The sequence below is a fragment of the Arthrobacter sp. Y-9 genome, from assembly GCF_029690065.1.
In the GTDB taxonomy this organism is placed as follows: domain Bacteria; phylum Actinomycetota; class Actinomycetes; order Actinomycetales; family Micrococcaceae; genus Arthrobacter_E.
This window is the reverse complement of record NZ_CP121463.1, coordinates 3195046-3249452: the sequence shown is the minus strand read 5'-3', so window position 1 is coordinate 3249452 and position 54407 is coordinate 3195046. Positions and strand designations below refer to the sequence as shown.

The 54407-nt window shown below is 68.9% G+C and carries 59 protein-coding genes (2 of these 59 only partly in view); 26 read left to right on the top strand and 33 right to left on the bottom strand.

Annotation, left to right across the window (positions count from 1 at the left end; genetic code table 11):
* The 8 genes from P9849_RS14735 to P9849_RS14700 all read left to right on the top strand — a co-directional run.
* On the top strand, positions 1–182 hold the end of the coding sequence (locus P9849_RS14735) for an Asp23/Gls24 family envelope stress response protein (protein WP_278267468.1). The gene continues 337 nt to the left of window position 1, outside the view; the window shows 182 of its 519 coding nt (coding positions 338–519); the start codon falls outside the window, past its left edge; the stop codon is at positions 180–182.
* Positions 183–267: 85 nt separating this feature from the next.
* Positions 268–444, top strand: a complete 177-nt coding sequence (locus tag P9849_RS14730) for a DUF2273 domain-containing protein (RefSeq protein ID WP_107004201.1) — start codon at positions 268–270, stop codon at positions 442–444.
* Positions 445–448: 4 nt separating this feature from the next.
* On the top strand, positions 449–841 hold the full coding sequence (locus P9849_RS14725) for an Asp23/Gls24 family envelope stress response protein (RefSeq protein WP_107004200.1): 393 nt from the start codon (positions 449–451) through the stop codon (positions 839–841).
* The gene (locus P9849_RS14720) at positions 838–1389 is read left to right on the top strand and encodes a DUF6286 domain-containing protein (protein WP_278267467.1); all 552 of its coding nucleotides are present in this window, start codon (positions 838–840) and stop codon (positions 1387–1389) included. Before P9849_RS14725 ends, P9849_RS14720 begins: the two co-directional genes overlap by 4 nt.
* Positions 1389–2000, top strand: a complete 612-nt coding sequence (locus tag P9849_RS14715; protein WP_278267466.1) for a hypothetical protein — start codon at positions 1389–1391, stop codon at positions 1998–2000. The genes P9849_RS14720 and P9849_RS14715 overlap by 1 nt, the downstream gene beginning before the upstream one ends.
* Positions 2001–2064: 64 nt before the next feature.
* Positions 2065–2325 carry a GlsB/YeaQ/YmgE family stress response membrane protein gene (locus P9849_RS14710; RefSeq protein WP_066216241.1) on the top strand — a complete coding sequence of 87 codons (261 nt, stop codon included), beginning with the start codon at positions 2065–2067 and terminating at the stop codon, positions 2323–2325.
* 97 nt (positions 2326–2422) lie between these two features.
* Entirely contained in the window at positions 2423–2608 is a 186-nt protein-coding gene (locus tag P9849_RS14705) for a hypothetical protein (protein WP_066216242.1), read from the top strand.
* Positions 2609–2878: 270 nt separating this feature from the next.
* Entirely contained in the window at positions 2879–3808 is a 930-nt protein-coding gene (locus P9849_RS14700) for a diacylglycerol kinase family protein (protein ID WP_278267465.1), read from the top strand.
* A 40-nt stretch (positions 3809–3848) separates the two neighbouring features.
* Here the strand turns inward: P9849_RS14700 and P9849_RS14695 are convergent, their stop codons facing one another.
* The 6 genes from P9849_RS14695 to P9849_RS14670 form a co-directional block, all read right to left on the bottom strand.
* A complete protein-coding gene (locus P9849_RS14695) occupies positions 3849–5150 on the bottom strand; it encodes a Gfo/Idh/MocA family oxidoreductase (protein WP_278267464.1) in 1302 nt (433 codons plus the stop codon).
* A complete protein-coding gene (locus P9849_RS14690; protein WP_278267463.1) occupies positions 5147–5800 on the bottom strand; it encodes a hypothetical protein in 654 nt (217 codons plus the stop codon). Before P9849_RS14690 ends, P9849_RS14695 begins: the two co-directional genes overlap by 4 nt.
* Before the next feature lie 60 nt (positions 5801–5860).
* Positions 5861–7135: a family 16 glycosylhydrolase gene (locus P9849_RS14685; protein ID WP_278267462.1), complete on the bottom strand. Its 1275-nt coding sequence runs from the start codon at positions 7133–7135 to the stop codon at positions 5861–5863.
* A 103-nt stretch (positions 7136–7238) separates the two neighbouring features.
* Positions 7239–8054 (bottom strand): carbohydrate ABC transporter permease, encoded by an 816-nt coding sequence (locus P9849_RS14680; RefSeq protein ID WP_278267461.1) that lies wholly within the window; start codon positions 8052–8054, stop codon positions 7239–7241.
* Complete coding sequence (locus P9849_RS14675; protein WP_278267460.1) at positions 8051–8953, bottom strand: sugar ABC transporter permease; 903 nt, start codon at positions 8951–8953, stop codon at positions 8051–8053. The genes P9849_RS14680 and P9849_RS14675 overlap by 4 nt, the downstream gene beginning before the upstream one ends.
* On the bottom strand, positions 8950–10221 hold the full coding sequence (locus tag P9849_RS14670; protein ID WP_278267459.1) for an extracellular solute-binding protein: 1272 nt from the start codon (positions 10219–10221) through the stop codon (positions 8950–8952). The genes P9849_RS14675 and P9849_RS14670 overlap by 4 nt, the downstream gene beginning before the upstream one ends.
* A 432-nt stretch (positions 10222–10653) precedes the next feature.
* Between P9849_RS14670 and P9849_RS14665 the strand changes: the two genes are divergently transcribed.
* Positions 10654–11487: an ROK family protein gene (locus P9849_RS14665; protein WP_278267458.1), complete on the top strand. Its 834-nt coding sequence runs from the start codon at positions 10654–10656 to the stop codon at positions 11485–11487.
* 51 nt (positions 11488–11538) lie between these two features.
* Here the strand turns inward: P9849_RS14665 and P9849_RS14660 are convergent, their stop codons facing one another.
* The 3 genes from P9849_RS14660 to trmB all read right to left on the bottom strand — a co-directional run bounded on the left by P9849_RS14660 (position 11539) and on the right by trmB (position 13532).
* The gene (locus tag P9849_RS14660) at positions 11539–11883 is read right to left on the bottom strand and encodes a VOC family protein (protein ID WP_278267457.1); all 345 of its coding nucleotides are present in this window, start codon (positions 11881–11883) and stop codon (positions 11539–11541) included.
* A gap of 48 nt (positions 11884–11931) precedes the next feature.
* On the bottom strand, positions 11932–12465 hold the full coding sequence (locus P9849_RS14655; protein ID WP_243874914.1) for a DNA-3-methyladenine glycosylase I: 534 nt from the start codon (positions 12463–12465) through the stop codon (positions 11932–11934).
* A gap of 116 nt (positions 12466–12581) precedes the next feature.
* Positions 12582–13532: a tRNA (guanosine(46)-N7)-methyltransferase TrmB gene (gene trmB / locus P9849_RS14650; RefSeq protein ID WP_278267456.1), complete on the bottom strand. Its 951-nt coding sequence runs from the start codon at positions 13530–13532 to the stop codon at positions 12582–12584.
* Positions 13533–13648: 116 nt separating this feature from the next.
* On the opposite strand from trmB, the gene P9849_RS14645 reads away from it, so the two are divergent.
* A complete protein-coding gene (locus P9849_RS14645; protein WP_278267455.1) occupies positions 13649–14401 on the top strand; it encodes an IclR family transcriptional regulator in 753 nt (250 codons plus the stop codon).
* 145 nt (positions 14402–14546) lie between these two features.
* On the opposite strand, the gene P9849_RS14640 is transcribed toward P9849_RS14645, so the two are convergent.
* Genes P9849_RS14640 through P9849_RS14630 form a run of 3 tightly spaced genes read right to left on the bottom strand, consistent with a single transcriptional unit; the run spans position 14547 to position 17109 of the window.
* On the bottom strand, positions 14547–14972 hold the full coding sequence (locus P9849_RS14640; protein ID WP_066216251.1) for an RbsD/FucU domain-containing protein: 426 nt from the start codon (positions 14970–14972) through the stop codon (positions 14547–14549).
* Complete coding sequence (locus P9849_RS14635) at positions 14969–15733, bottom strand: SDR family NAD(P)-dependent oxidoreductase (RefSeq protein WP_278267454.1); 765 nt, start codon at positions 15731–15733, stop codon at positions 14969–14971. The genes P9849_RS14640 and P9849_RS14635 overlap by 4 nt, the downstream gene beginning before the upstream one ends.
* 20 nt (positions 15734–15753) lie before the next feature.
* A complete protein-coding gene (locus tag P9849_RS14630; RefSeq protein WP_278267453.1) occupies positions 15754–17109 on the bottom strand; it encodes an MFS transporter in 1356 nt (451 codons plus the stop codon).
* Between the two features lie 297 nt (positions 17110–17406).
* Here P9849_RS14630 and P9849_RS14625 point away from each other — a divergent pair, with 297 nt between their 5' ends.
* Positions 17407–18594 (top strand): MFS transporter, encoded by a 1188-nt coding sequence (locus P9849_RS14625; protein ID WP_243874913.1) that lies wholly within the window; start codon positions 17407–17409, stop codon positions 18592–18594.
* 9 nt (positions 18595–18603) lie between these two features.
* On the opposite strand, the gene P9849_RS14620 is transcribed toward P9849_RS14625, so the two are convergent.
* The gene (locus tag P9849_RS14620; protein ID WP_278267452.1) at positions 18604–19299 is read right to left on the bottom strand and encodes a hypothetical protein; all 696 of its coding nucleotides are present in this window, start codon (positions 19297–19299) and stop codon (positions 18604–18606) included.
* Between the two features lie 194 nt (positions 19300–19493).
* On the opposite strand from P9849_RS14620, the gene P9849_RS14615 reads away from it, so the two are divergent.
* Entirely contained in the window at positions 19494–20135 is a 642-nt protein-coding gene (locus P9849_RS14615) for a YoaK family protein (protein WP_278267451.1), read from the top strand.
* Positions 20136–20254: 119 nt separating this feature from the next.
* On the opposite strand, the gene soxR is transcribed toward P9849_RS14615, so the two are convergent.
* Positions 20255–20770: a redox-sensitive transcriptional activator SoxR gene (soxR, locus tag P9849_RS14610; protein WP_278267450.1), complete on the bottom strand. Its 516-nt coding sequence runs from the start codon at positions 20768–20770 to the stop codon at positions 20255–20257.
* Here soxR and P9849_RS14605 point away from each other — a divergent pair.
* A complete protein-coding gene (locus P9849_RS14605) occupies positions 20769–22298 on the top strand; it encodes an MFS transporter (protein ID WP_278267449.1) in 1530 nt (509 codons plus the stop codon). The two genes, soxR and P9849_RS14605, sit on opposite strands and share 2 nt — an antisense overlap.
* A 13-nt stretch (positions 22299–22311) precedes the next feature.
* Here the strand turns inward: P9849_RS14605 and P9849_RS14600 are convergent, their stop codons facing one another.
* Positions 22312–22707, bottom strand: a complete 396-nt coding sequence (locus P9849_RS14600; protein WP_208186987.1) for a VOC family protein — start codon at positions 22705–22707, stop codon at positions 22312–22314.
* Between the two features lie 330 nt (positions 22708–23037).
* On the opposite strand from P9849_RS14600, the gene P9849_RS14595 reads away from it, so the two are divergent.
* Both P9849_RS14595 and P9849_RS14590 read left to right on the top strand, forming a co-directional pair.
* Positions 23038–24411: an MFS transporter gene (locus P9849_RS14595; protein ID WP_278267448.1), complete on the top strand. Its 1374-nt coding sequence runs from the start codon at positions 23038–23040 to the stop codon at positions 24409–24411.
* 58 nt (positions 24412–24469) lie between these two features.
* Entirely contained in the window at positions 24470–26107 is a 1638-nt protein-coding gene (locus tag P9849_RS14590; protein ID WP_278267447.1) for a DEAD/DEAH box helicase, read from the top strand.
* A gap of 93 nt (positions 26108–26200) precedes the next feature.
* On the opposite strand, the gene P9849_RS14585 is transcribed toward P9849_RS14590, so the two are convergent.
* Together P9849_RS14585 and P9849_RS14580 are read right to left on the bottom strand one after the other, a co-directional pair.
* Positions 26201–26851 carry an MBL fold metallo-hydrolase gene (locus P9849_RS14585; RefSeq protein ID WP_278267446.1) on the bottom strand — a complete coding sequence of 217 codons (651 nt, stop codon included), beginning with the start codon at positions 26849–26851 and terminating at the stop codon, positions 26201–26203.
* Positions 26852–26928: 77 nt separating this feature from the next.
* Positions 26929–27522, bottom strand: a complete 594-nt coding sequence (locus tag P9849_RS14580) for a HutD family protein (protein WP_278267445.1) — start codon at positions 27520–27522, stop codon at positions 26929–26931.
* Between the two features lie 147 nt (positions 27523–27669).
* Between P9849_RS14580 and P9849_RS14575 the strand changes: the two genes are divergently transcribed.
* Positions 27670–28269 (top strand): phosphoribosylanthranilate isomerase, encoded by a 600-nt coding sequence (locus P9849_RS14575; protein WP_278267444.1) that lies wholly within the window; start codon positions 27670–27672, stop codon positions 28267–28269.
* Positions 28270–28360: 91 nt separating this feature from the next.
* On the opposite strand, the gene P9849_RS14570 is transcribed toward P9849_RS14575, so the two are convergent.
* A complete protein-coding gene (locus P9849_RS14570; RefSeq protein ID WP_278267443.1) occupies positions 28361–29800 on the bottom strand; it encodes an amino acid permease in 1440 nt (479 codons plus the stop codon).
* A 201-nt stretch (positions 29801–30001) separates the two neighbouring features.
* Here P9849_RS14570 and P9849_RS14565 point away from each other — a divergent pair, with 201 nt between their 5' ends.
* The 4 genes from P9849_RS14565 to P9849_RS14550 all read left to right on the top strand — a co-directional run bounded on the left by P9849_RS14565 (position 30002) and on the right by P9849_RS14550 (position 32946).
* Positions 30002–30403: a YccF domain-containing protein gene (locus P9849_RS14565; RefSeq protein WP_066216274.1), complete on the top strand. Its 402-nt coding sequence runs from the start codon at positions 30002–30004 to the stop codon at positions 30401–30403.
* Positions 30404–30498: 95 nt separating this feature from the next.
* Complete coding sequence (locus tag P9849_RS14560) at positions 30499–31098, top strand: M15 family metallopeptidase (protein ID WP_278267441.1); 600 nt, start codon at positions 30499–30501, stop codon at positions 31096–31098.
* Between the two features lie 43 nt (positions 31099–31141).
* The gene (locus tag P9849_RS14555) at positions 31142–31822 is read left to right on the top strand and encodes a response regulator transcription factor (protein ID WP_278267440.1); all 681 of its coding nucleotides are present in this window, start codon (positions 31142–31144) and stop codon (positions 31820–31822) included.
* Entirely contained in the window at positions 31819–32946 is a 1128-nt protein-coding gene (locus P9849_RS14550) for a HAMP domain-containing sensor histidine kinase (RefSeq protein ID WP_278267439.1), read from the top strand. The genes P9849_RS14555 and P9849_RS14550 overlap by 4 nt, the downstream gene beginning before the upstream one ends.
* Positions 32947–32972: 26 nt before the next feature.
* On the opposite strand, the gene P9849_RS14545 is transcribed toward P9849_RS14550, so the two are convergent.
* A complete protein-coding gene (locus P9849_RS14545) occupies positions 32973–33755 on the bottom strand; it encodes a 2-phosphosulfolactate phosphatase (RefSeq protein ID WP_278267438.1) in 783 nt (260 codons plus the stop codon).
* Positions 33755–34672, bottom strand: coding sequence for a DUF4031 domain-containing protein (locus P9849_RS14540; RefSeq protein WP_278267437.1), 918 nt, complete (start codon positions 34670–34672; stop codon positions 33755–33757). The genes P9849_RS14545 and P9849_RS14540 overlap by 1 nt, the downstream gene beginning before the upstream one ends.
* A gap of 179 nt (positions 34673–34851) precedes the next feature.
* On the opposite strand from P9849_RS14540, the gene clpB reads away from it, so the two are divergent.
* Positions 34852–37443, top strand: coding sequence for an ATP-dependent chaperone ClpB (gene clpB / locus P9849_RS14535; protein WP_278267436.1), 2592 nt, complete (start codon positions 34852–34854; stop codon positions 37441–37443).
* 108 nt (positions 37444–37551) lie between these two features.
* Here the strand turns inward: clpB and P9849_RS14530 are convergent, their stop codons facing one another.
* Positions 37552–38487 (bottom strand): septum formation family protein, encoded by a 936-nt coding sequence (locus tag P9849_RS14530; protein WP_278267435.1) that lies wholly within the window; start codon positions 38485–38487, stop codon positions 37552–37554.
* A 301-nt stretch (positions 38488–38788) separates the two neighbouring features.
* Between P9849_RS14530 and P9849_RS14525 the strand changes: the two genes are divergently transcribed.
* Positions 38789–39037: a DUF3073 domain-containing protein gene (locus P9849_RS14525; protein ID WP_066216292.1), complete on the top strand. Its 249-nt coding sequence runs from the start codon at positions 38789–38791 to the stop codon at positions 39035–39037.
* Positions 39038–39249: 212 nt separating this feature from the next.
* Here the strand turns inward: P9849_RS14525 and P9849_RS14520 are convergent, their stop codons facing one another.
* From P9849_RS14520 to P9849_RS14485, 8 genes are all read right to left on the bottom strand, one after another.
* On the bottom strand, positions 39250–39867 hold the full coding sequence (locus tag P9849_RS14520) for a hypothetical protein (protein WP_278267434.1): 618 nt from the start codon (positions 39865–39867) through the stop codon (positions 39250–39252).
* A 287-nt stretch (positions 39868–40154) separates the two neighbouring features.
* Positions 40155–41288, bottom strand: coding sequence for a phosphoribosylformylglycinamidine cyclo-ligase (purM, locus tag P9849_RS14515; RefSeq protein ID WP_278267433.1), 1134 nt, complete (start codon positions 41286–41288; stop codon positions 40155–40157).
* A 24-nt stretch (positions 41289–41312) separates the two neighbouring features.
* Positions 41313–42947 (bottom strand): amidophosphoribosyltransferase, encoded by a 1635-nt coding sequence (gene purF / locus P9849_RS14510; protein WP_278267432.1) that lies wholly within the window; start codon positions 42945–42947, stop codon positions 41313–41315.
* A gap of 164 nt (positions 42948–43111) precedes the next feature.
* On the bottom strand, positions 43112–43480 hold the full coding sequence (locus P9849_RS14505) for a hypothetical protein (RefSeq protein WP_278267431.1): 369 nt from the start codon (positions 43478–43480) through the stop codon (positions 43112–43114).
* A gap of 176 nt (positions 43481–43656) precedes the next feature.
* The gene (gene uraH / locus P9849_RS14500) at positions 43657–43998 is read right to left on the bottom strand and encodes a hydroxyisourate hydrolase (RefSeq protein ID WP_278267430.1); all 342 of its coding nucleotides are present in this window, start codon (positions 43996–43998) and stop codon (positions 43657–43659) included.
* The gene (uraD, locus tag P9849_RS14495; protein ID WP_278267429.1) at positions 43995–44492 is read right to left on the bottom strand and encodes a 2-oxo-4-hydroxy-4-carboxy-5-ureidoimidazoline decarboxylase; all 498 of its coding nucleotides are present in this window, start codon (positions 44490–44492) and stop codon (positions 43995–43997) included. The genes uraH and uraD overlap by 4 nt, the downstream gene beginning before the upstream one ends.
* Before the next feature lie 197 nt (positions 44493–44689).
* Positions 44690–45409 (bottom strand): cache domain-containing protein, encoded by a 720-nt coding sequence (locus P9849_RS14490; RefSeq protein ID WP_278267428.1) that lies wholly within the window; start codon positions 45407–45409, stop codon positions 44690–44692.
* Positions 45396–46178, bottom strand: a complete 783-nt coding sequence (locus tag P9849_RS14485) for a GntR family transcriptional regulator (protein ID WP_278267427.1) — start codon at positions 46176–46178, stop codon at positions 45396–45398. Before P9849_RS14485 ends, P9849_RS14490 begins: the two co-directional genes overlap by 14 nt.
* A gap of 227 nt (positions 46179–46405) precedes the next feature.
* Here P9849_RS14485 and P9849_RS14480 point away from each other — a divergent pair, with 227 nt between their 5' ends.
* From P9849_RS14480 to P9849_RS14465, 4 genes are all read left to right on the top strand, one after another.
* Complete coding sequence (locus tag P9849_RS14480) at positions 46406–47494, top strand: ABC transporter ATP-binding protein (protein ID WP_278267426.1); 1089 nt, start codon at positions 46406–46408, stop codon at positions 47492–47494.
* Between the two features lie 129 nt (positions 47495–47623).
* Positions 47624–48811 carry an ABC transporter substrate-binding protein gene (locus tag P9849_RS14475; protein ID WP_278267425.1) on the top strand — a complete coding sequence of 396 codons (1188 nt, stop codon included), beginning with the start codon at positions 47624–47626 and terminating at the stop codon, positions 48809–48811.
* A 2-nt stretch (positions 48812–48813) separates the two neighbouring features.
* Positions 48814–49749, top strand: a complete 936-nt coding sequence (locus P9849_RS14470; protein WP_278267424.1) for an ABC transporter permease — start codon at positions 48814–48816, stop codon at positions 49747–49749.
* Positions 49750–49760: 11 nt separating this feature from the next.
* Positions 49761–50561, top strand: coding sequence for an ABC transporter permease (locus P9849_RS14465; protein WP_278267423.1), 801 nt, complete (start codon positions 49761–49763; stop codon positions 50559–50561).
* Between the two features lie 125 nt (positions 50562–50686).
* Here the strand turns inward: P9849_RS14465 and P9849_RS14460 are convergent, their stop codons facing one another.
* The 4 genes from P9849_RS14460 to bcp form a co-directional block, all read right to left on the bottom strand.
* Positions 50687–51058 carry a DUF779 domain-containing protein gene (locus tag P9849_RS14460; protein WP_278267422.1) on the bottom strand — a complete coding sequence of 124 codons (372 nt, stop codon included), beginning with the start codon at positions 51056–51058 and terminating at the stop codon, positions 50687–50689.
* Positions 51058–52581 (bottom strand): aldehyde dehydrogenase family protein, encoded by a 1524-nt coding sequence (locus P9849_RS14455; protein ID WP_278267421.1) that lies wholly within the window; start codon positions 52579–52581, stop codon positions 51058–51060. The genes P9849_RS14460 and P9849_RS14455 overlap by 1 nt, the downstream gene beginning before the upstream one ends.
* Positions 52582–52704: 123 nt before the next feature.
* Entirely contained in the window at positions 52705–53898 is a 1194-nt protein-coding gene (locus tag P9849_RS14450) for a GAF domain-containing protein (protein WP_278267420.1), read from the bottom strand.
* A 240-nt stretch (positions 53899–54138) separates the two neighbouring features.
* Positions 54139–54407: the 3' portion of a thioredoxin-dependent thiol peroxidase gene (gene bcp, locus P9849_RS14445; protein ID WP_066216386.1), read on the bottom strand. 211 nt of this gene lie beyond the right edge of the window; 269 of the gene's 480 nt are visible here — the last part of the coding sequence; the start codon falls outside the window, past its right edge — the gene reads right to left on this strand; the stop codon is at positions 54139–54141.

Genomic DNA, 54407 nt, shown 5'->3' with positions numbered 1-54407 from the left:
TCGTCGAGTACGGCTTCTCCATCGTGGAGGTCTCCCAGGACATCCGCGCGAACATCATCTCCGCCGTGGAGCGCGCCACGGGCCTCGAGGTCATCGAGGTCAACGTGGACGTCTCCGACGTGCACCTGCCCGAGGACGACGACGACACCTCGTCCGACTCCGGGCGTGACGATCTGAAGTGACCACCACGGGCAGGGGCGGCCATCCCGGCCGCCCCGCCCGGTGGCCCGTAAGCCGCCAGAGCAAGCTGCCATACAAGGAGCAGACATGAATGCAACACGTTGGGGCCTGGCCGCCGGCATCGTGATCGGCCTGATCATCGCGTTCGGCTCGTTCACCCAGCTGATCGTCGTCGCCTTTTTCACCCTGGTGGGCGGCGCCGTCGGATGGGTGCTGCAGAACCGCACCGATGTGAGCGGGTTCCTCAAGCAACGCCGCAGGTGAGCTCATGACCACTCATGAGATCGCGACAGCGGACTCCCGGCCGGACGGCCGGGGCAACACGCACATCCCGGCCGCCGTGCTGGCCAAGATCGCGGCGCAGGCGGCCCGGGAAGTCGACGGGGTCGGCGCGCCTGCAGGCGGAGTCCTGGGCGTGGCGCAGCGACGGGACTTCGACCGCAGGCCACGCGCCGAGGTCGAGATCCTCGGCAGCACCGCGGTGGTGCGGCTGGACCTGGGCCTGCGCTATCCGAGCCCAGTCGAAAAGACCTGTGATGCCGTCCGGCAGCGGGTCGACGACAGGCTCCGGCGTGACGCGGGCGTCACCCGGACCCAGGTGGACATCACGGTGTCCTGGTTGAACGCAGAGGACACGAACGAGCGAAGGAGGCTCCTGTGAAGCGTTTCTGGCATGTGCGCCCGGCGCGCACAGTGGCGATCCTGCTCGCCGCGCTGCTCGCGCTGGCCGTCGGCTGTCTCAGCCTGTGGGCCGGGGCGGCGCGGCTGTCCAGCGGCTCCTGGCCTGACCCGGTCAACGGCTGGCTCTCTCAGCTCGCCGCGGCGGGCTGGCAGGACCCGGTCTGGGTGGGCATCGGCGCTGTTCTGGCCGTGCTCGCGCTCGTGTTCCTGCTGGCGGCGGTCCTCCCGGGCGGCAGGGCCACCCTGCTGCTCCAGGGCGACGACGCCGGCGCCGGCCGTGAGGAAGTGCTGGCCGCCGCGGGGCTCTCCGCCCTCGTGCGCGCCGCCGCCGAGCGCGCGGACGGAGTCTCCTCCGCCTCGGTGACGTCCGGTGAGAAGAGCGTGCGCGTCGTCGTGCGCACTCCGGTCCGGACCACCGCGCCCATCCGCGACGACGTCCGGCGCCGCGCGGAGACCGTGCTCGACAGCCTGCCGCTGCGGCGTGTGCCGCAGGTCCAGGTGCAGGTCCTCAGGAAGGGAGAAGGCTGATGTGGAAGACCCACGGACCCCGGCAGCGGGTGCTCCTGATCCTCGCGGTCCTGGTCCTCGGAGCTGCTGCGGCACTCGTGCTGCTCGGCCGGACCGTCCTTCCCTCCTGGGGTGTGACGGTGCCGGAGAAGCCCGTCGGGCTGATCCCGTGGCAGGGCGATCAGGCGGGAGCCGCGGTCGTGATCGCGGGCGCCGTCCTGGTGGTGCTGGCCCTCTGGGTGATCCTGACGGCTCTGCCCTCGAAACCCGCCACCCACACCTTCCGTTTCCACAGTGACCGCTCAGGAGGAGCGATGACCCAGATCGACACCGGGGTGATCGCCCGGGCCGCGGAGAACGCCGCCACGTCCCACCCGACCGTGAGCGCGGCCGGAGTCCGCATCAGCGGCAGCGCGAAGGAGCCCGTTCTCTACGCCAAGTACACGCTGCGCTCGGACGCGGACGCCGTGGAGGCGATGGAACTGGTGGAGCAGCGGCTCATCCCCGACATGGAGACCGTGCTGGGCGTGGGCTTCACGCGACGGCACGTGCGGTTCGACGTCTCCGCACCGGCCAAGCAGGATCCGGGGCATCTGAATCTGGTGGGCGCCTCGGCGTCCCATCCCGGCTGAACGCAGCCGGACTTTTCATCAACACCTGACACTTTTCACCACCACCTGAAAGAGGAGCAGACACATGGGTTTCATCGGATGGATCGTTCTCGGCCTCATCGCCGGCGCCATCGCCAAGGCGATCATGCCGGGTGAGCAGGGCGGCGGTTGGTTCGCGACCCTGATCCTCGGCGTCATCGGCGCCGCGCTCGGCGGCTGGATCGGATCCGCCGTGTTCAACACCGGCATCAACAGTTTCTGGTCGCTGGGTTCCTGGCTGCTGGCGATCGGCGGTTCGCTGATCGTGCTGGTCATCTGGGGATTCGTCACCAAGCGCCGCTCCTGACGCGGCGCGGGCGCCGGGCGGAGGTCCGCTCGGCGCCCGGAGCCGGAGCTGATCCGGCTCACGGAGAGTTCAAGCATCTGGAGGAAATGAGGTCGTCATGGGAAAGAACATTCTGATCCTGGCACTGGTCGCCGCGGCGGCGTACCGCATCGGTGTGGAGAAGGCGAAGAAGCGGGACGGGGACTACGAGGATCTCCGTCACCAGGTCGAACGCCTTCTGACCGGGAACACCACCAAGAAGGTCCGCCGGAAGCTTGCCAAGGTCAGCCGGCAGGGCGCGTGATCCCTGAATCCAGGTGAACCCCTGGATCCAGGGGATCGGCGTTCCGCGACCGTGGTGATCCCACGGCGCGGCGGTTGAAGAGGCTGTGGCCCGGGCGGTGCCCGGGCCACAGCTGTCGGTCCGGCGGATGCCGCGGGCATCCGTAGGTTGTTCGCCGGGAATGCCCGAGAATAACAACATCATTCGCAGTGAAGCAGTGCGGAGGGGTCTGGGCTGAGGGGCGTCGCTCCCAGTCCGGGCCTGTCCCGCCCGGACGAGAAGGAGGGGCCGATGCAGCGCATCGGATTGGTCTGGAACCCGTCGAAAGTCTCCCGTGAGGAGCTGGAAGCAGCGCTCGCCGAGTTCCCGGATGCCGAGGTCTCCTGGTGGGAGACCGATCCGGAGGATCCCGGTCAGGGCGCCGCGCGGCGAGCCCTGGAGGACGGGGCCGACGTCGTCGTGGCCGCAGGTGGGGACGGCACCGTGCGTGCCGTCGCCGAGACGCTCGCCGGGAGCGACGCCGGGGTGCCGCTCGGCATCGTGCCTCTGGGCACCGGCAACCTTCTGGCCCGTAACCTCGGCGTCCCGCTCGGCAGTCTGAAGGACGCGCTCGGGCGTGCGATCGCGGGGGAGGAACCCCGGAAGATCGACCTGGCCTGGGTGGAGGCCGAGATCGACGGCGTCGCGGAGAAACACGCGTCGGCCGTCATGGCCGGCATCGGGATCGACGCCCACATGATCACCGAGACCGACGACGACCTCAAGTCCCGTGCCGGCTGGCTCGCCTACGTCGAGGCGATCGGTCGTGCCATCGGCACGAGCGACGTCCTCGACCTCACGCTCACCCTCGATGACGAGGACCCGTGGGAGACGTCGGCCCACACCCTCCTGGTGGGGAACTGCGGCACCATCCAGGGCGGCATGGTGGTCTTCCCGGATGCGGAGCCGGACGACGGGCTCCTGGATCTGACCGTCCTCAGCGCGGACGGCATCGGCACCTGGCTCGACACCGCACGCTCCTACCTCTGGGACAACGGCATCCGGAAGTTCATCGGCAAGGAGGAATCCGCGGTCGATTCGGAGTCGGTGTCCCACCGGCAGGCGCGGCGTCTCAGCGTGACGCTCTCGGAGCCGAGGATTCTGGAGATCGACGGCGAGGACCTGGGCGAGGTGCGGTCCTTCACCGTCAGCATCCAGGAGGGCGCCCTGACGGTCCGCTGAGGTGGGAGGCGGGTGCGGGGGCAACGAGGGACCCGAAGGGTCACCTCAGCCTCGACGGCTCCTCGGCGCGTGAATTCGACGTGGACACCGGTACCGTATCGCAGCGGATGTTCGCGCCCGACCGCCGGGATTCTTCTGCGGCCCACACGACACGGTGCGACGCCAGGCTTTCTTCCGGGGAGGAGAGTCGGGTGGAGTCACTGGTTCGCAGTGCATCGAGGAATGCCTGCACGAGGGAGCCGTCGGCGCCACCATGTCCATCGGCCGCGCTTCCGGTGCCTTCGGCCTCGATTTCGATGCGCTCTTTGTGGTTGGTCACGAAGTCGTGGATGGTGATCGATCGCCCGTCGCCTTCGATGCTGCCCGTGGTGCCGAAAACGCGGGTCTTGCGGAAGTCCAGGTCAGTGAAGGCCGTGACCGTGAAGGATGCGGTGGCTCCTCCGGCGAACTGGAAGTTCACGACCTGGTGGTCTGCCACGTCGTTCTGCCCCAGGAACACGCATTTGCCGTACGGCCCTTCCCGCAGTGCGCGTTCGATGTTCTGTGCGGTCACGACGGGGTCGAGGACTGCCAGGGGCCAGCGTTCGTAGCTGGGGTCTCCGAGGAAACCGCGGTAGATGCGGGTCGCTGAGTAGGCGCAGTCGTTCTGCAGCGGGCAGTCGAGGCACCGTTCGGCGGCCTGGGCGGGTTTGTTCTCGGGACGGAAGTGGTAGAGCCCGCCGTAGGAGGACACGTCCTCCACGGGGCGGCCGACGAGCCTGAGCAGCCAGTCGACGTCGTGGCTTGATTTGGCCATGAGCATGGGGGACGAGATGGCTTCCTTCGCCCAATTGCCGCGGACGTAGGAGTGCGCGAAGTGCCACCACCCGATGGGTTCGAGATGTTCGACGGAGACGATGTCACCGATGCGGCCGGCGTCGACGAGTCCGAAAAGGCGCTGTGAGTAGTCGCTGTACCGCAGTACGTGGCAGACGGCGAGCATGACCTCGTTCTGCCGTGCGGCGTCGACCATGGCCCGGGCTTGTTCTTCGGTGGTGGCCATGGGCTTTTCGACGAGTAGGTGCAGTCCGGCGCCGGCCAGGCCGATGGCCGGCTCGGCGTGCTCCTGGTCCGGAGTGGCGATGACTGCGGCGTCCGCCAGGGCGGCGCCGGTGGCGGCGAGATCCTGCCAGGACGCGAGTTCTTGGATGTTCTGCTGTGGGAGGACGGATTTCAGGGCGCGCACTCGAGCCGGGTCCGGGTCGATGACGGCGGTGATCCGGGCTCCTTGATCGGCGGCGAGTCTTGCGTAGCTGAGCCCGCGGGAGCCTGCCCCGACGATCGCGATGCGGGGGGTGTTCATTGCCCGTTTCCTTCTTTCCGAGTGAGCGGTTGCTTGGTGATGTCGTTGATGAGCCAACGGTTTCCCTCTTTCACGAGGGTGAGGGTGCGGTGCTGGGTGTAGGGCTTGTTCAGGGCGAACTGGTTGGTGCTCAGGAACCCCGGTTCGGCGTGTACGAAGTCGAAGGTCGCGTCGATTTCGGCGTGTGCGGTTTTCCGGTCGGGCGACAGGGTGGAGACGTACCAGGCGATTGCGAGCGAGCGTGTTTCCAGCTGTGAGGTGGTGAAGAGGTTCTTCGTTGTGCCGGCGTAGTCGTTGCGGCCGAGGGTCGTGGTGAAGGTCCTGGTGTAGAAGGTCTCTTCCTGGGCCACGCTGACCGCCACGTTCGTCGCTGAGCGCTGATCGACGGTTCGAGTATGGAGAGCGACCACTTTCTGGGCGGCCTGAACGTCCGGGTCGTCGTCGGGGACGGATACTCCTGCTGTTCCGTCGGACTTGGCCAGGTGCCAGATGCTCTGGCCCGGCTGGATGGTCGGGGACAGAGCCGCAGGACTCGGTGACTGGACCAGGGAGGAGCTTGATCCGGTGGGCGCGGTGGGGCTGCATGCCGTGATGCACAGGGCGCTGGCCGCGGCGATCAGGATCACCGTGGCACTGGTACGGGTTCTCATGGGATTCTCCTGGGAGGGGTGGCCGTGTCACCACGGCCACCCCGTCGAGGGCGTGCCGGGTCAGTTCTGCACGTAATCAAAGGCCCATTGGGCCGACCAGGCGGTGTCCTGGATGTTGCTGTACTGCACGAGGCCGTTGTTAGCTTCAACGTTCATGGCGGCGCCGGTCTGGCGGTTCACGATGCGTTTGTAGCCGTTGAGGTTGTTCAGGCTCCAGTCCGCGGATGGTTGTGTCTGACTCACTGTTCCGACCTGCACGGTGCCGGTGTTCTGCGCGGTGTTCATGAACTCGCCGGTCCACCGGTTCTTCAGGCGCGTGTACCCGTCAGTCGTGGGCACTTCGGTCCACTGGCTGGACCAGTAGGTTGCCGGGACGGCCGAGGATTCAAGGTTGCCGGTACGGTTTTCGATGTTGAGGTACTTGCCGTTCTGCCGGTCCTTGATGCGTTCATAGACGCCCGGGTAGCCGCCGTCCTTGGAGTAGGTGCGCAGGTAGTCGACTTGCCAGTTCTTGGGCCATACGTCGTTGTGCACGCCGGAGCCGGCGTCGGTATAGATGCCCAGGATGAGGCCCATGGCTTCGTTCGGCGCGTCGTTGATGGTCTTGAAGAGTTGCCCGTCGAAGTAGAAGTCGAGTTTCGTCGGGGACCAGTCAAGCCCGTACGTGTGGAATTCATTCTGGGTGTCACCGGAGCCTGCGGGCAGCTGGCACACGCATCCGGTCCACTGGGAGACGAAGTTCGGGTCGGACCAGCCGTAGCCCCACTGGCGCCAGGTGCCGGGCGCGCTGAAGAAGGTCTCGAGCATGTCGATCTCGGAGTTGCCGTTTGCGGAACTCTTATCGCCCGTTCCGACCAGCCATAGTGCCTGGTGGCCGCCGCCACCGCCGTTGAACAGCTTGGCTCGCATCTCGATGTAGCCGTACTTCATGGTGTAACCGTTGAACGATTCGTGGTGGTCATTGGGCATGGTGTTGTTGAACCGGTGCCACCAATCGGCGTCGTAAGTCTGGATGCTGGAGACCTTCACCGTGCTGTCGTAAGTGGGGTTCCAGGCCGGGGTGTCCGGGTCGATCCGCTCGTTCAGCACGCCGTTGGAGATCGTGTAGCGGGCCTTGGCATTCTCCCGGTTGGAGGTCCAGTGTGGGAGGTAGTAGTCCATCCACTTCGTGCTGTCCAGGGTGGTTCCGTTGAACTCCTCGTCAAAGGACAGGGTGTACCCGGGTTTGGTCAGGGGGCTGGGTGGTGTGTCGCTGGCGTGGGCCGCTTGGCTGACTCCCATCAGGGTGCCGGCGGAGAGCACGCCCGTGAGCAGGACGGCGAGGTGCTTCTTCATTGATGCTTACTCCTCAGTGATCTATTGCTGGAACTGCTTCTTGCATGTCCGCCGGCGTGCCCGGTGGGCTCGGTCGGCGGGTGCTTGGGGTCGGTCCTGGGGGTTACCGGACGGCCCCTTGCAGGAACCCGCGAACTAGTTGCCGCTGGAAGATGGCGTAGACGATCACCACAGGGATGACGACGATGATCGTTGATGCGCTCAACAGGGGGATGTCTTTGCCGTACTGGGTGACGAACTGGCCCAGGCCTGCCGGTGCGGTGCGGCGACTGGGATCCTGGATGAGGACCAGAGCCAGCAGGAACTGGTTCCACGCCCACATGAAGTAGAGCAGCGCCAGGGTGGCCAGGGCCGGCTTGGCCGTGGGCAGCAGGATCCTGACGAAGACGGTGAAGGCCCCGGCCCCGTCCATTTCTGCAGCCTCGGTCAGTTCAGTCGGGAGGGAGTCGAAGTGTGACCGCATCCAGAAGATCCCGAAGGGCATGAATACCCCGATCAGGGGCAGGATCAGCGCCCAGTAGCTGTCCAGCAGCCCGGCGGCGCGTAGACCGTAGTACAAGGGCAGCACGATCGACTCCAGGGGCAGGGTCAGACCGAGCAGCAGTACTGCAACGACGACGCTGCTGCCGCGGAAGCGGTACCGGGAGAGGGCGTATCCGCCCAGCGTGGCCAGGATGAGGCCCAGAGGGACCACCCCGATCACGACGACGCTGCTGGAGAGGAAGAGTTTGGCGAATCCTCCCACGCTCCAGGCGGTGGCGAAATTCTCCCAGTGAGGTGTTTCAGGCCACGCCAGGCCGATGACGGGGGTGCCCGGTTCTTGCACTGAGGCGAAGAAGATGGAGATCAGGGGGACGATGGTCAGGGCGACTGCGGCCAGGAGAACGATCGCCGTGGTGAAACGCGTCGCGCGAGTCATCGAGTGTCCTTAGGTCGAGCAAACAGATTGATGATGATCACGACGCCGTAGACGATCAGACTCAGAGCGACGGACAGGGCCGAGGCCAGGCCGACCTTGTTGTAGCTGAAGGCGAGGCGGTAGATCTCCACGCCCGGGACCATCGTCGAGGTCCCGGGGCCGCCGAGGGTCATCACGTAGATGATGTCGAAGCTGGCTAGCGCGGCGATCACGGTGACCGTGGCGGCGACACCGATTTCACCACGGAGCTGTGGGATAGTGATGGAGAAGAACTCCCGGACCGGTCCGGCGCCGTCCAGGCGTGCCGCCTCGTACAGGCTCTGATCGATGCGCTGAATCGCCGAGGAGAACAGCACCACGCACAACCCGGTGCCGACCCATGCCCCGACGAATCCGACGGCCGGAAAGGCCCAGTCGAAGTCACCGAGCCACGGCCGGGCGGCCGAGTCCAGCCCGACGGCGCGCAGCAGGGAGTTGACCAGCCCGGCGTCGCTGTAGATGGATTTCCAGGCCACGCCCACAGCGACCAGCGGCAGGACCTGTGGCAGGAAGATCAGTCCGCGCGCCCAGCCCCAGCGGCCCTTGGCGTCGCCGGCGACCAGTGCGGCGATCACCAGCCCGCAGCAGATCGGCAGAACGGAGAAGAAGACGATGAGGCCGAAGGCGTGGGTGAGGCTGGCTGCTTGCTCCGGGTCGGTGAACACCGTCACGTAGTTCTGCAGCCCCACCCACGTCGCGGCGCCGATGCCGTCCCAGTCGTACAGGGAGTACCACACCGAGTTCAGCCACGGGACGATGACGAAGACGAGGTAGAACAGGAGCGCCGGGGCCAGGTACAGCCAGGCGACGTTCCCTCTCCAGAAGGGTGTTCCTCGACGACGGTGGACGGATCGGCTCACTTGTGGCTGCCCGCCCAGTCGGTCTGGATCGCGGCGAGAACCTTATCGACCGTGGTCTTGTTCGAGACGAGTTCCTGAGTCTGCTGAGTCAGGGTGTCGTTCATCGACGCGGTGGCGTTGTTGTTGAAGCTGACCACACCGTTGGCCTCGGTGACAGTTCCGTAGGCCTGGACCAGGTCCCTCTGCAGTCCGGGCTTGGCCGTGATGGCCTTGGTGTTGAACGGCAGGAAGCCGGCATCGAAAGAGGCCTGCGCGGCGGCATCCGAACGGAGGAAGTCGAGGAACGCCGCGGCGGCGTTCGGGTGCTTGCTCTTGGCGGAGATCGCGTAGGCGGTCGAGCCACCGATGGCGGTGGGAGAGGCACCCGGGAACACCGTGAACCCGACCTTAGCGCCCAGCGCCTTCTCGATCGTGGCCGCGTCCCAGTTCCCGTCGACGAGGAAGGCACCCTTGCCCTGACCGAACTTGGTGACCGCGCCCTGCAGGTCCGTGGCGTTGGCATCCGCGGGGATCAGGCCCTGCGCGGCGAAATCCTGCAGCTTCTGGGCCCCCTCCCGGTTGCCCTTGGTGTCGAAGGTCGACCCGGACTTCCCCAAGGCCCACGCATTCGCCGGCTCCGCGCCGTCGATGCTCTGCCCGACAGCCTGGACCAGGAAGGAGGCGTGTCCCTGTGCATTACCCAACTGCAGCGGCGCCAGGCCGGCGTCCTTGGCCTTCTTCAGATCCGCAGTGAACTCATCCAGCGTCTTGGGAGGATTCGTGATGCCAGCCTTGGCCAGCAGATCCTTGTTGTAGTACAGCCCGACCACGCTGCCGGAGGTAGGCAGGGCATAGAGCTGATCGCCGCCGAGGCTGACCTTGTCCGCGCCGACCTTCCACTGTCCCAGAAGGGTCGAAGCGACCTCTGTGTCCCAGTGATAGAGCTTGGCGTATTCGTCGAGATTGCGCACCAGGCTGTTTTTGGCGCTGTTGCCCATCATGTTCAGCAGTGCGACGTCGGGCGAGCTGGTCGAGGCCAGGCTCAGCGCCAGCCCCTTGTTGTAGTCGTCGAAGGTCGTCTTCGTGACTTCGACTTTCACGTTCGGGTACTTCTTCTCAAAGTCAGGGATGATCTTCGCTAGCGGCGCTCCCGACTCAGGGGTCGAAGTGACGGTCAGGGTGACCTGCTCTGCACCGAGCGTGGTCGAGGGCTTCTCGGTGTCTCCTGCGGCTGGAACGTTTCCACCCGGGGCGCAGGCGGAGAGGCTGATGGCCAGCAGGGCACTCATCACAAGAGGGGTAGTAGATCGGGATCTCATTGTCGGCTCCTTGGCGACTCGCAAACACTTATGAAAATGAAATCCATAAGTCTCGTGAACCTTATGGCCTGCAATCTCAGCGCGTCAAGGGGTATGGTGCAAAGTAACGAAAGGCATTTCATGAACATCCCTGCTACAGCTCCGATTCCAGCACTGACACGTAACGGTCTGGCCGTCCTGCGTGCCCTTCGCGGATCCGGACCGTTGACGCTGGGGGAGCTGGCCGAACGCATCGACGTCTCTCGCCCCACCGCAGGGGTAGGTGTGGGAGAGCTCGAGGAGATCGGGTGGGTGCTCAGTGACCGGGCTTCGCAGGGGATGGGACGGCCGGCGCGACGACACGCATTGAACGCCCCCGCGGCAGCGGTCGTGGGCGTTGACCTTGGGCTTCACTCCATCCGGGTGGTCCTTCATGACCTCAACGAGGGACTGCTGGCTGACCACCGGGTGGCCAACCACGAGGGCATCGGGGCCGCCGAACAGCTGGACCTTCTGGTCAGCGTCATCAGTGAGGCTGCCGCCCGGGCGGGAAGCCCCCCGTTGCTGGCCATCGGCGTCGGACTTCCCGGCGTGGTGGACCGCAGCGGGCGCATCGTGATCGGCCCATCCCAGGCAGGCTGGGGCGGTCTCCCTCTGAAAGGCCGATTGGCCGCCGTCTTCGACTGCCCCATCCTGATCGAAAACGACGCCATGGCCGCGGCCAGCGCAGAACACCAATGGGGGGCCGGCCGTGGGGCCGACAGCTTCGTCTACCTGCTCGGAGGCCACCGAACGTCCTCGGCCATCGTCATCAACGGTCGGCTCCTCCGCGGAACGAACGGTGCCGCGGGCATGGTGGGCGAGCTGCCGGAACTCCAATGGGATGGATCCGCCCGGCAGCTCCTGAACGACGCCGAGGCGCAGGGAGACGATCTGCTCTCTGTCTTCGTCAGGGCGCAGGGCGGAGATGCAATAGCCTCGGCCGCGGTTGACTCATATCTGGATCGGCTCTCGGTCGGGCTGGCCGCCGTGGCCCTGGCCATCGATCCGGAGCTCGTGGTGCTGGGTGGAGGCATCTCGCGTGTCGGTGCGCAGATCGGTCCTGCTCTGCAGGAACGGCTGCACGCCCGGGCTCACATCATCGCCCCACGGATCGAAACATCACCGCTCGGGGCTGAAGCCACCGTCCGGGGCGCCGCGCATTTGGCGTTCACCGCAGTCGACGGTGAGCTGGACACTCGCATGCGAGCCATCTGATCCCACCTGCATGCCGCCAACCAGGAGATGAGCTCCTCGCCTCAGGGGCCCTCAGCGCTCCTCGACGAGGCAGACCAGGTGGCCGTCGGCGTCGCGGACCACGGCCATCCGGTCGCCCCACGGCCGGGTCTCCGGAGCGTCGATGACCTCGCCGCCCTGCGCCGCCCACGTCTCACACAGCGCGTCCAGCCCCGGAACGGTGAACGTGGCAGCGACGGAGAGGTCGCTCGCCTGGCTCTCCCGTTCGTGGAGGAACACCTCGACGCCGTTGCCTGCGGTCAGCATCGCGAAGCCCGGGGTGAGCTGCGCCGGCAGGCCGAGGAGGTCGCGGTAGAAGGCCAGGGACGGTTCCAGGGCGCGGACGGAGATCACCACGCGGGACAGTGCTGCGGACATGCTGTGCTCCTCTGGCTGGTCGTGCTGGCTGGTCGTGCTTGCCGGTCGCTAGGCGCTCGGCCACACCCCGGACGTCCCGCGGCGGTGGCTGTCCACCAGGTGCGTGTCCACGATGCCGATCGCTTCCATGAGCGCGTACATGGTGGTGGGCCCCACGAAGTTGAAGCCCTTCTTCTTCAGAGCCTTGGACAGGGCCTTTGACTCGTCCGAGACGGTCGGGACGTCCGCGAACGTGCGCGGCGCCGGGGTCTCGGCAGGCTTGAAGGACCAGACGAAATCCACGAGTCCGCCTTCCTCGCGGAGCGCCACGGTGGCGCGTGCGTTGGCGATGGTGGCCAGGATCTTCGCCCGGTTCCGCACGATGCCGGCGTCCGCCATGAGCCGCTCGACGTCGTCGTCCGTGAAGGCCGCGACCGCGTCCGGGGCGAAGTCCGCGAACGCGGCCCGGAAGGCAGGCCGCTTCCGCAGAATGGTCGCCCACGACAGACCCGCCTGGAACCCCTCCAGCGAGATCCGCTCGAACAGGCCCTGCTCGTCACGGACGGGCATGCCCCATTCGGTGTCGTAGTACTCGCGCATCATGCCGTCGACGGCGGCCCACGCCGGGCGGCGCAGACCGTCCTCGCACAGCACGGCGTCGCTCGCCGGGGCGCCCTGGGCGGTTGCCTCGCGGGCCGCGGCTGGGTCGAGCGTCTCGGTCATGGCTTCCTCCGGTACGTCAGATCGAACACCATGCGCCCGGCCTCCAGGGCCTTGCGCTCGAAACTCGTCAGGGTCCGGCCTTCGAAGCGCGGGGCCCAGCCGCCCAGCTCGTCGACGCCTTCATTCGGGCCGGTGTGGCCGGTGCTCACGGGAGCGCGGCCCTCCCGCACGGGTGCGCCGCCCACCACGGTCTCCACACCGCTCGCCCACACCTGCGTGAGAGGGCTGTCCTCACCGGCGCGCTCGCCGTCGTGCAGATTCTCGAAGTCCGGTGAGGCGTTCACGACGTCCCGCGCGTGCACGGCGTAATTGGACCAGTCGGTGGCGATCCGCCACAGTCCGCCCGGCTCCAGCGCCTGGGCGACCTGCTCTGCGAACGCGGGCTGAAGGAGGCGCCGCTTGTGGTGCTTCGCCTTGTGCCAGGGGTCCGGGAAGAACACCCACACCTGATGCACCGAGCCGGCCGGCAGCATGGTGGTCAGGACCTCGGGGGCGTTCGCCTGCACGACACGGACGTTCGTCAGGCCGGCCTGCGCGATCTTGACGAGGGTGTTGGCGAGGCCCGGCGTGTAGACCTCGACGGCCAGGAAGTCCCATTCGGGGTGCTCCGCGGCGGCGTGCGTGACGGCCTCGCCCAGGCCGGAGCCGACCTCCACCACGAGCGGAGCCTTGCGGCCGAAGGCGGCCTCGGCGTCGAAGCGGTAGTCGGGGTGCACCGAGGTGTCGGCGACATGGCGCGGCACGTCCACCACGAAGCGGTCCGCATACTCGTCCCAGGCCTCCTGGCGGCGGCCCTGGAGCCGGGTGCCGCGCCGCACGAAGCTCACGGGGTTGCGCCGGTAGGTCCCGAAGGAGGCCTGGCTGCCTTCGGTGACGGGGCGGTGCGGGGCGCGCGGCTCGGAGGCGGGGGCGCTCTCGGAGGCGTTCGCGGGGTCTGGGGATTCCATGCCGTTCATCGTCTTCCAGAGTACCGGGGAGGGGTGACAGGGATTCATCCGGTGTGGACGCGCCTTGGGCACAAGGCCGGCGTGTGCAACTATTGCACAGTTGAAGGGAGGCCCTCATGAGTCAGACGGTCCAGCGAGCCATCGACATCCTGGAGTTCTGCAGCGTCCGGCCCCGGACCCTGCTGGAGATCGCGGACATGATCGGCGTGCACCGCACCACGGCGCTGCGCCTCGTGCAGACCCTGGCGGGCGGCGGGCTGATCCGGCGGGACGAGCGTGGCCTTTACGGGGTGGGTTTCCGGCTGGCCGCCCTGGCCGACTCGGCGCTCCGCCAGTTCGATCTGCGCACCATGGTGCACCCGTTCATCGTGGACCTGAGCGAACGCGTCGGGCAGACCGTGCAGTTCGCCGTCCCCGACGGCGACGCGGTGGTCTACGTCGACAAGATCGAACCGGCTGACTCCATCCACCTCGACACCCGCATCGGCGGGCAGGTGGTGGTGCAGACCGCCGGGGTGAGCAAGGCGCTGCTGGCCTTCATGGACCCGGACCAGCGGGACCGGATCGTGGACGGGATCACCTTCCGGCCCTTCACCTCCTCCTCGATCACCTCGCGTGAGGAGTTCCTGCGCCGCCTGGACGAGGTGCGGGACACCGGCTGGGCCTACGACGACGGCGAGTACGAGGAGATCTCCAACTGCATCGCCGCACCGGTCTGGAACCACGCGGGGACCGCGGCCGGCGCCATCTCGATCACCGCCATCAAGTCCCAGATGGACCTCACCCGGTTGCGGGAACTGCTCCCGGATCTGCTGGAGACCGCCCGCGCCGTGTCCGAGTCGCTCGGCTGGAGCCCCGCGGCGTCCTGAGCGGGCGTCTTCGCTGACTCCGCGACAGGGCGACTGAGCGACAAGGCGGCCGGGTGACGACGACGGCGACGCCCCGCACGGTGGTGGGGGCGCCGCCGTGCGGAGCGCCGCCGTCGTCGTCACTCAGCGTGTTCGCACGGCCCGGTCAGTAGGGTGGCTCGGTGAGCGCGCCGATCCGGAGCAGGACATTGCCGAAGCGGCGGGTGTCACCCGTGATGATCGCCAGGGCCAGGTCCTCGGAGCGGGCGAGCCGGTAGAAGTCCTCGCGGCTCACGAGCTCTGGGGGGACGCCGAGCAGGGTCCGCACCTCGTCCTGCACGGGGCTGGGCAGAGCGTCCTCTGAAGGGCGGATCTGCGTGGCGTGCTCGACCGGGATCACGCCCCGGACCACGTCCAGCACCTCCGGCACCGTGGGGGTCCCCGCGGTCAGGGCCAGGTGGACCGTCGGGGTTCCGGCGGCCACGGCGGTGGAGGCCGCGTAGTTCAGGTCCGCGATCAGCACGGTCGACTTGTGGCCCGCGCCCGCCAGGGCCGCCAGGACGACGGGGTGTTTGAGAGGTCCGCGGATCATCGGACGTACTGACCCCCGTTGATGTCGATCACCGTTCCCGTGACGAAGGCGGATCCCTCCCCGGCGAGCCAGAGCACGGCGTCCGCCACGTCGTCGGGGACGCCTGCCCGGCCCGCCGGGATGGTGGCGACGGTCGCGTTCTTCGAGTCCGCCGTCGTGAAGGTGTCATGGAACGGTGTGGCCTCGATGAAGCCGGGCGCCAGGGCGTTCACCGTGATGCCTTCGGGCGCGACCTCCCGGGCGAGCGAGCGGGTGAACCCGAAGATCGCGGCCTTGGACGTCGCGTAGGCGAGGGCGCCGGGATGCCCGCCGTTATGGCCGGCCAGGGAGGCGATGTTGATGATGCGGCCGCGGCCCTGGGGGAGCAGGGGCTTCAGGTGGTGGGTGATCAGGAACGTGGTGTCCAGGTTGACGCTGAGGATGCGGTGCCACATCTCCAGATCCAGTTCCCGGAGCGTGGCGCGCTGCACCAGGCCGCCGGCGTTGTTGACCAGGACGTCCAGCCGGCCGAACTCCCGGCCGACGGCGTCCGCCAGGTTCTTCACCTGGGTTTCGTCCGTGGCGTCGACCTGGAGAGCCAGGGGTTCAGCTCCGGAAAGCGCCCGGAGTTCGTCCAGGAGCGAGTCCTCCGGGGAGTGGCTGCGATAGGTCAGGGCCACCCGGGCTCCGGCGCGGGCCAGGGACAGGGCGATCCCGCGTCCGATGCCGATGCTGCCTCCGGTGATGAGGGCGGTGGTTCCGGCGAGCTGCTGCGTGGTCATGGTTTCCTCCAGATGGTGTTTCACGGGGTGGTCTGCGGGATGCGGGAGTTGCCCTCCGGACGCCGGTTCGCGTAGGCGTACACGAGCACGGCGGTCAGGGTGAGGCAACCGGCCAGGAAGGTGAGGGCGAGCTGATCGCTCCCGGTGGCCTGCTTGATGAGGCCCACGAGGTACGGGGCGACGAAGCCGCCGACGTTGCCCAGGGAGTTCATGAGGCCCAGGGCCGCGGCCGCCGTCGCGCCGGCGAAAGCCGCGGACGGGATGGACAGGAAGGGTGCGCCGGCCGAGAAGATCCCGACGGCGGCCACGGACAGCGCGGCCATGGCCCAGGCCGCGTTCACGGGCAGGAGATACGCCGCGCCGAGCAGTCCGACGGCTGCGAGCACCATGCTGAGCGATGCGTGCAGAGCCCGCCGCCCGGTGCGGTCCGCGCGCTTCGCCCACCAGTACACGAAGGGGATGGCGACGGCGTACGGGATCATGACCAGGAGGCCGAGCGAGGTGTTGTCCTTGACGCCCAGGCCCTTGACGATGGTCGGCAGCCACAGGCCGAGACCGTAGATGCCGCAGACCATGCCGAAGTTGAGCAAGCCGTAAGCCCAGGCCCGCGGTTCGCGGAGTCCCTGAAGGAACGAGTGCTTGCCCGGGAGGGCCTTGGCCGCGTACTCGGCGTCCATGGTCGAGGTCAGCCAGGCCTTCTCGTCCGGGGCCAGCCAGCGGGCCTCGGAGGGGCGGTCGGTCAGGAGGCGCGGCACGAAGACACCCAGCACCACGGCCGGGACGCCTTCGATGATGAACATCCACTGCCAGCCGGTGAGCCCGAGGAGCCCGTCCAGATTCAGGAGCGAGGCGGACAGCGGGGCGCCGAGCGCGTTGGCCACCGGCTGAGCCAGGATGAACAGGCCCAGAACGGCCGCGCGCTGAGCCGTGGGGAACCAGAGGGTGAAGTAGAACAGCACCGCGGGGAAGAATCCCGCCTCCGCAGCGCCGAGCAGGAACCGTGCGGTGTAGAAGGACGGTTCGTTCCAGACGAAGGCCATGGCGGTCGCCAGGATGCCCCAGCTGATCAGGATCCTGGCGATCCAGCGCCGGGCTCCGAAACGGTACATGCCCGCGTTGCTGGGGATCTCCATCAGGACGTAGCCGATGAAGAAGATCCCCGCTCCCAGGCCGTAGGCGGCGTCGTTGATGCCGAGATCGTGGGTGAGTGGTCCTTTGGCGAATCCGACGTTGTTCCGGTCCAGGAAGGCGATCAGATACAGGAGGACGATCAGCGGGACGATGCGCCACCGGACCTTCCTCAGGGTCCTTTCCGGCAGGGATCCAGGATCCGGCCGACGGGTGGCGGAAACGTTCTCCGGCACTGGGATGTTCATGATGACTCCTCGCTTCATTGCGCGGTCTCTGATGAGGCCTACATCACAGTAGCGATATATGCACTACATGTGCAAGATGTGCACACTAGGTTTTTTGGAGGCGTGATTCCGGGCGGCGCCGGGCGGGTGGTTCCGAAGCGCATGCCGGAGCGCGCTCGCCGAGCCGTTCGCCGAGCCGCTCGCCGAGTTCGTGAAACAGTGGGTTTCCGCCGAAACCGTGTAGTAAACACACGGTTTCGGCGGAAACCCACTGTTTCGGCAGGGAGGACCACAATGGATACCGTGCACACGCAGACCATGACCCCCGCCCCCAGCCGCACCCGTCTCGCATTCCTGGGGGTCTGTCTGGTGCTGATCGGCCTGAACCTGCGCACCGTGTTCTCGAGTTTCGCGGCGGTCCTCGTCGAGATCCGCGCCGCCGGCGCCATCCCGGAATGGGCCGTCACCGCCCTCACCACCGTTCCCGCCACGCTGCTCGGGGTCTTCGCCCCACTGGCTCCGGTCCTGGCGCGGCGGTTCGGCGCCGAACGCGTGCTGCTCGGGGCGATGGTGGTCCTCACGGGCGGTCTCCTGGTCCGTCCCGCGGACCTCGGAACCCTCGGCCACCTGCCGATGCTGCTGCTCGGAACGGCCTTGTGCGGCGCGGCCATCTCCCTGTGCAACGTCATCCTGCCGACCGTCGTCAAGCGCGACTTCCAGCACCGGCTCGGCCTCATGGGCGGCCTCTACACCACCGCCATCTGCGCGTCGGCGGCCCTCGGCGCGGGATTCACGTACCCGCTGTTCGAGCTCACCGGACAGTGGACGACGGCGCTGCTCGCCTGGGCGGCGCCGGCCGCCGTCGTCGCGCTCCTGTTCGCCCCGCTCGCCCTCAAGGCGCCGCACCACCGCGAGGCCGTCGACCATGACGGCGCGAATGTGTGGCGCTCGCCGGTCGCGTGGCAGGTCACGGCGTTCATGGCGCTCCAGGCGATGAGTTCTTTCAGCGTGTTCGCGTGGCTGGCGCCGGTGCTGCGCGACCGCGGGATCGACGGGAGCACCGCCGGGATCATGGTGTCCGTGTCGATCCTCCTGCAGATGCTCGGCTCCCTGGTGGCTCCCGCGCTCGCGGCCCGGTTCTGGGATCAGCGTGGAATCAACGTGGTGCTGGCGCTCATGACCGGGGCGGGGTTCGCCCTCAGCATCCTCGGCCCGATCGAGGGCATCTGGGCGTGGATCTCCCTGCTCGGACTGGGTCAGGGTGCCCTCACGGCCGTCGCGCTCACCCTGATCATGCTGCGCACCGAGGACCAGCACACCGCGGCCCGGTTGTCGGGCATGATGCAGGGCGTCGGCTACGGGGTTGGGTCGGTCGGGACGCTCATGGTCGCGCAGGTGCACCAGGCGACGGGCGCGTTCACCGTGGCCGGCTGGGTGTTCCTGGGCATCTCGGTGCTGGGCGCGGTCTTCGGCTACCTGGCCGGGCGACGTCGGCTGGTGGAGTAGGGCCCGGGGTCAGAGGTACGCGACCACGAGCCAGGCGAACATGAGACCCATCGCCACGCAGATGACCCACGCCGTGACGGCCGCCAGGTACCAGTGCTGCTGCACCTCCAGGCGGAAGCGCTCCTCGCTGCCGCGCGGGTGCCTCCGGAGCGAGCGTTCCGTGAGCGCGAGGACGGGGAGGAACAGCGCCATCAGCAGCAGGAAGGTGACGAGCTGGAGCGCGCCCCACAGCGACGCCGGTCCGATGCTCACGACGCCCAGCGCCCGCAGCACCAGCAACGAGACCTCCTGCGGTCCGCAGATCGCGAGGATTCCCGCCCCTCCGAGCAGCACCACCGCCGCCCGGGCGAAGCGCTGCGCGACGCTGAGCGGAACCTTCGGCGCCGGCGTCGTGGGTTCGGATCCCCAGGCGGTGACCTGGTCGGGGCGCCGACCGCGCTGGTGCCAGAACTGACGCAGGGAGCCGCGGATCGCGAGCGGCCACAGCACGACCGCGACGACGGCGGCGAGCTCCCACGCGAACACCTGGTTGGCGCTCAGGCCCCAGTCGAGGTGCTCGCCGAGGAACAGGAGCCCGATCCACGACCCGATGAACGCCGGCACCCCGACGACCACCGTCAGCATCAGCCACAGGATCTGCCGGACCGGGGAGGTGCCGGTGGCGGCTGCCGACGTGCCGTCGGGTCCGGGAGATGCGGGGATCATGGCTCCGATCCTAGTGACTGTGCGGGTCGCCCTCTGATCGACTGCTCCACAGGATGTCGTTCTCCCCGCGACACGCCGGGTTGGGAGTCTCGTGTGGAGCAGTCGATCGAAGGAGGGGCGGAAGCGGCGAGTTCGTGGCAGTACGCTGATCCCGTTCCTGGATTCCCGCGGGAACCCTACGGAAAGGCGCACGCGTGGCCGCATCACTGTCCTGGCGGGGCGTCCTGTACGCCGGAGGGCTGTCCGCCGTCGCCGGTTTCGTCGATGCGGTGGCGTACATCCACCTGGGCGGCTATTTCGTCTCCTTCATGAGCGGCAACACCACCCGGGCCAGTTCCGACCTGGTGCACGGCTCGTTCCTCGGCGCGGGCCTCGCTCTGGGACTGATCGGGTTCTTCACTCTGGGCGTCGTGCTCAGCACCCTGGCCTTCCGGCGCTCGGAGGCGCGCAGGTTGCCGGGCGTGCTCGGGCTGACGACGGCGCTGCTCGCCGTCGCGGCCGTCCTACCGCTGCTGTCGGCGGAGGCCGCCGTGCCTCCGCTGCTGGCCATGGCGATGGGCGTGGTGAACACGTCGTACACCCGCAACGGCGAGGTGAGCATCGCCCTCACCTACATGACCGGAACCCTGGTGAAGACCGGTCAGCATTTCGCGGCGGCTCTCACCGGAGCGCCGCACGGTCCGTGGCTGAAGTACCTGACCCTGTGGGGCATGATCTGCGCGGGAGCCGTCGTGGGCGCCGTCGCCTACCGCGTGACGGGACTGGGCAGCCTCTGGCTCGCGGCCGCCGCACTCCTGGCGTGGACTCTGCTCGCGCTCCGGCAGTCGAGGGTCTGAGCGGCCTCGTCCCTTCGCCTGCCCATCGACTGCTCCACAGGATGTCGTTCTCCCCGCGACACGCCGAGTTCGGAGTCTCGTGTGGAGCAGTCGATCGGGTTGTTCGAAGGGATCCGAGCCTACTCCCAGAGGACCGGCCCGCTGCCGGTGCGGCCCAGTTCGTCATCCGGGTTCTGGAGTGCGCAGCGTTTCAGGCTGAGGCAGCCGCAGCCGATGCAGGAGTCCAGGTCGTCCCGGAGGTGTTTGAGGGCGGCGATCCGGGCGTCGAGCTCTTCGCGCCAGAGGCGGGAGAGCCGGGCCCAGTCGCGCTTGGTGGGCGTGCGCTGCTCCGGGAGCGAGTCCAGTGCCGCGCCGATGTCCTTGAGTGCCATCCCCACGCGCTGTGCCGTGCGGATGAACGCGACCCGGCGGAGCGCGTCCCGGGAGTAGCGCCGCTGGTTGAGGCTGTTCCGCTCGGCCCGCAGCAGGCCCTGCCGCTCGTAGAAGTGGAGCGCGGAGACCGGCACGCCGCTGCGGGCGGACAGCTCCCCGATGCTCAGTTCGTGCTGTTTCCCGCCGTGGATCTGGGGCACGCGGATCCTCCTCCCTCTGGGCTTTGACCTCAACCATAGTTGAGGTCGTAGCGTCGGGACCATGGAATCCACTCGCACCTCCTCCAGCACCCAGGAGGACCAGATGCCGCCCGGCGCGCGACCGGAGACGGCGCCGGCCCGGACCCCGGGCGTGCTCTCTCCCGCCCACCTCCTCACGACGCTGGGGACCTGCGCCCTTGTGTTCCTCGCGGCGTTCGAGGCCATGGCCGTCACCACGGTCATGCCGCTCGTCGCCCGCGACCTCGACGGCAGCGCCCTCTACGCCCTCGCCTTCGCGGGACCGCTCGCCAGCGGCGTGATCGGCATGGTCCTGGCCGGCGCCTGGACCGACCGCCGAAGCCCGGCCCTCCCGCTCTTCGCGTCCACGGCGGTCTTCGCGCTAGGTCTCCTGGTCGCCGGACTGGCGGGGTCCATGCCGGTCTTCCTGGCCGGTCGGCTCATCCAGGGCCTCGGCGGAGGCGCGATCAACGTCGTGCTCTACGTGCTCGTCGCCCGCGCCTACCCCGCCGCGCTGCACCCCAAGATCTTCGCCGCGTTCTCGGCCGCGTGGGTGGTGCCGTCCATGGTGGGGCCGTTCGGCGCGGGACTCGTGGCGCAGTACATCAGCTGGCACTGGGTCTTCCTCGGCGTGGTGGTCCTCGTGGTGCCGGCGTTGCTTCTGCTGCTGCCCGCGCTGCGGCGACTGGCCGCCCAGCCCGCGCACGACGACGCCGGCCCGGCGCCCGCGGACGCGTCGCCGGAGGAGGCGGGGGACGGCGTCGTCGGCGGTCAGGCGCCGGACGGAACCGCGGCCGGCGGCGGCGAGGAAGGCTCCCGGCCGTCCACCAAACCTCTGTCCACCGGCCGGCGCCTGGCGGTGGCCGCCGTGGTGGGCGTGGCCGTGCTGGGGCTGAACCTGTCGGTGGAGACCGGCCAATGGGCGGTGCCGGTGGCGGTGCTCGCGGCGGCCGTCGCGCTGCTCGCGGTGCGGAGGCTCCTGCCGGCCGGCGTGCTGCTCGGTCGGCGCGGCCTGCCGTCGGTGATCCTGGTGAAGTTCCTGATCGCCGCGGCGTTCTTCGGGGCCGAGGTCTACGTTCCGTATCTCCTCATGGACCGGCATCATTTCGCCCCCGCCACTGCCGGCCTGGCCCTGACGCTGTCCGCGGTGGCGTGGTCCGTCGGTTCGGCGATCCAGGGGCGGCTGTCCACCGGCCTCTCGAACGTGGGCGCGGTGTGGCTGGGTGCGGCGTCGCTCGCGCTGTCGATCCTGATCGTGCTCACGGCCACGTTCGGCGGCCTGCCGCCGGCGGTCATCATCGGGGGCTGGATCCTGGCGGGCGGCGGCATGGGGCTGATGAGTCCGCGCCTGAGCGTGATGGTGCTGTCGTATTCGACCCCGGGCAATCAGGGGTTCAACGGATCCGCGGCGAACGTGGCCGACTCCGTGGGCGCCGCGCTCTCCCTGGCCGCGACCGGTCTGGTGTTCCACCTGCTCGGAGCGGGTGGGGCGTTCCTGGGGGTCTTCGCGCTGACCGCGTGCGTGGCGCTGCTGTCGGTCGCGTGCGCGGGGCGGGTCCGGACGGAACGGTGATTCCTCGGAGGTGTCAGCCCGCCGGGACCGGGACCGGGGCGATGCGCGGCTTGAGCAGGCAGAACTCGTTGCCCTCCGGGTCGGCGAGGACGTGCCACGCCTCGTCGCCGGTCTGGCCGATGTCCGCGGGTCGCGCGCCGAGGGCCAGGAGTCGTTCGAGCTCGGCCTCCTGTTCCTGGTCCGTCGCGTTGAGGTCGATGTGCAGGCGGGACTTGCCCGGTTCGGGCTGATCCCGGTAGCTGAAGAACAGGGTGGGCTGCGAGCCGCCGAAGCCGTCCCGCGCGCCGATCTCCACGGACCCGTCGTCCTCCCGGCCCAGGACCACGAAGTCCAGAACCTTGCACCAGAAGTCGGCGAGGACCTCGGGTTCGCGGCAGCCGAAGACGAGTTCACTGATGCGGCAGGCCATGGGGGTGTTCTCCTGTCTGAAATGCGGTGATGTGGTCCCAGCCTAGGCGGGAGCGCGGCGATGCGGAACCCGCCCGGCCCACCTCGCGCACAGCCGAGCCGCCGACGTCGGCCGTCCGCTGCCGCCGCGGGTTTCCCCGCCCAAGTGGACGGTCCCCGGCGCCACAGCGCGGGGGAATGTCCGGAAGGGCGGGGAAAAGCGATCCGGCACGTCCGGGAAGCCGCTTCGGCGCCGGAGAATTCCACCCCCGCTGTGCACTCGTGTTCGGTTGACTGGACGGCGTTCCCCGGACGTTGGCACGCGGCTCGGGCAGGCGCTCAAATAGGTGCTGTGCCATCTGCCGCCCCCTCCTCCCACCACGGTGTTTTCAGCCCTCCGTACACCCTGACCAGCCTGGGTCTGCTGGCCCTCGTGGTGTTCAACGCGTTCGAGTCGATGGCCGTCACCACGGTCATGCCCGTGGCGGCCCAGGAACTCGGCGGGCAGCAGCTGTACGCCCTCGCCTTCGCCGGTCCGATGGCCGCCAGTGTGATCGGCATGGTCCTGGCGGGCAGCTGGTCCGACCGCCGCGGGCCCGTCGGCGCCATCTACGCCTCGGTGGCCCTCTTCACGGTCGGACTCGTGATCGCGGGCACGGCCCCGACCATGGAGCTGCTGGTGCTGGGCCGGATCGTCCAGGGGTTCGCGGGAGGGGCCAACGGCGTCGCCCTGACGGTTCTGGTCGGCAAGGCTTATCCCGCCGATCTGCACGCCCGCATGTTCGCCGCCTTCGCCGCGGCCTGGGTGCTGCCGTCGATCCTCGGCCCGTACATCGGCGGCCTGGTGGCCCAGGTGGCGAGCTGGCACTGGGTCTTCCTGGGAGTCCTGATCCTGGTGGTGCCGGCCCTGCTCGGACTCGTGCCGGCGCTCCGGAGGATCAGCCGCGACCAGCAGCACGCCGCACCGAACCGTGCCGGCCCGTATCCCTGGGGCCGTCTGCTCTGGGCCGTGCTGGCCGCCGCGAGTGTCATGGGGCTGAACCTCAGCAGCGAGGTTCCGCTGGTCGGCTGGGTGCTCGCCCTCGCCATGGCCGCGGTCTGCATCCTGGCCATCCGACCGCTCATCCCGCGGGGCACGCTCACGGCGCAGCGGGGACTCCCGAGCGTGGTCCTGACCCGCGCCATCGGCTCCGCCGCGTTCTTCGGCACCGAGGTGTACCTGCCGAAGGTCCTGTTCGAGATCTACCACTTCGAACCGTCGTTCGCGGGCCTGGCCCTGACCTGCAGCGCGGTCTCCTGGGGCATCAGCTCGGGGATCCAGGGCCGGCTCGGCGCCGCGCGGTTGCCGCATCACCGTGCGGTGCGGATCGGCTCGGCGATGGTGGCCGCCGTCGTCGTCGGGATCTTCCTGGTCATCCTGTTCCAGGGGCCCGCCTGGGCGCTGATCGCGGTGTGGCTGTTCGGCGGGGCGGGCATGGGGCTCATGTTCCCGCGCCTGAGCGTCATGGTGCTGGCGCTGTCGCGACCGGGGGAGCAGGGCTTCAACAGCTCCGCCCTCGCCATGGCGGACTCCCTGGGGAACGCCCTCTGCGTCGCGGTCTCCGGGCTGGTCTTCGCGGCCCTCCTCGGTTCCGGGAACGCCTACGCCGGGGTGTTCGCGGTGGCGGCGGCCTGCGGGGTGGCGATGCTGCTGATCGCGCCGCGGACACGGGCACTGGTAGACTAGTACGTCTGGCCTGTGCGATTCAGCACGTGAGCCACGCTGCCTGAGGACTTTCTTCCCTATGACTTCTTTTTCTTCCCTTGGCGTGCCAGCCGGGATCACTTCCGCGCTGGCCACCCTGGACATCACCGAACCCTTCCCCATCCAGGTCAAGACCCTGCCGGACACGCTGGCCGGCCGGGACGTCCTGGGCCGTGGCCAGACCGGCTCCGGCAAGACGCTCGCTTTCGCCATCCCGCTGGTGACCCGCCTCGCCGGTGACGCGGACGACGACGGCGCTCGCCGTCGCGCGTCCGGCTCCCGGAAGCCGCGCGGCCTGGTGCTGGCCCCCACACGCGAACTGGCCACCCAGATCGACCGCACGGTAGCTCCCCTCGCGGAGGCCCTGGGCCTGCGCACCACCGTGATCTTCGGCGGCGTCTCTCAGACGCGCCAGGAGAAGGCCCTGGCGGCCGGCGTCGACATCGTCATCGCCTGCCCCGGCCGTCTCGAGGACCTCATGAAGCAGGGCATCGTGTCCCTGGACCAGGTGAGCATCAGCGTCCTGGACGAGGCCGACCACATGGCCGACCTCGGCTTCCTCCCCGTCGTGCGCCGCATCCTGGATGCGACGCCGGCCGGCGGCCAGCGCCTGCTGTTCTCCGCCACGCTGGACAACGGCGTGGACAAGCTGGTCAGCCGCTACATGCAGAAGCCGGTCACGCACTCCGTGGACGCTCCCAAGGCCGCTGTCACCACCATGGAGCACCACGTGTTCCTGGCGAAGGACAAGGACGCCAAGAAGCTCCTCATCAACGATCTGGCGTCCGGCGCCGGCAAGCGCGTGCTCTTCACGCGCACCAAGCACGCCGCCAAGAAGCTGGCCAAGGTGCTGACCGCCAACGGCATCCCCGCCGTCGACCTGCACGGCAACCTGTCCCAGAACGCCCGTGACCGCAACCTGGCGGAGTTCTCCTCCGGCGAGGTCCGGGTCCTCGTGGCCACCGACGTCGCCGCCCGCGGTGTGCACGTGGACGAGGTCGAACTCGTGATCCACGTCGATCCGCCCGCGGAGCACAAGGCGTACCTGCACCGTTCCGGCCGCACCGCCCGTGCCGGAGCCGAGGGCACCGTGGTGACCCTGGTCCTGCCGGAGGAGCGCTCCGAGGTCCAGAAGCTCCTCCGCGCCGCCGGCGTCAAGGCTCCGTTCACGCCCGTGGCTCCCGGCTCCGCCGAGATCCTCGACTTCGTGGGCGAGCAGGCCGAGGCCGTGGATCCCGCATCCCGCGCCGCCGTGGTGGCCGCCAAGGCCCCGCAGCAGGGTGGCGGCAAGTCCACCGGTGCGAACGCGCAGCGCAAGCGGGCCCGTCGTGGCGGCCAGGGCGGCTCCGCCGCTACCGGCTCCACCGGTTCGCGCAATGAGCGTCCCGCCCAGGCCCGTCCGGAACACGGCGCGCCTCGCGGCGAGCGTGCTCCTCGTGCTGAGCGTGCGCCCCGCGGTGAGCGTCCGGCTCGTGGCGAGCGGTCCTCCGCTTCGCGCACCGGTCAGCGGTCCGCCGCCCCGCGTGGTGGCAGCGCGACCGTGTGGTCCTCGAACACCGGGGGCGCCTCGGGCGGATCCTTCGGCTCCGGCGGTCAGAAGTCCGGCGCCGGCCGTCCGCCCCGCAAGGGTCCGCGCCGTGCCTCCGCCCCGGCGTCGAACGAGCGCCGCGGCCGCTGAGGCCTCCAGCCTTAGCCATCGACTGCTCCGTGGTTGTCGTTTTGAGCCTTCAAAACGACACCTATGGAGCAGTCGATGGGTTTTAAGGAGCTTTCACCAGCCCCGGGCGCGCCACTCGTCGAGGTGCGGGCGTTCGGCGCCGAGCGTCGTGGGGGCGCCGTGGCCCGGGTGCACCACGGTGTCGTCCGGGTAGACGTCGAAGAGGCGCTCGGTCACGTCGTTCAGGAGCGAGGTGAAACGGGCCGGATCCTTGTCCGTGTTCCCGACGCCGCCGGGGAAGAGGGAATCCCCGCTGAAGAGGTGCGCCGGGCCGGCGGGGTCCTGGTACACATAGGCGATCGAGCCCGGCGTGTGGCCCCGCAGGTGCACCGCGGTGAGCGCGAAACCGTCGAAGCCGGCCACGTCCCCGTGCTCCAGCGTGACGTCCACCGGGACGGGCAGCGCCGCGGCGTCGTCGGCCCCTGCGGCCGTGGGGGCGCCGGTGGCCTCGACGAGCCCGGGCAGCGCGCGCACGTGGTCCCAGTGCTGGTGGGTCGTGGCGATCAGCTTCAACTGGGGCGTGGCCTCGGTGTCGGCGGCCGAGTCCGCGAGGAGTGACTGAATCGCCGGCAGATCGTCGGCCGCGTCGATGAGCACCTGGTCACCGGAGGACCGCGAGGTCAGCAGGTAGACGTTGTTGTCCATCCCGCCGACGGAGATGCGCCGGATGGTGATGTCCTGGAGCGGATGTATGAGTGAGTCCATGCGCCCACTCTACGGAACGGGCACGACGGCGGGGCAGGCGTTGGTCAGGCCTGGGTCAGGCGCTGGTCAGGTGCCGCTTACGCGTCCGCGGGATCCGCAGGGTCGAGCGACACGATGGCCACGAAACCCCGGCCGAGCAGTTCGGGACTCGCCTCATCGGAGCCGACGACGGCGTCGTACCGGGCCAGCTCCACCTGCTCACCGCCGGACTCTTCGCCGCGCTCTTCGGCCACCGACGCCTTGCCCTCAAGCAGGATCGCGAGCTGGCCCTCGAAGATCGGATGCGCGCGCTTCTTCGACAGCTCGAGGATGGACAGGTAGCCCTTGAAGGCGCCGCGGCGGGCGATCACGTTCAGGTCCCGGATGTCCCCGGTCGGGAGTGCGGAGGAAGAGACGGCGTCGCCGGAGAAGCGGAACGGACGGTACCGCTCCATGGCGTGCTCCTCGCCGTCGACGGTCAGCACGAGCAGCTCGCCGTCGATCACCGAGATGACGCGTTCCATGCCCGGGAACGCGGAGAAGTCGCCGGCCTTGCCCACCTCGGCGATGCTGACGCGCCAGTCCCAGGAGCCGTCCGAGGCGCCGCGGGGGTGCCGTGCGATCTCCCGCGTGACACCGCCGCCGTTGCGCCAGGGCTCGGGCCGGATGCTGGAAAAGCGGATGATCTCCATGAGTTCCTCTCGTCCCGACCAGCCTAGTACGCCGGCGGGACCCGGGGGAGGCCGCGTCACCGGGACTTCGGTGAAGGGCACATCTTAGGGCCGTGCGGTGTCCTCTTGGTACCGTCAGAGGTGACAATCCACGTGGAGGACCAGTAGATGTTCGTGAAAGTGTGCGGCTTGAGCACGCCCGAATCGGTGCGCGCCGCCGTCGAGGCCGGTGCACAGGCCGTCGGTTTCGTGCTCACCCCGAGCCCTCGCGAAGTCAGCCCGGACCAGGTGCGGGCGCTGCTGGCCGAGGTCCCCGCCGAGGTCGCCGCCGTGGGTGTGTTCCGTCATGAGGACGCCGAACAGGCCGCCGCACTGGCCGAGGAGGCCGGCCTGAGCTGGATCCAGCTGCACGGCGAGCGGACTCCCCAGGAGGTCGACGCTTTGCAGGAACGCGGCTTCTCCGTGATCCGCGCCGTCCGCATGGACGACCCCGACCGCGTCTTCGCCGACTGGGGCGAGGAACTGTTGCTGGTGGACGCCTCCGTGCCCGGTTCCGGCGAGTCCTGGGACTACGCCTCCGTGCGCGAGCGCGGCCTGGACAGCCGGCGCTGGCTGCTGGCCGGAGGGCTCGACGCCGGCAACGTCGCCGCGGCCGCGGAGACGGCCGCTGCCTGGGGCGTCGACGTCTCGTCCGGCGTCGAGAGCTCCCGTGGCGTCAAGGACCTGGAGAAGATCCGCGCCTTCGTGGCGGCCGCGCTGGCAGGCTGACCGCCCTTACCCCGTTGCGTGCTCAGTTGTTGCGGGTGTTCCGCAGAAACACCCGCAACAACTGAGCACACAAGTCCGGTGAAGCGCTCGGTCAGCTCAGCTGGTGCCGGGGACTGTTCGGGTTCATGATCGAGTTCTTGCGGCCGTAGCCGAAGTAGATGATCAGGCCGATGATCAGCCAGATCCCGAAGCGCAGCCAGGTCTCCCAGTGCAGCTGCGAGATCAGGAACAGCGAGGCCGCGACGCCGATCAACGGCACCACGGGCATGAGCGGCAGGCGGAACTCGCGGGGCGCCTCGGGCCGGGTGTAGCGGAACGAGATCACCGAGATGCACACCACCACGAACGCGGCCAGGATGCCGATGTTGGTGAGGTCCGCGACCTGCCGGATCGGGAGGACGCCCGCCAGGAGGGCCGAGCCGATGCCGGCGATCCAGGTGACGCGCTGCGGGGTGCCGCCGTGGTCCACCTTGGAGAACCACTTGGGCAGCAGGCCATCGCGGCTCATGGAGAACCAGACGCGCGTGACGCCCAGGAGGAACGTCAGCATCACCGTCAGGATGGACAGCACGGCGAACGCGGAGATGATCGTGGCGATCACCGGCAGCCCCACATTGCTGAAGGCCGAGCCGAAACCGGCCTTGGGGTCGATGTCCTTGTAGTTCTGCATGCCGGTCAGGACCAGGGTGGCCAGGATGTAGAGCACCATCGCGATCACCAGGGAGAGGATGATGGCCTTCGGCATGTGCTTCTTGCCGTCCTTGGCCTCCTCCGCCGCGGTGCTCATGGCGTCATAGCCGAACACCGCGAAGAACACCGTGGCCGCGCCCGTGAAGACCGGTCCGAACCCGCTGGGCATGAACGGGTTGTAGTTGTTCGTGTTCACGAAGAACACTCCGAGTCCGATGATGAACAGGATCAGGACCACCTTGATGCCCACGGCGATCAGCTCGAAACGGCCGAACGTCTTGGTGCCGCGGCTCAGGATCCAGGTGACCAGCAGACACACGAGGATGGCCGGCAGGTTGATCCAGCCGCCCTTGCCCTCGTCGAAGGTGGAGGTCAGCTCGACGGGCAGCTGCATGCCGAGGCCGGCCAGGAAGAAGTTGAGATATCCGGAGATGCCGATGGCCACCACGGCCACGATCGCCACATACTCCAGGAGCAGGTCCCAGCCGATGAACCAGCCGATCAGCTCCCCGAGGGCCACGTAACCGTAGGTGTACGCGGAGCCGGCTTTCGGGATCATGCCGGCGAACTCGGCGTAGGACAGGGCCGCGGCGGCAGAGGCGAGGCCCGCGATGAGGAAGGAGATGAGGACCGCGGGGCCCACGCCCGGCGTCGTGTCGTCGCCGTGGGCCACGAGCCCTGCGAGCGAGAAGATGCCGACGCCGATGATGCCGCCGACGCCGATCGCCGTGAGCTGCCAGAGCCCGAGGGATCGGAAGAGTCCTCCTTCGGCGACCTCCTCATCCATGTCCTCGATGGGCTTTCGCCTCAGAACCGAGAACGGATTCGCTGTCTTTGCCATGCCAGACCTCATTTCTCCTGGGTCGTGGTCGGCGCCGGAGCACAGACCCTCCCTCGAACTATGCGCCTCGTTCAGAGCCGCGGGCAATCCCCTGGACCGTCTGACATCCGGAGCGTGGGTGCGGTGCAGGCCGTCAGATCGGGGGTTCAATCAGGGGGAACCCTGGGGGATTCTGCCAGGCATTCTTGGCAGACTGAAGTCATGAAGACCCTTCTTAACATCATCTGGCTCGTCTTCGGCGGCCTGTGGCTGGCGATCGGCTACTTCGCCGCGGGCCTGCTCTGCTGCGTGCTGATCGTGACGATCCCGTGGGGCATCGCCTCCTTCCGGGTGGGCGCTTACGCCCTGTGGCCGTTCGGCCGGACCGTGGTGGAGAAGCCGGGCGGCAGCAACGGTTTCGCACTCCTGGGCAATGTCATCTGGTTCCTGGTGGCCGGGCTGTGGCTGGCGATCGGCCACGTGCTGACCGCGATCCCCATGTTCATCAGCATCGTCGGCATCCCGCTGGGCATCGCGAATCTGAAGCTCATCCCGGTGTCGCTCATGCCGCTGGGCAAGGAGATCGTCCCCACGGACCGCCCGTTCGTCTCGACCTACCGCTGAGCCCGGTCCCGCTGAGCCGGGCCGCCGGCGCTTAACACTGGCGATATGCCTCCCGGAGTTGAGTGGATGCCATCCACCGACTTCTGGAGGCAGACATGTTCACCGTCCGACGACGCCGGGCCACCGCCCTGGCGATCTTCAGCGCCGCACTGCTGGCGGCCTGCTCCGCCGCTCCCGTCCTTCCGCGGCCCGGCGGAGGGCCCGGCGTCGCCGTCGCGGTCGGGTCCGGCGGCCAGACGACCGCGGAGGACGGCGCGATCCCGCTCGACCACCCTCTCGGGCTGGACAGCCGGGACGCCGCGATCTCCCGGCTGCGCCCGGAACTGCTCGTCGCCTTGCGGGAGGCGTCGGTTCACGCCGGAGCGGATGGCGTGACCCTGTCCGTGAGCAGCGGCTGGCGCAGCCCGAAGTACCAGGCACAGCTCCTGGCGGACGCGACCCGCAAGTACCGCTCGCAGGAGGAGGCCGCCCGCTGGGTGGCGACTCCGGAGACGTCGCCGCACGTCAGCGGGGATGCCGTGGACATCGCGGGGGAGGACGCCATGAGCTGGCTGGCCCAGCACGGGGCCCGGTTCGGGCTGTGCCAGATCTATTCCAACGAGCGATGGCACTACGAGTACCGGCCGTCCGCCCTGAGCGGCGCCTGCCCGCTCATGTACCAGGACCCCACTGAGGACCCGAGGATGAAGCGGTGATCCGGCGCGACGGCCGCCGGCCCGCGATGGCTAGACTCTGAGCATGCGGATCCTGATCGTCGAGGACGAGCCGTATCTGGCCGATTCCATGGCCGAGGGGCTCCGGCGTGAGGCCTTCTCGGTGGATGTGGCGTACGACGGCGCCACCGCGATGGAGCTGCTCGGCGTGAACGCCTACGACGCCGTCGTCCTGGACCGCGACGTCCCCGCCCCGAGCGGTGACGAGATCGCCCGCTGGATGGTGGCGGAGGGTCTTCCCGCCCGCCTCATCATGGTCACCGCGGCGGACCGGCTGGATGACAAGGTCAGCGGCTTCGAAACGGGCGTGGACGACTACCTGCCCAAACCCTTCATGCTCAAAGAGCTGACCCTCAGACTGCGGGCCCTGCTCCGGCGTCCGGGGGCGGCGCGCCCGCCGGTCCTGGAGAGCGCGGGTGTGCGTCTGGACCCGTTCCGGCGGGACGTGAGCCGCGACGGACGGCCCGTGGCCCTGACCCGCAAGCAGTTCGCGGTCCTGGAGCTGCTCATGCAGGCCGACGGCGGCGTGATCAGCGCGGAGGAACTCCTGGAGAAGGCCTGGGACGAGAACGCCGACCCCTTCACCAACACCGTGCGGATCACGATCTCCTCGCTGCGCAAGAAGCTCGGGGACCCCGGGCTGATCCACACCCTGGTGGGCGTCGGCTACCGCTTCGGTGAGCCGGCCGAGGAGGAGAGTCGATGAGTGACCGGCCTTCCGCGTCCGCCACCACCGCGCCGTCCCAGCCCCGGCCCCGGGGTCTCGGGCTCCGGCTGAAACTCACGCTGAGCTATGCGGCGTTCCTCTTCGTGTCCGGCTCGGGCTTCTTCGCCCTGGTCCTCCTGCTCCTGCGGTACCTTCCGGCGGGTTTCCTCGTGACCGTCGACGGCGGGTTCGCCCCGAGCCGCCGCGACCTCATGGAGGCGCTCCTGCCCAAGGCCGCCCTGGGGCTCCTGTTCTTCGCGGTGGTCGGGCTGGTGGGCGGCTGGCTGCTGGCCGGCGCGATGCTCAAACCGATCGGACGCATCCACGAGGTGGCGCTCGCCGTCCAACGGGGCGAGGTGGACCGGCGCATCCGGCTCGAGGGCAAGGGCGACGAGCTCCGTGAGCTGGCGGACTCGGTGGATGCGATGCTGGACCGGCTCTCGGCCATGCTGGACGAGCAGCGCCGATTCGCGGCCAACGCCTCCCACGAACTGCGGACGCCTCACGCTGTGATGGGCGGCATGCTGGAGCTCGCCGAATCCGACCCCGACGCCGTGGACGTCCCGCACCTGCTGCGCCGTCTGCGGGAGGTCAACACGCGGGCCACGGGCACGGTGGAGGCTCTCCTGGCGCTGACCAGGGCCGAAGGCTCCCGGCTCCTCCTGGAACCGTGCGATCTGGCGGAGCAGGCGGAGGAGTCGCTGGGTTCTCAGCGCGAGGAACTGGAATCCCGCCGCATCACCGTCCTGGCCGACTACGGCGGCGCCCCCGTGGAGGGGGACAGGGTCCTCCTGGCGCAGCTCGTGGGCAATCTGGTGCGGAACGCCGTGGTGCACAACCTGGCGGACGGCGGGGACCTGTGGCTCCGGACGGGCGAGGGCCCCGGAGGCGGGGCGTTCCTGGAGATCCAGAATCCCGGGGAAGCCGTCAGCCAGGAACTGCTGGGACACCTGACGGAACCGTTCGTGCAGGGCCGCGGACGGCAGGCCGGGCCAGGCCGCGGATCGGGGCTGGGGCTCGCGATCGTGGCGGCCATCGCCCAGGCTCACGGCGCGCGGCTGGATCTGACCGCGAGAACCGGGGGCGGCCTGCGCGTCCGGGTCACCTTCCCGCCGGCGGAGTGACGGCGGGGTCCGGAGCCGCGCAGGGGTCACACCGGCCGGAACGCCCCGTCGCTGAAGTGCGCGGCGACGCGGCTCGCGTCGAGTTCCGCGGCCAGGTCCACATCGAAGCCGAAACCCCGCAGCACCAGCTCGCGGCCACTGGCGCTTTCCGCCAGCTCCGTGGGCAGTTCATCCTGGAATGTCTCGAAGACCGCGACGGCGGCCCGCGCCTCCGGCGACAACTGCTCCCGGGTCCGGCCCGGCGCCGATCGCAGCAGCGCCGCGAGCACGGCACCCGCGCCGAGCTGGTCCTCGACGGCGGGCCGCAGGGCGCCGCCCGGCCAGCGCTCCCCGGCCGCGACCACCACGACCACCGCGGACGGCGGCAGATGGCGCGCCAGCCAGGCCGCCGTCGCACCGGCGTTGCGGAGAGTCCCGGCCAGCAGGTCCGGGACGCGGCCCGCCAGGTGTTCGGAGATCGCCGAGCCGTTGGGCGAGGGCAGCACGAGTTCGCGGCCGAGGTGCGCGCCGCCATGGGCGCGGATCGAACTGGGGGACAGGCTCAGGCGGCTCAGGCTGCGGGGCGCCGCGAGCAGGGCGCCGCGCTCCTCCGCGAGGCGGGCCGCGGCGTCGTGCAGCTCGCCGTCGCCGGGCGCGGCGCGGAACGGCAGGACCGCGAGCCCCGCCTCGACCCCCACGGACACCGCGGTGGAGAAGGACAGCGTGTCGACCACGACGGCGGCCGCGGCCCCGGGGAGGACCGCCTGAGCGCCGCGCAGCCCCCATTCGAGGCGGACGGTGAAGGGCAGCTGGCGGTGAGCGGCGTGCATCAGTGGCTCTCCGCTCGCCGGAATGCCTTGAGCTCGCCCCGGAGGTTGCCGCGCGCGGCGTCCAGCCAGAGCTCCCGAGCGAGCGGACTGTGGAAGAGCGGTTCCAGCGCCAGCAGCTGCTCCACGACGGCGGCACGGCCCCGCGCGAAGTCGGCGTCGCTCACCTGGGCGTAGTCGGCCCGGACGGCGGCGAGATAGCGGGCGTAGCGCGGCGCGGGCCAGGCGAGCACGGAGAGGTCGGCGTCGCAGAGGAGCTGGCCGGACAGATCGTCCGGCGCAGGATCGTGGTCCGTGGTGAGCCGCACCAGACGGGCCACCTCCACGGCCTCCTCGGCCGGCAGGGCACCGTGATCGGACAGCGCGCCCAGTCCGCGCTCGGCCAGCCGGGCCGAGTCCTCCTCGTCCTGGCCGGGGATTCCCTGGTAGACCGCGTCGTGGAACCAGGCGGCCAGCAGGAGCGGCCGGTGGCGTTCCGCGGGCAGTCCGGACCCCGGCAGGAGCAGGTCCAGGGCTTCGAGGACGTTGAGCAGGTGGACCCGGGAGTGGTAGTTCCGGTGCGGTTCGCCCCAGCGCGACAGGAGGTCCTCGCCGAGCTCCGGGTCCTCGGGCAGGAGCCGCGACCAGCGTTCCCGGAGGGCCGGGACGATCTTGGACGGGCGCTCGCGGGCCGGGATGCGGAGCCCGCTCGCGGCGAGCCGTCGCACCAGCTCCTTGCCGCCCACCGGGATCGCTCCGGCGGCCACCAGGCGCTCGAAGTGGCGGGCTGCGACGTCGTAGTGGTCTCCGTCGAAGGCCCGTTCCGGGATGTCCGCCGCGGCCGCGAAGGCGTGCAGTTCCTCGAGCGACGCGTCCGACACGAGATGGGAGAAGACCGTGCCGTGAGCAGGCCAGAAGGGCGGGTCGATCAGCACGGTCATGCTCGCATCCTATGCCCGGGACGCCTCCCTCCGGGGCCGGAAACAGCCTGTGGATAACTTGACTCTCAAAGTTGAGTTAAGTAGACTCAAGTTAGATGCGTTGACGGGAGTCACCTGGCAGCGCTTTGATGAAGAGTAGAACCAAACCGTGGTCCAGAGTGTGCTGAAAGGAGCCTTTTTTGGACGTCAAGTTCACCACCAAGAGCCAGGAGGCGCTGTCCGCAGCGGCCATGAATGCCTCCACCGCAGGCAATCCGCAGATCGAACCCGCTCATCTCCTCAAGGCCCTCATGGACCAGCGGGAAGGCGTGGCCGTCGCCCTCCTCAAGGCCGCCGGTATCGATCCGGATGCCGTGAGCGTCCAAGCCAGCGCCGCCATCAAGGCGCTGCCGTCCACTTCGGGTGCGTCCGTCGCCCAGGCCCAGCTCTCGCGCTCCGCCCTGCAGGCCGTCCAGGCCGCGCAGAGCGAGGCGGAGAAGATGGGGGACAGCTACGTCTCCACCGAGCATCTGCTCCTGGGCCTTGCCGCCGGGAACGACGCCGTGGGGCGCCTTCTGCGGGACGCCGGCGCCAGTCCTCAGGCACTCCTCGCCGCCCTCCCGGGCGTGCGCGGTGACCGCAAAGTGGACGGCCCGGATCCGGAGAACACCTTCCAGGCGCTGGAGAAGTACGGCACGGACCTGACCGCCGTCGCGCGCTCCGGCAAGCTCGATCCCGTGATCGGCCGCGACTCGGAGATCCGCCGCGTCATCCAGGTCCTCTCCCGCCGCACCAAGAACAACCCGGTGCTGATCGGTGAGCCCGGCGTCGGCAAGACCGCCGTGGTCGAGGGCCTCGCCCAGCGCATGGTCGCCGGGGACGTCCCGGAGAGCCTGCGCGGTAAGACCCTGATCTCCCTGGACCTCGGGTCCATGGTGGCGGGCGCCAAGTACCGTGGCGAGTTTGAGGAACGCCTCAAGGCCGTCCTGGAGGAGATCAAGAACTCGGACGGGCAGATCGTCACGTTCATCGACGAGATCCACACCGTGGTCGGCGCCGGCGCCAGCGGCGAGGGCGCCATGGACGCCGGCAACATGCTCAAGCCGATGCTGGCCCGCGGCGAGCTGCGCCTCATCGGCGCCACCACGCTGGACGAGTACCGCGAGAACATCGAGAAGGACCCGGCGCTCGAACGCCGCTTCCAGCAGGTGTACGTGGGCGAGCCGAGCGTGGATGACACCATCGGCATCCTCCGTGGCCTGAAGGAGCGGTACGAGGCCCACCACAAGGTGGCCATCGCCGACTCCGCCCTCGTGGCCGCCGCGAACCTGTCGAACCGGTACATCTCCGGCCGTCAGCTCCCGGACAAGGCCATCGACCTGGTGGACGAGGCCGCGAGCCGGCTGCGCATGGAGATCGACTCCGCTCCGGAGGAGATCGATCAGCTGCGCCGTTCCGTGGACCGCCTCACCATGGAGGAACTGGCCCTCGCGGACGAGACCGACCCGGCATCCGTGGAGCGGCTCGCCGCGCTGCGCGCCGACATGGCGGACAAGAAGGAGGAGCTGGCGGCCCTCAACGCGCGCTGGGAGGCCGAGAAGGCCGGACTCAACCGCGTGGGTGACCTGAAAGCCAAGCTGGACGAACTGCGGTCCCTGGCGGACAAGGCTCAGCGCGAGGGTGACCTCGGCGAGGCCTCCCGCATCCTCTACGGCGAGATTCCGACGCTGGAGCGCGAGCTCAGCGCCGCGGCCGCCGCCGAAGCGGAACTCGGCGAGAAGCCCGCCGCCATGGTGGCCGACGAGGTCACGGCGGAGGACATCGCCGAAGTGATCGAGGCGTGGACCGGCATCCCCGCCGGACGCATGCTCCAGGGCGAGAGCCAGAAGCTTCTGCAGATGGAGGAGTTCCTGGGGGAGCGCCTGATCGGCCAGAAGAAGGCCGTGGCGGCCGTTTCGGACGCCGTGCGGCGTGCCCGTGCGGGCATCAGCGACCCGAACCGCCCCACCGGTTCGTTCCTGTTCCTCGGTCCCACCGGTGTGGGCAAGACGGAACTGGCGAAGTCCCTGGCGGACTTCCTCTTCGATGACGAGCGGGCCATGGTCCGGATCGACATGAGCGAGTACTCGGAGAAGCACTCGGTCTCCCGCCTGGTCGGCGCCCCTCCCGGGTACGTCGGCTACGAGGAGGGCGGTCAGCTGACCGAGGCCGTGCGGCGCCGCCCGTACTCCGTGGTCCTGCTGGACGAGGTGGAGAAGGCCCACCCCGAGGTCTTCGACATCCTCCTCCAGGTGCTCGACGACGGCCGCCTCACCGACGGCCAGGGCCGCACCGTGGACTTCCGCAACGTCATCCTGGTCCTGACGTCCAACCTCGGCAGCCAGTTCCTGGTGGACCCGAACCTGGACGATCAGACCAAGAAAACCGCCGTCATGGAGGTGGTCCGTTCCGCCTTCAAGCCGGAGTTCCTGAACCGTCTGGACGACGTCATCATGTTCGAGCCGCTCTCCGTGGAGCAGCTCAACGACATCGTGGAGATCCAGGTCAAGGATCTGGCCAAGCGCCTGCGGGATCGCCGTCTGACCCTCGAGGTCACCGACGGCGCCCGTGCCTGGCTGGCCATGACCGGTTACGATCCCGCCTTCGGCGCCCGGCCGCTCCGCCGGCTGGTGCAGAAGGAGATCGGCGACCGGCTGGCCCGGGCCATCCTCAGTGGTGAGATCACCGATGGGGACACTGTGCTGGTGGACACCAGCGAGGACCTCGGCGAACTGACCGTGAACCGCAAGTAGCCGCTCGCGCTCTGACGGACTCAGACGCACGAAGGGCCGCACCCCACGGGGTGCGGCCCTTCGTCGTGCGTGGCCTTTTGTCAGCGTGCGGCGGGATGCCGGCGCGGACTACTTGGTCAGGCTCTTGGTGAGCGTGTTGCCGTCATCGGAGAAGACGATGCAGTCCACGCGGCGGTCGCCGGCGTCCCAGCTCTTCTGGCTGGGGTACGCGAAGCGCTGGCGCAGGTTCAGGGAGTCCACATCGCTGGACAGGCTGGCCGTGCGGCACAGTTCGCGGCCCTTGACCTTGAAGGTGTCGACGCCGGGGAACGCCTCGTCCTGCTCGTAGTAGAAGACGTTCACCAGCTGGGCCGAGTGGTTCTCACCGCAGTCCACGACCACGAGCCGCGAATTGCTGTTGTCCGGGTAGCCCCAGAAGCACTGGCCCTTCTTGGCGTCCAGAGCGCTGATCGTCTCCGCGTCCGACGGGGCGGAGGCGCCGCTCTGCCCGGGAGCAGGGGTGGTGCGGCCGTTGGACGTGGCCGGCGGTGCGGCCGGATCGGCCTTGGGCGTCATGCCGCCCACCACCAGATTGACGAGCCAGACCACCAGCAGGATCACGACGACGCCACCGACCACCGCGCCGCCGATCACCAGGCCCTTGTTGCTCTTCTTCGCCGGGGGCTGCTGGGCGGGGTAGCCGCCCGGGTAGCCGGTGGGCGCGCCGTAGACGGGGCCGTTCTGGGGGCCGTTCTGCTGACCGCCGTACGTGTTGGTGCGGGGGTCGTAGGGCGGCTGGCCGGGAGCCTGGCCGCCGGCGGGGTTCCCGGGGGCGCCGGTCGCGCCCGGAGCGCTGTAACCGGGCTGTTGGGGCTGCTGGGGGTAGGCCTGCGTGGGCTGCGGCTGCTGGGGGAAGCTCTGCGTCGGCTGGGAGTGCGGCTGTCCGGCAGGAGGCTGGGGCGGCTGCTGCCCGGGGAAGCCGGGCCCCGGTGAGGGCTGGCCCGGGCCGGGGGCGGCTCCTGGCTGCCCGGCGCCGTCGTCGTGCCCTTGCGTCGGTTCGCTCATAGCCAAACTCCCACCGTGTCGTCCATCATGCCTTCTTCTGCCCGCACCAAGAGTCCGGCGACCCGGACTGCGGCCGCAGGAACGCGTGGTGGCGCGGGGCGATGCTACTCATGACTCTACCCAAGCCGCACCCGCATGGCACTCTCGCCAGCCCGGAAACACGCGTCCCGAGGGGTCACGGCCGCACGCGATAATGCGAAACCATGTAATCTAGAAGTACGAAACATTGACCAAACATTCCGGGGCCTCGCTACCTGCCAGGGCGACCACCTCCGGATCGACGTACAGAGGGGGTCACGCCATGGGGCGCGGCCGTCAAAAGGCTAAGGCAACCAAGCAGGCTCGGGACATCAAGTACTACTCTCCGAGCACTGACTATTCAGCACTGCAACGTGAGCTTGGCTCCGCCAATTCTCAGGTATCCGGTCGTCGTGGTTCCGCGGCGTCATTCGAAGCGGACCCTCTTGAACCGGACTATTCGGAGTACGAGGACAAGTACGCCGACGCGTTCGACGAGGAGGATGAGACTGATACCCGCCGCATCAGCTGATGCGATGACGGGATGAGTCCCCTCCCCTGATAGGCCCCGGGGCCGGAGTGATCCGGCCCCGGGGCCTTCGTCGTGCCTGTGCTTCTGTCGTGGGCAGGCCGCCCGATCGACAGGTTCATAGGATGTCGTTTTCACCCGGAAGCCGGGGATTTCAGCATCCTATGGAGCAGTCGATGGTGGTGGGACGGTGGTGCCGGTGTGTACCGGCTGACTCAGTGGTCTTTGGTCGCGGCCAACAGGCGACGGAGCGTGAAGAAACAGCCCAGGGCGGCGAAGAGCAGGGCCATGAGGAAATCGCCGGAGTAGGTCCTGAAGAAGTCGGGGTTCATCGCCAGATTGTCCGCGAGGAGCGTCCACGGCTCCGGATCGAAGGCCATCGCCAGAGGGGATACGCCCAGGACATCGACGGCGTCGAGCCAGACTCCGCCGATGAAGGCGAGAATCGCAGTGACCGCCGTGATGCCTGCGATGACCCAGGCTCCGGTGCGGCTCAGGCGGCCCCTGGTGCCGGTGACGTAGAGCCGTGCGGCCAGGGTGGCGACGCCGAACGTGATGATCGACGCGATCACGTTCACCTTCCAGAGCAGCATCCAGGCGATGATCCCGAGTGGAACGACCGCCAGCGCGAACAGGGCTCCCCGCTCGACGTCTTCGCCGGGTACCGGCTGTGGCGGTGCCACCGCGGCCCGCTGCTGCTCATTGGCCTCCGGATGCCAGGCGGGCACCTCCGCAGACGAACGGATGCCGTACTGGGGCTGTTCCCAGGAGGTGTTCTCCCGGGGATCGTCTTCGGGCTGTGGCAGGCCGGAGGCGGCGGTGTTCTCGGTCAAGGTTTCCCCCAAGGATGTCGATGCGAAGTGAGGTGTGGACGCATTCTGGCACGGGGAGTGTCACGCCGTGCGACACCGTGCTGCGGGACTCACTGAAGGATCGGGGGGCGCCGGACGGGGAGTCCGAGACCCGGGTCCGCTGAGCCACCTTTAACGATCAACTGCTCCGTAGATGTCGTTTTGAACTCTCAAAACGACATCTACGGAGCAGTTGACGGCGAGGGACCCGTGCCGAGGAAGGAGGCAGGGGAGCCAGCGGGAGCAGTCGAGAGGGGGAAGGGGGAGGGTCAGGCGTACTGGCCCACCAGGCGGACCGCGCCGCCGTCGACGCCCTTGGCGCCCTGGACGTAGTCGACCGTGCCCGTGAAGGCGCCGGTGTCCTCGGCGACGGTGCCCATGACCCAGGACGGCAGGCCCCGCTCGTTCAGACGCGCGACGGCGGCATCCGCGGCTTCGGGGGACGCGATCGCGATCATGCCCACGCCCAGGTTCAGGGTGCGCTCCAGATCGGCGAGCGGCACATTGCCCAGCTCGGAGACCAGCTTGAAGATCGCGGGCAGCTCCCAGGTGTTGCGGTCGACCGTGGCCAGCAGACCCTGCGGCAGCACGCGGGCCAGGTTGGCGGCCAGGCCGCCACCCGTGACGTGGCTGAACCCGTTGATGCCCTTGCCGGAGTTCACCGGGAAGGCTCGGGTCAGGTCGAGGCAGTCGGCGGCGTACACGCGGGTGGGCTCCAGGAGCTCCTCGCCGAGCGTGCGGCCGAGCTCGGACACCTGACGGTCCAGTTCCCAGCCGGCGTGGTTGATGACGCGGCGGACCAGGGAGTACCCGTTGGAGTGCAGACCGGAGGAGGCCATGCCGATCACGACGTCGCCCGCCTTGACCCGCTCCGGGCCGAGCAGCGCGTCGGCTTCGACCACGCCGGTGGCCGCGCCCGCGACGTCGTACTCATGCTCACCCAGCAGACCGGGGTGCTCGGCCGTCTCGCCGCCCACCAGCGCGGTGCCCGCCACGGAGCAGGCCGCGGCGATGCCGCGGACGATGTCCGCGATGCGTTCCGGGACCACCTTGCCGCAGGCGATGTAGTCGGTCATGTAGAGCGGCTCGGCGCCCACCACGACGATGTCGTCCACGACCATGCCCACCAGGTCGAAGCCGATGGTGTCGTGGATGTCCATGGCCTGGGCGATCGCGACCTTGGTGCCGACCCCGTCCGTGGACGTCGCGAGCAGCGGCTTGCGGTACGTCAGGAGGCGGGAGACGTCGAAGAGACCGGCGAAGCCGCCCACGCCGCCCAGCACGGAGGAGTTGTGGGTCGCCTTGACGGCGTCCTTCATCAGTTCGACGGCGCGGTCGCCGGCTTCCACATCGACGCCGGCGGAGGCGTAGGTGATGCCGTTCTCGGCGGGGGAGGAGCTCATGGCTGCCTTTCTGGTGGGCGCGGCTTAGGAAGCGGGGCGCTTGTCTGCGTCGGTCAGGAAGTTCTCGAACTCGGAGTCGGGGCCCGGATCACATCCGGTGGCGCCCGCGACGACCTCGCCCGTGGGAGCGACCTGCGGCTCCTCGGACGGCTCGGCCGTGGGGGCGGGGACCGCCTGCGTGTCGGCCAGGGCTTCGTCCTCGCGCTCCAGCAGGTTCTTGCCGAGCAGCTCCGGATCCGGAAGGGCGATCGGGTACTTGCCGGTGAAGCAGGCCGTGCAGAGGCGTTCGCGCGGCTGGTGCGTCGCGGCGATCATGCCGTCCTCGGAGATGTACGCGAGAGAGTCCGCGCCGATCGCCTTGGAGATCTCCTCGATGGAGGCGCCGGAGGCGATCAGCTCCGCGCGGGACGCGAAGTCGATGCCGTAGAAGCACGGCCACTGCACGGGCGGCGAGGAGATCTTGACGTGGACCTCCTTGGCCCCGGCCTCGCGCAGCATGCGCACGATGGCGCGCTGGGTGTTGCCGCGCACGATCGAATCGTCCACCACGACCACGCGCTTGCCGCGGATCACGGACTCGAGGGCGTTGAGCTTGAGGCGGATGCCCAGCTGGCGCAGCGTCTGCGAGGGCTGGATGAAGGTGCGTCCCACATAGGAGTTCTTCACGAAGCCGTGTGCGAACGGGATGCCGGACTCCTCGGCGTAGCCGACGGCGGCGGGCGTGCCAGATTCCGGCACGGGGATGACGATGTCCGCCTCGTGGGTGTTCTCGCGGGCGAGCTGACGGCCCATCTCCACGCGGGATTCGTAGACGGAGCGGCCGGCGATCGAGGCGTCCGGACGGGCCAGGTAGACGTACTCGAAGACGCAGCCGGCCGGGGTGGCCTCGGCGAAGCGCTGGGTGCGGACGCCGTTCTCGTCGATGGCCAGGAACTCGCCCGGCTCGATCTCGCGGATGAAGCTCGCGCCGACCGTGGCGAGAGCGGACTGCTCGGAGGCCACCACCCAGCCGCGCTCCAGGCGGCCGAGCACCAGCGGGCGGATGCCGTAGGTGTCGCGGGCGGCGTAGAGGGTGCCCTCATCCATGAAGACGAAGCAGAAGCCGCCCTTGATCTTGGGCAGCAGCTCCAGCGCCGTCTGCTCGAGGGTCTTGCCGGTGTCGCCCTCCAGCAGGGCGGTGACCAGGGCGGTGTCCGAGGTGTTGCCCTGCTTCATCTCGCCGCTGAGCTGGCCGCCGGTGCGGTCCATGATCATCTGGCGGAGTTCGGCGGTGTTGGTCAGGTTGCCGTTGTGCGCCAGGGCCACGGTGCCGTTGGCGGTGGCTCCCAGGGTCGGCTGGGCGTTGGCCCAGTGGCTCGCACCCGTGGTGGAGTACCGGCAGTGCCCCACGGCCAAGTGACCCGTGAGGGTGTTCAGGGTGGTCTCGTCGAACACCTGGGACACGAGTCCCATGTCCTTGTAGACGTTGATGCGTTGCCCATCGCTCGTCGCAATGCCGGCGGATTCCTGTCCGCGGTGCTGCAGAGCGTAAAGGCCGTAGTAGGTCAGTTTTGCCACTTCTTCGCCCGGTGCCCAGACGCCGAAGACGCCACAGGCGTCCTGGGGGCCTTTTTCGCCGGGAAGAAGATCGTGTGTGAGTTTTCCGTCGCCGCGTGCCACTGCTCAATTATCGCATGTCCGGAGGGACGTGCCGCCCTGTGACGGGAACCGCGACGCCGGCCCTCCGCCGTCGCGCGCCGGGCGCCGTCGCGAGGGTCACGGAAAGCGGTGAAGAGCCTGTTCAGCAGCGGTGCGGCGGCCGCGGGGGAGGTGGGTGGACGCCGTCAGGCGTCGGCATCCCGTTCGGCCTGCTCGGCTGCGCGGTCCTCTTCCGGGGTGAGGGCCTGAACGGTTGCGATGCGGCTGCGCTTGCGGCCCACGCGGTCCAGGATCAGCGCCACAATGGCCCCGAGGACGACGCCGATGCCGGCGAACAGGACGGCCAGGAACCCGAAGACCGTGCTGGGGTCGTAGGACCGGGCCGGGTTGGAGGCCGACTGCGGGTTGGGGAACCCGAAAGCGGAGATCGCGGCGACGGCCAGGCCGATGAGGCCGCCGAGCACCAGGAACGGCACGTACTTCGGGGCGGTACGCACGGTGATCTGGCGCTGTTCGAACGTCGTGTCGCCGGAGGAGGCGGGGTCCTGCTGCATGCCTCCAAGGGTATCCCGGATCACTGGACGTTCCCTGCGAGTTGCCCGTGCAGGCCCGCAGGGTCCCTCGTCGCCCCGCTCCGCTCATGCGCGAACCGCCAGTAGATGCCCGTATGCGGTGGCGATACGGGCATCTACTGGCGGTTCGCGGGAGAGGGGGAGAGGGGGAGAGGGGGTCAGGAGCCCCGGTAGGTGGAGAATGCGAAGGGGCTCAGGAGGAGCGGCACGTGGTAGTGCTCGCCCGTGTCCGCCACGGCGAACGTGAGCTCGACCTCCGGGAAGAACGTCGATTGCCCCTGGCCCTCGTAGTAGGCGCCCGTGGCGAAGTTGAGCTTGTAGGTGCCGCCGGGGACGGACTCGGGGCCGAGGTTCTTGATCCGGCCGTCGGCGTCGGTGACGCCGCGCGCGATCTCGTTCCAGGCGCCGTCGCCGCCCGCGAAGAGGATCACGGGGACGTCGGCGGCGGGACGGCCGGAACCGGTGTCCAGGATGTGGGTGGTGATCTGGGAAACGCTCATGCCTGCACGGCTCCTTCCAGGCGGAGCACGGCGATCTGGCGCAGTTGCTCGGCCACGATGATGTCTTCTTCTTCCGGGGTGTTGCCCAGGCGTTCGTTCAGCGCGGCCAGGATCTCCTGAGCGCTGCGGCCCGCGGCGCGGATCAGGAAGACCCGGCCGAACTTCTGGTCGTAGGCGGCGTTGCCGGTGGCCAGGGCCTCCTGGACCTCGCGGTCGCTGGGGTCGACGGCGGACTGCTCGTTGCGGGACAGCGAGGCCTCCTTGCTGTCCCCCTTGGCCCGTTCCCCGATCCGCGGGTGATGCGCGAGCGCGGCTTCGAGCTCCTCCGCGGTGAACGGGTCCGCGACGGACCCGGCCGTCTCACTCAGCTCCCCGGCCGAGGCGTAGGGACGCGCGTCCACCACGGCCTCGATCCAGCGCTGGATGTCCAGGCACGGGCGGACGACGGCGATGGCGTCCTCCCGCGACAGGGCGTTGAATTCGTCGAGCGTCATGTGTCCTCTGTCCTCTGCGTGGAGGCGTCCCGGGCGGGGAGGGGCGCGGCGGTGACGTCGCGTGGGACCACCCCGACGGAAGCTCCTCACAATTTCGCATTGCGAAAGTTGATTTTCAATATGCGTAATTATTGAACGGCGCGAGAGGGGTGGGTGTCAAGCGTCACAGGCGCGCGGACGTGTCACGAAGGCGATGCTCAGCCGACGGGCGTGACCGCCGAGTGGGCCATGAAGTGGCGACCCAGGCGGTAGGAGGCCGAGCCCGGTGCTGCGTGCACGGCGTCGCCCGGGTCCACCGAGGGGCTCACGGCCACGATCGCGCGGCCGGCGTCGCTCACTAGGGCCGCCTCCGGCCCCAGTGTCCGCAGGGACGCGAGTGCCATCACCTCGAGATTCTGCGCCGTCACGTCCATCCCGACGACGCCCGCCACGAGACCGTCGCGGAACACCGGGTGCGTGAAGGTGCAGACGTACTCGTCCGTGCACAGCAGGTCGATGTACGGGCCGGTGACGTGCGGCAGGCCTGTCGAGACGGGGACGCGGAACCACTCGGCCCGCATGTACCGGCTGACGGGCTGGGGGCTGAAGTTGGCCAGGGCGTCGACGCGCTCCATGTCATCGCCCTGCCACCAGGCGATGTAGCTGCGGTCGGGTGCCAGGAGGCCGAGGTTCGCGATGAAGCCGGCCCCCGCGAACGGCGAGCCCGGCTGGTGGAGCAGGGATTCGACGGCGGGCCGGATGACCTTGTCCACGGCGGTGCTCGTGATCCGGGGCGTGGCCGCGAGCCAGGCGGTGGTCTGCCCGGCCCAGGCCACCAGGCGGCCGTCCAGGGTGTCGAGCAGGGCGTTCAGGTGCCGGATGGACTCGGGGGCGTCCTCGGCGGGCTGGGGAAGGGTGATGGGGTCAGTGTGTGTCATGAGCCGCCTCCTTGCGGCTGAGCTGCTCCGAGGCGAGTTCGTTGAGCAGCCATGAACTGATGTTCTGGATGAGTTCGCGCACCAAGGACTCTGCGGTGGGGGGATCGTGCTGTCCGATGGCGGTGGCGAGGGCTTGATGGAGCCGGGTGGCCTCCACGCGAAAAGCTTGTTCCCCGAAGGGCAGCAGCGTCAAGGTGCCGAGCTCCGCCTGGATGCGGAGCAGTTCGCGGGCCAGGCGTGCGGATCGCGCGGCGGCGGCGATCTCCAGGACGAATTCGGAGTGCGCCATGCGCCAGGCGAGGGGATCCTCGGTGTCCGTGCCGGGCAGGAAGGCGAGTTCTTCGAGCGTGTCGACGTCGTCCGCGGTGGCACGCCGGGCGGCCAGGCCGGCGCAGGCGGAGGCGATCGCCTGGTAGTGCAGGCTGAGGTCGCTGATCTGGAGCCGGGTGAGGGAGGCGAGGCGCTGGCGGGCCTTCTGCGGGGACGGCAGGGCGTCGTCGGCGATGAAACTGCCGCCGCTGCGCCCGCGGACCGTGCGGATGAGGCCTTGGCCGCGCAGTTGGGAGAGCGCTTCGCGGGTGGTGACGGCGGAGACGCCCAGGGCCGAGGCGAGTTCCACCTCGTTGGGCAGACGCTGCCCGGCCGTGAGCAGGCCGGTCTCGATGGCCAGTTCTATCCGGGAGCAGACCTCGTCCACCAGGCCCCCGGACTTGATGGGGGTGAATAGCGCGGCGAGGCTACGGGACGCGCCGAGGGGTGAGAGCGACATCCGTGACCCCTCTCCTGGCGTGACTCCCCGCGGCGTCGGTGCGGCTGGAGCGGGCCGGGATCCCGGCTTACACGCCATGCTAGCCGGGCTCGGAATCTGGGTCTATACATAAATCCTCTTAAGTAATAGTCTTTAGCCCAGAAGTTGCATGTGAGCCACGTCACGGTGGCCGCGCACTCCGGACTCCGGGCCGTGAAAGGGCCCCTGACCACAGAAAAGGCACTGCGATGAGCGAACAGGCGATGCGCCACCCGGCCTCCTCCCCGGCGGTGGACGCCCCCGAGACGCGGGACGCGGTCCCGGCCATCCGGCTGACGAACCTCGTCAAGACCTTCGGCGAGGTGAACGCCGTGGACGGGGTGGACCTGGACATCCGCCAGGGCGAGTTCTTCTCGATGCTGGGACCGTCCGGCTCCGGCAAGACCACCGTGCTGCGCATGATCGCGGGCTTCGAACTCCCCACCTCGGGGACCATCGAGCTCGACGGCGTGGACGTCAGCACCAAGGCGCCCTTCGAACGGGATGTCAGCACCGTCTTCCAGGACTATGCGCTCTTCCCTCACATGTCCCTCATCGACAACGTCGCCTACGGACTCCGGGTCCGGGGGATGGCGAAGGCCGAGCGACGGGAACGCGCCGCGGAAGCCCTGGACCGGGTCCAGCTCGGCAAGTTCCTGGACCGGCGCCCCGCGCAGCTCTCGGGCGGCCAGCGGCAGCGCGTCGCCCTCGCCCGGGCCCTCGTGGTGGAGCCCAAGGTCCTCCTCCTCGACGAACCGCTCGGCGCCCTGGACCTCAAGCTGCGGCAGCAGATGCAGATCGAACTCAAGGAACTCCAGCGGTCCCTCGGCATCACCTTCATCTTCGTCACCCACGACCAGGAGGAGGCCCTGACCATGAGCGACCGGATCGGGGTGTTCAGCAACGGCAGGATCGCGCAGATCGGCTCCGCCCACGAGATCTACCAGCGTCCTCTCAGCGGCTTCGTCGCGAACTTCGTCGGCACCTCGAACATCCTCCCGTCCGGGATCGGCGGCACTGAAGCGGGCCCCGGCACCAGTTTCGTGCTCCGCCCCGAACGCCTGCGCCTCGACTGGGAGGCCGCGGCGCACGACGCCGGCCCCCGCGCCCTGAGCGGCCAGGTCACCTCGGCCGTCTACATCGGCCACGCCACCCAGGTCCACATCGCCCTGGACGCGGGTCCGACGGTCGTCGCGCTGATCCACGAGGACGTGCCGGACACGGACGCCCTCGAAGGCCGGCGGGTCACCGTCTCCTGGGCCGAGCGGGACGCCGTCTGGCTGCCCGAGGCGGCCTGACCCCCGGCCTGGCCGGGGCTCCCGGAACCCGGCGCGGCGCGAACGACGGCACCCGGCCGGCCGTGCGCCGTCGTCGTTCCCCCAGCACCTCACGATTCACTCAGCAGTAAGCACCGAAAGGACAGAACAGTGGCTCAGAACAGCATGCGCCTCAAGGTGGCGGGCATCGCAGCCGTCGCCGCGCTCGCCCTCACCGCCTGTGGCACCTCCAGCGGAGGCGGCGGCAGTGCCGCCCAGACCCCGGCCATGAAGGAGATCGGACAGGGCGAAGGGCAGGTCTCGATCCTCGGCTGGCCCGGCTACGTCGAAGACGGCTCGAACGACCCCAAGGTCGACTGGGTGACGCCCTTCGAGAAGGAGACCGGCTGCAAGGTCAGCTTCAAGCCGTTCGGCACCTCGGACGAGGCCGTCACCCTCATGCGGACCGGCCAGTACGACGTCATCTCCGCCTCCGGCGACGCCTCGCTGCGCCTGATCGCCGGCGGTGACGTCCAGGCCGTCAACACGAGCCTGCTGAAGAACTACAACGACATCGAGCCGTTCCTCAAGGACAAGGCCTGGAACACCGTGGACGGCAAGAACTACGGCATGCCGCACGGCTGGGGCGCCAACCTCCTGATGTACCGCACGGACAAGGTGAGCCCCGCGCCCACCTCCTGGAAGTCCGTGTTCGAGGACGGCTCGCAGCACGCGGGCAAGGTCACCGCCTATGACTCGCCCATCTACATCGCGGACGCCGCCCTGTACCTCATGAAACACCAGCCGGACCTGGGCATCAAGAACCCGTACGCGCTGGATGAGAAGCAGCTGGACGCCGCGAAGAACCTGCTCAAGGACCAGAAGAAGAACGTCGGCGAGTACTGGAACGACGTCACCAAGGAGGTCCAGTCCTTCGCCTCCGGCTCGACCGTCATCGGCACCACGTGGCAGGTGGGCGCGAACATCGCCACCGGCAACGGCACCAAGGTCGCCACCGTGCTTCCCGAGGAGGGGGCCACCGGCTGGTCCGACACCTGGATGATCGGGTCCAAGACCAAGAACCCCAACTGCTCCTACAAGTGGCTCGACTACATCGCCAGCCCCAAGGCCCAGGCCGCCGTGGCCGAGTACTTCGGCGAATCCCCGGCCAACCCCAAGGCCTGCGATCTGACCGCGGACAAGAAGCACTGCGCCACCTACCACTCCGGTGACGCCGACTACGCGTCCAAGATCTGGTACTGGACCACGCCCGTGGAGAAGTGCCTGGACGGCCGCACCGATGCCAAGTGCACGGATTACTCGGCCTGGACCAAGGCCTGGACGGAAATCAAGGGCTGATCATGTCACTCCAGCTCAGCCGGCCCGGCGTCGATCCGGGGCGGGGAGGCGCCTCCGGCGGCGTCCCCCGGGCCAAAGTGAGCCCGCTCTCCGGGTTCCTGTACCGCTCACCCCGTGCCCGCCTGGCGGGTCTGCTCACGGCGCCGGCCGGCTGGCTGGTCCTCGTCTACATCGCGGCCCTCGCGACCCTGCTCATCACCGCGCTGTGGAGCGTGGACACGTTCACCGGCAAGGTGTCCCAGGTCTGGACCCTGGACAACATCAAGCAGGCGCTCTTCGACCCGGTGTACCAGGGCATCACCCTGCGCACGCTGTGGATCGCCGTGCTCGTGACGGTGATCGACGCCGTCGTCGCCATTCCGCTGGCGTTCTTCATCGCGAAGGTGGCCTCCGCCCGCTGGCAGAAACTCCTGCTGGTCGCGGTCCTCATGCCGCTCTGGGCGAGCTATCTGGTCAAGGCGTACGCCTGGCGCAATGTGCTCGCCGAAGGCGGTCTGCTCGAATGGCTGGGCGCGCCGCTCGGGGTGAGCTCGCCCGGGTACTCGGAGGTGGCCGTGATCCTCACGCTCTCCTACATCTGGCTGCCGTACATGATCCTGCCGATCCACGCCGGTTTCGAGAAGGTGCCCGGCAATCTGCTCGAGGCCTCCGGCGACCTGGGCGCCAAGCCCTGGATGACGGTGCGCCTGGTGGTCATGCCGCTGCTGGTGCCGTCGATCATCGCGGGGACCATCTTCACGTTCTCGCTCACCCTCGGCGACTACATCACGGCGCAGATCGTGGGCGGCAAGACCCAGATGCTCGGCACCGTGGTCTACAGCAATGTGGGCGCGGCGAACAATCTGCCCTTCGCGTCGGCGGTCTCCCTGATCCCGATCGCGATCATCATGATCTACCTGCTGGTGGTGCGCCGGACCGGCGCCCTGGACGAGCTGTAAGGAGGCGTCCCATGAGACTTTCACGGAGTGCCAAAGGGATCCTCGGTCTGATCACGGGGCTGGTCCTGCTGTTCATCTACGCGCCGCTGCTCCTGGTGGTGGTCAACTCGTTCAACGCCGACCGCACCTTCGGCTGGCCGCCGAAGGGCTTCACCCTGGAGTGGTGGACGCGGGCTTTCGAGAACGACGGCGTGCGCTCGGCTCTGGTCTCCTCCCTCTGGGTGGGCGCCGTGGCGACGCTGATCGCGCTCGTCCTGGGCACGCTGCTCGCCCTGGCGCTGCAGCGGTACCGCTTCTTCGGCCGTGACGTGGTGAACCTGCTGGTGATCCTGCCGATCGCTCTGCCCGGCATCGTCACCGGCATCGCGCTGAACAACATGTTCACCACCATCCTCGGGGTGCCGCTGAGCATGTTCACCGTGGTGGTGGCTCACGCGACCTTCTGCATCGTGACGGTGTTCAACAACGTCATCGCCCGGCTGCGGCGGGTCAACCCGGGCCTCGAGGAAGCGTCCGCGGACCTGGGCGCCGGGGTGTTCACCACCTTCTGGCAGGTGACGTTCCCACAGCTCCGTTCGGCACTCCTGGCCGGTGGCCTGCTGGCCTTCGCGCTCAGCTTCGACGAGATCATCGTGACCACGTTCACGATCGGGGCGGGCGAGACCACGCTCCCGATCTGGATCCTGCAGAACCTCTTCCGTCCCAACCAGGCGCCCGTGGTCAACGTGGTGGCCGTGGTCCTGATCGTGGTGTCGATCGTCCCGATCTGGCTGGCGCAGAAGCTGTCCTCGGACACGGTGGCGGGGAAGTAGGGCACTCGTCAGTCCCCCGTCCCGCGAAAGCCCTCCGCACGCGAAAGCACAGGTGGCGCCCCTAAAACCTCGGTTCAGGGGCGCCACCTGTGCTTTCGCGTGCGGGTTCCGAAGGAGAGGGGTGGTCAGAGGCCCTCGTCCTCGGCGTACTCCTCGTCCGTGAGGATCCGGGAGCGGGTCAGGAAGCGCACGCCGAGCGGCGCCTCCAGGGAGAAGCCCGCGCCGCGGCCCGGCACGACGTCGATGGTCAGGTGCGTGTGCTTCCAGTACTCGAACTGCGCGGCGGACATCCACACGGGAACCTCCCGCTCCAGGCCCACCGCGAGGGCGCCCAGGCGCACGTCCGCGTCCCCGAGGAGGAACTCGCCGTCGGGGTAACACATGGGCGCGGACCCGTCGCAGCACCCGCCGGACTGATGGAACATGAGAGGCCCGTGGTCCGCCGTGAGGCGGCGGATCAGCTCCGCCGCCTCCGCGGTGACCGCCACACGGGCCATCAGAAGAAACCGAGCGGATCGGGTGCGTAGGAGACCAGCAGGTTCTTGGTCTGCTGGTAGTGATCCAGCATCATCTTGTGGTTCTCCCGCCCGATGCCGGACTGCTTGTAGCCGCCGAACGCCGCCCCCGCAGGGTAGGCGTGGTAGCAGTTGGTCCACACGCGGCCGGCCTCGATGGACCGGCCCGCGCGGTAGAGCTGGGCGTTGTCCCGCGACCAGACCCCGGCACCCAGCCCGTAGAGGGTGTCGTTGGCGATGCCCAGGGCGTCGGCCTCGTCGGAGAAGGACGTCAGGGACACCACGGGGCCGAAGATCTCCTCCTGGAAGATCCGCATGGAGTTGTTGCCCTCGAAGATGGTCGGCTGGACGTAGTACCCCTCCGCCAGATCGCCTTCCAGGATGTTGCGCTCGCCGCCCGTGAGGACCTTCGCCCCTTCCTGCTTGCCGATCTCCAGGTAGCTGAGGATCTTCTCCAGCTGGTCGCGCGAGGCCTGCGCGCCGATCATGGTGGCGTCGTCCAGGGGGTTGCCCTGCACGATCTTCTCCGTGCGGACCACGGCGTCGGAGACGAAGCGCTCGTAGATGGACTCCTGCACCAGGGCTCGGCTGGGGCACGTGCAGACCTCACCCTGGTTCAGAGCGAACATCGCGAAGCCTTCGAGGGACTTGCTGTAGAACGCGTCGTCCTCCGCGGCCACGGACTCGAAGAAGATGTTCGGGCTTTTGCCGCCCAGCTCCAGGGTCACCGGGATGATGTTCTGGCTGGCGTACTGCATGATCAGCCGGCCCGTGGTGGTCTCGCCGGTGAACGCGATCTTCGCGATCCGGCTGGAGGAGGCGAGCGGCTTTCCTGCTTCCACGCCGAAGCCGTTCACCACGTTCAGGACGCCCGCCGGCAGGAGATCGGCGATCAGCTCCACCACCTTGAGGATGGACCACGGGGTCTGTTCGGCCGGCTTGAGCACCACGCAGTTGCCCGCCGCCAGTGCCGGCGCGAGCTTCCAGGTGGCCATGAGGATGGGGAAGTTCCACGGGATGATCTGCCCGACCACGCCGAGCGGTTCGTGGAAGTGGTACGCGACGGTGCTCTCGTCGAGTTCGCTGATGCCGCCCTCCTGCGCGCGGATGGCTCCGGCGAAGTAGCGGAAATGGTCGACGGCGAGCGGCAGGTCCGCCGCGAGCGTTTCGCGGACGGGCTTGCCGTTCTCCCACGTCTCGGCGACGGCGAGCATGGTCAGATTCTGCTCGATCCGGTCAGCGATCTTGTTGAGGATGTTGGCCCGTTCCGCCGCCGAGGTCTTGCCCCAGGCGTCCTTGGCGGCGTGTGCGGCATCCAGGGCCGCCTCGATGTCCTCGCCCGTGCCGCGGGCGATCTCGGTGAACGGCTTGCCGTTGACCGGGGAGATGTTCTCGAAGTACTGGCCCTTGACCGGGGCGACCCACTCGCCCCCGATGAAGTGTTCGTAGCGCGGCTGGACGGTGACCAGCGAATCGGCCTGGCCTGGTGCTGCGTAGACGGTCATGAGTGCTCCCTTGCCTGTGCATGTTGCGCGTCGACGGTGACGCACTTCACACGCTAGAACCGGCGACGTTGCAGCGATGTTGCTTCGGTGGCCGCTTCTGCTCGGTGTGCGGGAGCCTCGGGTTCAGAGCCCCAGCTCGCGCTCCAGGCGCGCCAACTGGCCTTCCGCCAGGGCCCGCAGCGGCGCGCCGGGGGAGAGGAGGTCCCGCTGCCGGGTCCAGAGCTCGTAGTCGTCCGAACCCCACGCCGAGCGGGTCCAGGCGGAGATGAGATCGGGCTGCCGCGAGTGCAGGAGAGCGGCGCGGAGCTGGTGGCTGAGTGCCTCACGCAGCCGCACGACGCCGGGCGCCGTGGACCGAGGCAGCATCGGACCGTGGAACAGCCGGAGTGCGCCCCCGACGTCGCCCGCGGCCAGTTTCGCCTCGACCGCCAGCCAGTCGCCGCTCACCTCCGCCAGCAGCCGGTACGGCCGCGAGCCCAGGAACTCCTCGCTCAGGAGGTTGCGCAGGCGGTTCACCTCCGCGCGCAGGGTGGACGAGCCGCCGTCGTGCTCATAGAGGAGCACGGCCAGCTCGTCACCCGAGAGGCCCTGGGGCGCGCTCGCCAGGAGGGCCAGCAGCTCGCTGTGCCGCGGGGAGAGGCGGAGGCGCGCGCGGTGGCCGCGGGCATCGTCGAGGAGGAGCAGTGCTTCGCTCCGGCCCAGGAGCTCGAGCCGCAGCTGGGGGCGCGCCACCGGCCCCGGTGCGACGGCGGCCCGCACCTCGCGCGCGAGTTCGGACTCGGCCAGGCGCACCGCGGCCTTGACCAGGGCCATCGTCTGCGGCACCACGATCGTGTCTCCTCCCGTGACGTCGAGCACCCCGAGGAGCCGGGAGGTGGCCGGGTCGTGGATCGGTGCGGCCGCGCAGCTCCAGCTCCGGACGGATTGCCGGAAGTGTTCGGAGCGGGTGATCATCGACGGCCCGTCCAGGCGCAGGGCGAGTCCCGGGGCGTTGGTCCCGGCCAGGCGCTCATCCCAATTGCTGCCTTCGACGAAGCCGATGCCTTCCGCCTTGCGCAGGGCCGAGGGCGAACCGCACACCCAGAGCAGCTGGCCGGCTTCGTCCGACACGGCCATGACGGCGTCGCAGTCCCGGGCGGCCTGGCCGAGGACGTCGTCGAGGAGGGGGAACACCTGGGCGAGCGGATGGGCCGCGCGGACATCCTGCAGATCCGCGTGGTCCAGGGTGATCGGGGCCGCCGGTTCCTCCGCCAGGACACCGGCCGCCGCGGACCGGTGCCAGGAGTCCGCGACCTCGGCGCGCATTCCGCTTTCCACCCGCCCAGTATGACACCCGTCACATAGCAAGGACGTTGCGGTGTGGGGACGGCCCTGGGTGGGGACCTTGCAGTGTGGGGACGGCGCATCCCGGGAATGCCGCGAGCCGCCCGGTGACCGCCGTATCCCCGAAGGGACGGCGGCCAACGGGCGGCTCGTGCGGAGGAACCCGTGGAGAGGACCCTGCGGTGCGGGCCCTCAGAACGGAGGGCTCAGAACGGAGGGCTCAGTGCAGAGGGCTCAGAGACCCAGTTCGGTCTTCAGCTCGGAGACGTGGCCCTCGGCGGCCACCTGGTACTTGGCCAGCTTGACCTTGCCCTCCGGGTCCACCACGACGGTGGAGCGGACGATGCCCTCGACGACCTCGCCGTCGAGCAGCTTCTCGCCCCAGGCGCCGTAGGCCAGCGCGACCTTGTGATCCTCGTCCGCGAGGAGCGGGAAGGTCAGGCTGAAGTCGTCGGCGAAGGAGGAGATGGCCTCCTGGCTGTCGGGGGAGACACCCAGGACTT

Coding starts and splice junctions, on each gene's coding strand:
- P9849_RS14730 (WP_107004201.1), top strand. CDS start 268: ATGAATGCAACACGTTGGGGCCTGGCCGCCGGCATCGTGATCGGCCTG.
- P9849_RS14725 (WP_107004200.1), top strand. CDS start 449: ATGACCACTCATGAGATCGCGACAGCGGACTCCCGGCCGGACGGCCGG.
- P9849_RS14715 (WP_278267466.1), top strand. CDS start 1,389: ATGTGGAAGACCCACGGACCCCGGCAGCGGGTGCTCCTGATCCTCGCG.
- P9849_RS14710 (WP_066216241.1), top strand. CDS start 2,065: ATGGGTTTCATCGGATGGATCGTTCTCGGCCTCATCGCCGGCGCCATC.
- P9849_RS14705 (WP_066216242.1), top strand. CDS start 2,423: ATGGGAAAGAACATTCTGATCCTGGCACTGGTCGCCGCGGCGGCGTAC.
- P9849_RS14700 (WP_278267465.1), top strand. CDS start 2,879: ATGCAGCGCATCGGATTGGTCTGGAACCCGTCGAAAGTCTCCCGTGAG.
- P9849_RS14695 (WP_278267464.1), bottom strand. CDS start 5,150: ATGAACACCCCCCGCATCGCGATCGTCGGGGCAGGCTCCCGCGGGCTC.
- P9849_RS14690 (WP_278267463.1), bottom strand. CDS start 5,800: ATGAGAACCCGTACCAGTGCCACGGTGATCCTGATCGCCGCGGCCAGC.
- P9849_RS14685 (WP_278267462.1), bottom strand. CDS start 7,135: ATGAAGAAGCACCTCGCCGTCCTGCTCACGGGCGTGCTCTCCGCCGGC.
- P9849_RS14680 (WP_278267461.1), bottom strand. CDS start 8,054: ATGACTCGCGCGACGCGTTTCACCACGGCGATCGTTCTCCTGGCCGCA.
- P9849_RS14670 (WP_278267459.1), bottom strand. CDS start 10,221: ATGAGTGCCCTGCTGGCCATCAGCCTCTCCGCCTGCGCCCCGGGTGGA.
- P9849_RS14660 (WP_278267457.1), bottom strand. CDS start 11,883: ATGTCCGCAGCACTGTCCCGCGTGGTGATCTCCGTCCGCGCCCTGGAA.
- P9849_RS14655 (WP_243874914.1), bottom strand. CDS start 12,465: ATGATGCGCGAGTACTACGACACCGAATGGGGCATGCCCGTCCGTGAC.
- trmB (WP_278267456.1), bottom strand. CDS start 13,532: ATGGAATCCCCAGACCCCGCGAACGCCTCCGAGAGCGCCCCCGCCTCC.
- P9849_RS14645 (WP_278267455.1), top strand. CDS start 13,649: ATGAGTCAGACGGTCCAGCGAGCCATCGACATCCTGGAGTTCTGCAGC.
- P9849_RS14640 (WP_066216251.1), bottom strand. CDS start 14,972: ATGATCCGCGGACCTCTCAAACACCCCGTCGTCCTGGCGGCCCTGGCG.
- P9849_RS14635 (WP_278267454.1), bottom strand. CDS start 15,733: ATGACCACGCAGCAGCTCGCCGGAACCACCGCCCTCATCACCGGAGGC.
- P9849_RS14630 (WP_278267453.1), bottom strand. CDS start 17,109: ATGAACATCCCAGTGCCGGAGAACGTTTCCGCCACCCGTCGGCCGGAT.
- P9849_RS14625 (WP_243874913.1), top strand. CDS start 17,407: ATGACCCCCGCCCCCAGCCGCACCCGTCTCGCATTCCTGGGGGTCTGT.
- P9849_RS14620 (WP_278267452.1), bottom strand. CDS start 19,299: ATGATCCCCGCATCTCCCGGACCCGACGGCACGTCGGCAGCCGCCACC.
- P9849_RS14605 (WP_278267449.1), top strand. CDS start 20,769: ATGGAATCCACTCGCACCTCCTCCAGCACCCAGGAGGACCAGATGCCG.
- soxR (WP_278267450.1), bottom strand. CDS start 20,770: ATGGTCCCGACGCTACGACCTCAACTATGGTTGAGGTCAAAGCCCAGA.
- P9849_RS14600 (WP_208186987.1), bottom strand. CDS start 22,707: ATGGCCTGCCGCATCAGTGAACTCGTCTTCGGCTGCCGCGAACCCGAG.
- P9849_RS14590 (WP_278267447.1), top strand. CDS start 24,470: ATGACTTCTTTTTCTTCCCTTGGCGTGCCAGCCGGGATCACTTCCGCG.
- P9849_RS14585 (WP_278267446.1), bottom strand. CDS start 26,851: ATGGACTCACTCATACATCCGCTCCAGGACATCACCATCCGGCGCATC.
- P9849_RS14580 (WP_278267445.1), bottom strand. CDS start 27,522: ATGGAGATCATCCGCTTTTCCAGCATCCGGCCCGAGCCCTGGCGCAAC.
- P9849_RS14575 (WP_278267444.1), top strand. CDS start 27,670: ATGTTCGTGAAAGTGTGCGGCTTGAGCACGCCCGAATCGGTGCGCGCC.
- P9849_RS14570 (WP_278267443.1), bottom strand. CDS start 29,800: ATGGCAAAGACAGCGAATCCGTTCTCGGTTCTGAGGCGAAAGCCCATC.
- P9849_RS14565 (WP_066216274.1), top strand. CDS start 30,002: ATGAAGACCCTTCTTAACATCATCTGGCTCGTCTTCGGCGGCCTGTGG.
- P9849_RS14560 (WP_278267441.1), top strand. CDS start 30,499: ATGTTCACCGTCCGACGACGCCGGGCCACCGCCCTGGCGATCTTCAGC.
- P9849_RS14555 (WP_278267440.1), top strand. CDS start 31,142: ATGCGGATCCTGATCGTCGAGGACGAGCCGTATCTGGCCGATTCCATG.
- P9849_RS14550 (WP_278267439.1), top strand. CDS start 31,819: ATGAGTGACCGGCCTTCCGCGTCCGCCACCACCGCGCCGTCCCAGCCC.
- P9849_RS14545 (WP_278267438.1), bottom strand. CDS start 33,755: ATGCACGCCGCTCACCGCCAGCTGCCCTTCACCGTCCGCCTCGAATGG.
- P9849_RS14540 (WP_278267437.1), bottom strand. CDS start 34,672: ATGACCGTGCTGATCGACCCGCCCTTCTGGCCTGCTCACGGCACGGTC.
- P9849_RS14530 (WP_278267435.1), bottom strand. CDS start 38,487: ATGAGCGAACCGACGCAAGGGCACGACGACGGCGCCGGGCAGCCAGGA.
- P9849_RS14525 (WP_066216292.1), top strand. CDS start 38,789: ATGGGGCGCGGCCGTCAAAAGGCTAAGGCAACCAAGCAGGCTCGGGAC.
- purM (WP_278267433.1), bottom strand. CDS start 41,288: ATGAGCTCCTCCCCCGCCGAGAACGGCATCACCTACGCCTCCGCCGGC.
- P9849_RS14505 (WP_278267431.1), bottom strand. CDS start 43,480: ATGCAGCAGGACCCCGCCTCCTCCGGCGACACGACGTTCGAACAGCGC.
- uraH (WP_278267430.1), bottom strand. CDS start 43,998: ATGAGCGTTTCCCAGATCACCACCCACATCCTGGACACCGGTTCCGGC.
- uraD (WP_278267429.1), bottom strand. CDS start 44,492: ATGACGCTCGACGAATTCAACGCCCTGTCGCGGGAGGACGCCATCGCC.
- P9849_RS14490 (WP_278267428.1), bottom strand. CDS start 45,409: ATGACACACACTGACCCCATCACCCTTCCCCAGCCCGCCGAGGACGCC.
- P9849_RS14485 (WP_278267427.1), bottom strand. CDS start 46,178: ATGTCGCTCTCACCCCTCGGCGCGTCCCGTAGCCTCGCCGCGCTATTC.
- P9849_RS14480 (WP_278267426.1), top strand. CDS start 46,406: ATGAGCGAACAGGCGATGCGCCACCCGGCCTCCTCCCCGGCGGTGGAC.
- P9849_RS14470 (WP_278267424.1), top strand. CDS start 48,814: ATGTCACTCCAGCTCAGCCGGCCCGGCGTCGATCCGGGGCGGGGAGGC.
- P9849_RS14465 (WP_278267423.1), top strand. CDS start 49,761: ATGAGACTTTCACGGAGTGCCAAAGGGATCCTCGGTCTGATCACGGGG.
- P9849_RS14460 (WP_278267422.1), bottom strand. CDS start 51,058: ATGGCCCGTGTGGCGGTCACCGCGGAGGCGGCGGAGCTGATCCGCCGC.
- P9849_RS14455 (WP_278267421.1), bottom strand. CDS start 52,581: ATGACCGTCTACGCAGCACCAGGCCAGGCCGATTCGCTGGTCACCGTC.